Origin of the sequence: Croceibacter sp. (genome assembly GCF_002716225.1) — a bacterium.
GTDB classification, from domain to species: domain Bacteria; phylum Bacteroidota; class Bacteroidia; order Flavobacteriales; family Flavobacteriaceae; genus Croceibacter; species Croceibacter atlanticus.
The window spans coordinates 57,672-115,342 of record NZ_PAZX01000010.1; the positions used below are offsets into that span (position 1 = coordinate 57,672).

The window sequence follows — 57,671 nt, forward strand, 5'->3', positions numbered from 1 at the left end:
AGCCGCAATATAACGGGTATTGTGCTTATGCAGTAGGTGCACAAAACAAGAAAATTAGCATAAACCCAGAATCTTATGAAATTAGAGATGGTAAACTATACTTGTTTTATGACAATATTTTTGCCGACACTAAAAAGAAATGGGACGAAGAAGGTCCAGAACAATTACAGAGCAAAGCAGATGAGAATTGGAAGACCTTAAAAAATAATTAACGTACTCGTGGTTCATAAGCCATTTGAGTGATTGGTTAGTAGTACACCGTTAAACACTAGTTTAGCGGTGTTTTGTTTTTTTACTCTTTTAACTGAATGGGTATCCATAATTCTTCTTGAGAGCTAGGATCATTTGGGTTGTAGGTACTATCCATCTTCGCAAAATGTGGTCTATTAGATAGTTTATATTTTGAAGCAGGAAGCCATTTTGAATATATAAATTGGTAGGCTTTATAAACGTCGCTAGCTAATCCTGTATAGGTGAAAACNGCATAATCTCCTTGCACCATTAGCATATCCATAGTTTCAGGGATACTATGAGATGNGTGGACTGCAACTGCNGCCCATTTTTGAAATTCTGCTTCTGGATTATAACTCTTAAAATAGTCTACTGAAGGATANACCTCAACCGAATATAAAATAGCATCACTCCTATTTAATATGGNTTTATGTTTCGGCATAAACCTTTGCCAAAGCTGTTGTGTGGTGTTTGCTGCAATACTCATTGTATTGTGCATACCAACTAACACTGTAGGTTTTAAAGTTTCAATTCTTGGTGTCATTGTATTAATCTTCAACTGTTATTTGGTACGCTTCTAACAATCCTAAAACTTCTGGATAATTAAATTTTGCCTTAGTAATTCGGTTCTTTTCTGGGTTTATAGTGTAGTTTGTGGCGCCTTTAAAATTGGCGTGTTCTAANTTGGTNCCATCAAACACTGCTAATTGAAAATTACAANNTGTAANGGTTANTCCTTTTAAAGAAGCTTCAGAGAAGTCTGCTTGCTGAAAATTACAGCCTTCAAAAGAACTTGAATTTAAATTTACCTTGTAAAATGAAGCGTGATTTAATTGGCAATCTTTTACGGTTATTGAAAACCCAAACGTATCNGCTTTATCAAATTGTAATCCTAACATCTTACATTCAAAGAATGCTACATCTTGAAATCCGGTTTCATAAATATTAGCAGAGCTTAAGTTACAGGCTTCAAATTCACAATCAATAAACTTAACCTGAGAAAGGTTAACATTNGCAAAATTGCAATTCTTAAACGTGCAAGACTCGTAATCTCCCACAGCAAATGNTTCAACAGTAAAATCTTTTTGAGATAGTTCTTGGTCTGCTATAAATTGATGCTCCATAGTATTTGACTTAAGATAGATTACGGCTAATGTTTTAACGGTCGTTTTTTAATCATACCACCTTTAATATCCTTAATACTATTCATTACNATAAAAGCACTTGGCTCAATTCNNTCTATTTCAGAATTTAGATTATTAAGCTCCAACCTTGTNATTACCGTATAAATAATATCGTGATCNTTACTTAAACCATCTTGTATAAAACCACCTTTACCCTTGTANATNGTAACACCTCTACCCAGTTTTTCAATAATCATTTTTTTTATGCGGTCGCTTTGNGAGGCAATAATGGTAACACCTATATANTCTTCTATNCCTTCAATAATAAAGTCTAAGGTTTTAGAAGCAGCAATGTAGGTGATCATAGAGTACAANGCAATTTCAATAGAAAGAAAATAAGCAGCTACAGAGAAAATTAAAACGTTAATTATGATTATAACATCACCAATGGTTACTGCAAACTTTCTGCTTAAGTAAATGGCTAAAACTTCGGTNCCATCTATCACCGCGCCACCACGTATNGCAAGACCNATTCCTGCACCTAAGAAAAAACCACCAAAGACAGCTACAAGCAAATCNTCATTAGTGACATTAGGAAATGGTACTACCGCCACACATATTGCTAATCCTGCAATGGCAAAGGCTGTTTTTATGGCAAAGCTTTTTCCCATAATCTTATAGCCTAAGATTACAAAAGGCAGGTTTACTAAAATAATAAGTGCGTAAAGTGGCACGACTGTTAGTGCAGCNAATAGTAGTGAGATACCAGTGGCNCCACCATCTATAAAATCATTAGTAAGTAAAAATCCTTTAAAGCCAAATGATGCTGAAAAAATACCAGCAACAATTAAAATGAAGTTTTTAAAAAAGCGTTTGCTTAGTCTTATAAATTCTCGGTAGCGTTTGGCAATTTCATAATCTGAATAATAATCGCCGTGATCTTCATCTTTAAATGTGCGCGTAGCTTTAATTATGACCTTTATAAAAAACGAATGCATGAATAGGTTAGTTTAAGGCTAAAGATAAGGTGTTTAAAAACGATGGCTACAGAAAAGCAAACTTATCGCTTTTCTGCATATTTAAATTTTTCAAACTTTTCAGGAAATGCATTGGTAACCGTTAATTTGTTTGATGTCACGGTAGGTTTAATTTCAATCACCTTTGTCTCTGCATCTATAACAACATCATGAAGACTGCTCATTTTTACCATATCTATATGTACTGCCTTAAAGAGACGTTTGCCATCTTTTAAGTTTATAATTACATATTCACTAGGGCGAATTTGACCTAAAGGCTTTTCATCTATCCAAATATTAAGTCGTGCAGTATTGTCTATCTTATGTAAGAAATTTGCACCATTATATACCATAATGGTTCCGTTTCCTAGACTGTCTAATGAAACCTCTTCTAGGTTTGTTTTCACAAAGTTAAACTGAGATGGTATTGGTTTAAGTGCACAAGATGATAATGCTACACAAGCAAGTATAAGTAAGATGGCTTTTTTCATAGGTAGTAATTAATAGTATGCGATATATAAATGGTCTTTCAAATATATCTAATCTATTGTTTTAGATAGAAATTGACTTCCGTTTTTATTCTGAAATATTTTAAATTGTTTTTCGTAGTCCAATACGGCTGCTACCATCAGAATACCACTGTTCTAATTCTGCAAATTGTGAATACTCGTGCCTGTTATAAAATCTAACCGAAGCTGCTCCAGATGTCCATAACCAAATTTTAGTAACACCAATTGCTTTGCAGTGTGCTTCAAGTTCTTTTAAGAGTGATGCGCCTATGCCTAAATTTCGAAATTCTTTCTCTACAAACAAATCTGTTAAGTGAAACCAACCTGAAAATACGTCGCCATTTTTATGTGCTAATCCTATAGCACAGCCAATAAGATTATCTTCCTGTATTGCTACAAAATGTATGGGTTCTGTTTCCTCTAACGCTACATGTTCTTCTCGCATTAGAGTATCAAACCCTAAATTTACTTGATTGCTTTCCTTAGGTGTTAATGCTCTATTTACAATTGTTATAGCTTTCATAAGGTGCTAAGGGTTTTAAAACAACATATAGGTTTTAATATTTTGACTTCAGAATTTTTAAAATTCGACTATACATAATCTCAGATAAGTTCCAATTGTAGCCATTAAAATTTACGGTGTTAGTAAACTGAATAACAACCGTATTAATATCTTGGTGGTATTCTGCTATGGTTTGGTATCCTGGTATAAGGCCAGTATGATTAAATTTATAAAGGGATGTGTATATCTCTTGTTCCTTAGCATCAGAAAATGCAGAGCCATCGTTTAACGCTCTTATAAACTTGCCTAAATCTTGTGCAGTAGCAAGCATAGACCCAATATAATCTGTCTTAAGATCTTCCTCATAACCTACATAATAGCCACTCATAACGTCTTCGATATTCACATCATTTAAAGAAGTGTACGTATTGTTTAAATGCAACGGATTTAAAATTTCTTGTTGTATATATTGTAAATGGCTATATCCTAAAACACGATCCATTACACGACCAAGCAACAAGTAATTGGTATTACTATACTCATAATCCTGATCTGGCTCAAAATTGGCTGGCTTATTTAAGACAAGCTCGAGGATCTTCTGTTCACTACTTGGTGGATTTGCCCAAAAATTAGGCACATCTGTATAGTTGGGAATGCCGCTTCTGTGGGTAACCATCATTTTTAGGGTTATGTCTTTAGCATTATCTATACTTCCATCTAATTCTGGCAGGTAATGGGATAGCGTTTTATGTATTGAAAGTTTACCGCTACGCTCTAATTTGGCTATGGAAAGTGCTACATAAAGTTTACTTACACTTGCTATTTTAAATAAGGCTTTTGGATCTGCTGGTGTTTTTAATGCTCTATTCTTATATCCTGAAGTGTAAAATTCTGGTTCCTTATCTTGACCCTTATCTACATATACTACAATACCATCATACCCATAATCTTTAGCGTTGTTTACTTGTTCCTGTATAGTATTTGGTAAAGGTGTTATCCAAGCTGTAACTATTGGCCACGGCACAAAATACAATGAGATAGCTGTTCCCACAAACAGTAGCATTCTAATAATTTGTTTTGGGGTTGGTGATTTCATGAGGTTGGTACTAGGGCTTTAAGTTACTGTGTTAAATTAGCGTTTATTTTCAGTTTAAAACTGACGCTATCAATTCCGCGTGGATTCGGGCGTACTCGCATCCGCCGAAATTGCGGTTATACATTGTTATATAGTATTATCACTCATTTTTACTAAATTGCTTTTAAACCCTTTATTTACAAGGTTTTTGTGTTTTTAATCAATGCAAATTAATGCAATAAAATGCTACTAAAAGTTAGGTTTGTTGTACCTAATGTTGTACCTTCGTATTGCGTTGCACTCATTTGCACTGCCTATTAATCAGGGTTTTATGTCTTCAATTAAAGTAGTATTAAGAAAAAACAAGATAAATAAAGCTGGACTTGCACCTCTTTATTTACGAGTAATCAAAAACAGAAAAACAAAATTCATTTCATTAAGCGTAAAATTACAGCCAAATGAATGGGATGAAGATAAGCAAAAAGTAAAGAAGAATCACAAAACTTCAACAAGGTTAAACGCATACATATCAAGAAAGATAGCAGATGCAGAAGGCGAGATTGCTGACCTTGAAAGAAGAAATCAATCTACATCAGCAAGAAGAATAAAAGAAGCCATTAAGGGTAAACCCTTAATTAACTTTTTTGAGTTTGCTTATGATAGATGCGAAAAGCTAAAAGATACTGTTACGCTATCTACTTACAGAAGCTATAAAAATAACATAGAAAAATTTGAAAGGTTTATAGGGCATCGTGAAATAATGTTTGATGATATTACAGCTACAACCTTAAAAGATTATGCATCACATTGCAGTTCTAAATTAGGCAACAATAACACGACTATAAATTATGCGTTTAGAATCCTAAATTTAATGTTTAGAGAAGCCAAGAAAGAAGATTTAATATCCAATGAGCTTGTACCCTTTACCAAGTTTAAAGTAAAGAAAAACAAGACTACAAAGCGTTATTTAAACGAAGAACAGTTTGAAGCTTTTATGAATTTAGAAGTACCACAAGAACACAAAGCACAGGTTATCAAAGATATGTTTATCTTTTCTGTTTTTTCTGGAGGGTTACGTTTTGGTGATGTTATCGAATTACAATGGAAGCATTACGATAGCAAAAATCACAGAATTACAAAGACGATAAGAAAAACGAAAAGACAACACAGTATTAGGATAGGTCAAAAAGCGGTTGATATTTTAGAGAAGTACAGAACCCAAGACCAAAAGCAAAACGATATAATTTTTCCATTTGCAAAAGTTGACGAGTTATATTTTAAAGATAGAGAACACAGAAGTTTAATAACCAATAGAGCAATTTCATTGAGTAATATGTATTTGAGCAGAATGGGAGAAGAATTAGAACTACCTTTTAATTTATCCTTTCATATTAGCCGACATACATTTGCTACAAGGGCATTAAACAATGGAATGCGTATAGAACACGTTTCTAAACTTATGGACCATTCAGATATTGGCATTACTCAAGTGTATGCCAAAATTATTAGTAGTGAGTTGGATAATGCAGTAGATAAATACATCAATTAAAGTATGAAAGTTAAAGAACTGATAGATTCTATTTTAAAAAATGAAATGTCATTTTTTGAAATTGTTCAATACATAGAAACAAATTCAACAGACAGCTCAAGAGATCTACTGTTAAATGAAATTTATTCAGCTTTTAAAATGAAATCTTTGGATTTTATGTTTGAAGTAAAAGACGAGGACATAAAAGATGCTATTAATCAATTTGACCATAATTTGGAATACTTGTATTTAAGTGATGAGGATAAACTTAAAGTCCAACATTTCATTAAAGAGATAGACAATAAGTTAACTATTTTCAATGTAGGTGGATTTTCTAAAGTAGCAGACCCAAAAAAGACTAAAGTTATCTACTTAAATAATTTAATGATTGAGTATCACGATGGCTTTTTTCAGCACGAAATAAAAGGCTTTGAAAATTTAAATCATTTTAAATCAATATGTGAATCTTTGAAAAAGCATTTTGAAAAACCGATAGTTAAAATTGAGCCTCAAACAATTCAAATGAATTACGCCAACTACCAAAACGACGAGCCTACAGATGTTTTTATTGTTGAAGAATTAGAAAAACGTTTAGCAATAGAAGCAGTAGAATACAAACGTAAACTTGATGATGAATGGGAAAAATACACTTTTGATCCTATGTATTTTGATAACTTTATTTCTGGCGACTTATACAATGAGTTTTTAAAATCCTTATATGAAAGAATCAAGCCATTAAACGACTTTGAAGTTAATAAATACCTTACGTTATCAGTAAATCAATTTAAAACCCATACACCAGAAAAAAGAACAGAAGCATTTAAGAGGTTGTATTACGAAACTTATTGGTTTCCGAATTATATGGAATACAAAGAAGAATCCTATATGTCAAAATACGCAATGCACGTATGGAAACACTATAAATCACACTTTAATAAATACAAAGAAGCTACAGAAAACACATTACAAGACTTTAAAAATGGCTTAATTGGAAGCAGTAAAAAAGAAATAATTGAGAAACCAAAATCGGTATCAAAATCAAAATACAATTCATTTACTTATATAAACAATCTTACTGGGCAAACACAATTAACCGACCTAATGAATGCTTTAAAACGTAAAAAACTTATTGATAATTCAACCGACTTAAAGGATTTTAGAAAAGTATTTAGCGGTGAAGCAATTGAAAAGCCTATTGTTTGGTCTGGTAAGATTAGCGAACTTTCATATTTTATTAAGCAATTGCATAATGAATTAAAACTTGTTAAAGATTTAAAGCAACAACAATGGGCAGTAACTATAAACTGTTTTATTCAAGAAAACGGAGAGCAATATAACCGCACAAAATTGAGAACTCAAAAAGTTCCTACTACTTCAAAAAACATCGATTCAGCATTAAATACACTAAAATAACACTCTACACTTAAAGCGCAGTATTAAAATTTTTTATTCAAAAACTACAAGTTAATCTCTTATAGTTTAACTGTTTTTACTGACACTCTACACTCTACACCTTACTCTAAACCCTTACTGGTAAAGTGTTTTTAGACTCTATTTCTGCCAAAATTTGTTTCCATAATCATAAAATTTTATTCAAATGGAAGCAATTATTTTAAGCACCCAACAGTACAAAGATTTAGTTAATCGTTTAGAAGATTTAAACAAACAGTTAGAGGAAAAACAAAAGAAACCTCAAGACACTTTTTTAGACAATCAAGAATTTCTTCAGCTAATGAATATTAGCAAAAGAACAGCGCAAACTTGGCGTGACGAAGGCGTTATTTCATTTTCACAAATAGGTTCTAAAATCTATTATCGTATGAGTGATGTGCAAAAGTTATTAGACAATAACTATCGTAAAGCATTCACAACAAAAAGAAATAAGTACTAATCCTTAAATCTTAAAGTTATGCAAGTAGCCGTATCAGTCTTTAACGACTTCATTTATAAGGTTGAGGATAAGCCTTTAGAAAAAATCCTAAACGATATTAAAATAGGTACTTATAAAGCTAAAATAAGAGATATAAGAAACCTAATGTCTGATGATAAAGTAAAGGAAGCAGACCATTTAAAAAAGCAATTACAAGCGTTTACAGTATCAGGTACTTTTAGTAATGGCAGAAGTATAGACAAAATTGATACTTACAGTCAATATCTAATTTTGGATATTGATAAACTTTCAGAATTACAATTGAAAGAGATTAAACAAGTCACACGTTTAGCACCTTACACTTATGCATCATTTATTAGTCCTAGAGGTAAAGGCTTAAAAATTATTGTAAAAGTTAGCTCTACTAAAGAGCATCACAAAGAAGCCTACAAACAAGTTGTAGCCTATTATGAACAAGCCTTAAATAAAGACATAGATACCTCTGGAAGTGATATTTGTCGATTATGTTTTATGTCTTATGATGAAGATTGTTTTATCAATCCAAATGCAGATGTTTTTGAAGTCAATATAAAACTAGAACAAGAAAAACCAATTCCCATAAAAAACAATAATTCAATAAGTAATGACATAGAAGCCTATATATCCGAAATAGAGAAAACAGCAACAGATATTACAGGTAATTATGAAACTTGGCGAAATTTAGGTTTTGCAATTTCAGAAGAATATGGAGAAGCTGGAAGAGATTACTATCACAGAATAAGCAGATTTTATATAAACTACAACTATCAAGAATGCGATAAACAATACACCAACTGTCTAAAAGCAAAAGGCACAGGTATAAGTATTTCTACGTTTTACTATATGGCACATCAAAATAATATAAAGCCATACAAAGAAGCTATTGAAGAAGAAATATTAATACGAAAAGAAGAAACCAATTCAGAAGATTATTCAGATAGTCCAACATTCTCAACTTCCTTAATTCCTCAACTTCCGCAATTCCTTCAACAAGTAATTAAGCATACAAAAACAGACCAGGAAAAGGATATAATGATATTAGGTGCTATAACAGCTATCAGTGCTTGTTTGCCTAAAATATACGGTATCTATGATGGTGATAAAGTATATTCTAATTTGTACTTGTTTGTAACAGCGGCAGCAGCTTCGGGAAAAGGTAAGTTAAAATTTTGTAAAAGATTGGTTTATAAAATTCACAAAACAATGCGTGAGGAAGCTAAACTAATGGAATCGGAATATGATGCAGAATTAGCACAATACAACAAGAATAAGGCAAAAGATGAAAACTTAAAGAAACCTCAAAAACCACCTATTAGAATGTTGTTTATTCCTGCAAATAACAGTTCAACAGGTATGTTTCAATTATTGTATGATAGTAAAGGTAGAGGACTAATTTTTGAAACAGAAGCAGATACATTAGCTAAAAACTTTAAAACAGATTATGGCGATTATTCCGATGGTTTTAGAAATGCCTTTCATCACGAAACCATAAAATATTTTCGTAGAACAGATAGAGAATATGTAGAGATTGAAGAGCCTTGTTTGTCTTGTGCTTTAACAGGTACACCAAAACAAGTTTTGGCGTTAATGCCAAATGCTGAAAATGGTTTGTTTAGTCGCTTTATGTTTTATCAAATGCCAACAAGTACGACTTGGAAAAACGTTTTTGCAATTAATACTAAAAAAGGGTTAAATGAGTATTATGATCAATTAGGTAATGAATTTTATGAGTTATACAGACAGCTAATCACCAATACTGAAATTCAGTTTTCATATACAGAAGAACAGCAAGAATTATTTAATCAATTTTTTTCAAAAATTAATTTATACTATCTAAATGTAAATCCTTTAGAATATAATTCTTCAATTAAAAGAATGGGTATTATTGCGTTTAGAATTAGTATGATTTTAACTGTTTTAAGAATATTGGAAACAGGCGATGTTTCAAATCCTTTGTACTGTTCTGATGAAGATTTTCAATCTACATTAACTATCGTAAAAGCCTTAATAAAACACAGTAGTAAAGTGTATTCTAGTTTACCGGTTGATAAAACTGCTATAAACTACAAGAACAAAAAAGAACAATTTATTGATAGTTTACCATTACGTTTTTCTACACAAGATTATATTAGCTATGCATCTAAATTAGATATTACGCAAAAAACAGCAGAGCGTTACATTACAAATCTTTGCAAAACCAACTTCTTATTAAGAGAGTCACAGGGCAATTACTACAACCCTTCAAAAGAAGTAAGTGAGGAAAACGAGTGAACTGCGGAGGTTTAGTATTATTTCCCTCACTTTCCTCATTTCCCTTGCGGTTTATCTTTAAAAGATTTATATTTTTAACATTTTAAAATAATAGAGAGTTAACATCATCATATATAATGCAAAACTTACAACAAGACTTAATAGAGCTACTTAAAAACGAAGACAATTTAGTAGTAGACAATCAATTAAATAAAAACAAGATTATAGAAGCAGCTTTAAAAGTAGAGCCATTTCTTATAAGTCTATTAATTAAAAACGATACATTTAAAAAACACTTTTTCCAAGAAGTGGAAAATGTATTAGTATTCGATAAAATTAAGTTTCAAAGGTTTGTAAATAATAAGTCTTTTTTACCTGATAGTTACACAGCATTTAAAAACAAAATAGGTTTAGCTATTAATGATGATACTACAGATAATTTCATAAAAGCCAAAAACGATGTTGTATTAGTATGGCCTCATAAAGATTGTGTATTAGAAGGAGGGCAAACCAAAGAAGATCAAAAAAGAAATGAGATTTTTTGGAACGAAACTCTTGCGCCAGATAATGTTGATAGATTATTAGATGCTAAAGCATTTACCAATTTCAAAAAATACGATAAAGATGGTGAGTATAAAGTAACAGAGTTTACAGGAGATGAAAACCTTATCTTAAAAGGAAACAACTTACTAGTCCTTTCTTCATTGCTAAAAACACATAGAGGTAAAATAAAATTAATTTATATAGACCCACCCTATAATACAGGTTCTGATAGTTTTGGTTATAATGATTCATTTAACCACTCTACTTGGCTAACTTTTATGAAAAACCGTTTGGTTATAGCTAAAGAATTATTACGTAATGATGGAGTTATTTTTGTCCATTGTGATAATAATGAACAAGCATATTTAAAAGTTTTAATGGATGAAATATTCTTGGAAAATAATTTTGTTGATACTATCACTGTTGTAAATAATCCAAGAGGTAGGGATTATGGTGGTATTGCTAATATGCACGAATTTATTCATATCTATGGTAGGTCTTCAAGTTATGAAATGTATAAAACAGTTGATAAGGATAAGAAATTTCCATTTAAAGATGAAATAGGTAGTTTTGAAACAAGAGAGTTGAGAAATAGAAATACAGCTTTTCACGATGGTAATAGACCAAATTTATGTTATCCATTTTACGTTAACCCTAAATCTAAACTTGACAATAATTTTTTAGAGTTGTCTATTGAACCAAAGGAAGGCTTTATTGAAGTTATGCCAGCTAAATCTCAAGGTATCCAAACAGTTTGGCGTTGGGGTAAGCCTAAAGCTGTTGAAAATTTAAATATTAATGTGGTTGGTAAAGCTATGCAAGAAGATGGTCGATTTATGATAGTTGAAAAATATCGTGATAACTCAAGGCTTGCACGTTCTGTATGGTGGGATAAAGATGTTAATTCTGAAAAAGGCACTGTTCATTTGAGAGAATTATTTAATGGTAAGGTTTTTAATTTTCCTAAACCAGAAACTCTGCTAACACGTATTATTGAAATTACAACTAAAGAAAATGATATTGTTTTAGATTATCATTTAGGTAGTGGTACTACAGCTTCAACAGCTCATAAAATGAAAAGAAAATACATTGGTATAGAGCAAATGAGTTATATAAATACAGTTACTACTAAAAGACTACAAAAAGTAATTGAAGGAGAACAAGGTGGTATTTCTAAAGATGTTAATTGGCAAGGTGGTGGTTCGTTTGTGTATGCGGAACTTATGCAGTACAATCAATATTTTATAGGTAAAATACAAGAAGCTAAAACTAAAGAAGATATTTTAAAGGTTTGGGAAGAAATGCAAGACAAAGCGTTTATTTCTTATCAATTCGATAAAGATATGTTCAATAAGCGTTTAGAGGCTTTTAAAACAGCTTCGTTAGAGACTATGCAACAGTATTTAATAGAGATATTAGATAAAAACCAATTGTATGTAAACTTTAGCGAGATTGAAGATGCAAGTTTCAATATTAGTGATGAAGATAAAGCGTTAAACTATTCATTTTATAAAAAATAATAGCTATGAAGAAAGAAATTATACAATCCCTATCTAATACGTTTGAAGACCATTCTCAAACAACAGAAAATGGTATTGAGTTTTGGTTTGCAAGAGATATACAACATTTATTAGGTTACACAAAATGGGATAATTTTAAAAAAGTAATTGTAAAAGCTAAAATTTCTTGTGAAGCTTCAGGTAACGATATTTTAGACCATTTTGCTGACGTCGGGAAAATGGTAAAACTTGGTTCAGGTAGCGAAAGAGAGATAGACGATATAATGCTTACAAGATATGCTTGTTATCTTGTAGCTCAAAATGGCGACCCTAGAAAAGAGCAAATTGCATTTGCTCAAAACTATTTTGCTATTCAGACACGTAAGTTTGAAGAAATTGAAAAACGCATAAAAGACTGGGAGCGTTTACAAGCAAGGCAAAAATTAACACTTTCAGAAAAAGAACTTTCAGAGTTAATTTATGAACAAACAGGTAACGATAAAAATTTTGGTTTAATTAGAAGCAAAGGTGATAGAGCACTTTTTGGGAAAACCACTCAACAAATGAAGGCAAAATTAGGTGTGCCTAAAGGAAGAGCGCTTGCAGATTTTTTACCTACAATCACCATAAAAGCAAAAGACTTTGCTACAGAAATAACTGTATTTAATACTAAAGAAAAAGGACTTTCAACAGAAAGACAGATATCTACAGAACATATAATAAATAATAGAGGGGTTAGAGATATTCTTTTAAAAAGAGGTATAAAACCAGAAGAATTACCACCAGAAGAAGACATAAAAAAACTAGAGCGTAGGGTAAAGTCAGAAGAAAAGAAAATAGGTAAAAATCCAAAATCATTAAAAAACAAGGATAAAGAATAATATGAGCCTATTTAATCAAGATACTATTCAACGTTTAGACAAGCGTATTGCAACTAAAATTGATGATGGTGATTTAATTGTAGAATTATCGCCAATTATTAAAAATAATTTAAAATTTGCACCACGTCATTATCAAGAAGAAGCGTTTACACACTTTAACTATTACATAAATAACCCACGTTTAAGAGCAAAACCAACACAAGTGTTGTTTCATATGGCAACAGGTTCTGGTAAAACGTTGGTTATGGCAGGTACAATGTTAGAGTTGTACAAAAGGGGATATCGTAACTTTATTTTCTTTGTAAACACAGATACTATCATCCGTAAAACAAAAGAAAACTTCTTAAATCCAAACAGCACTAAATATCTATTTAAAGAGCAAATCAATATAGATGGTGTAAATGTAAATATTACAGAAGTAGAAAGTTTTGAAAGTACCAATACAGATGATATTAACATATTGTTTTCTACCATTCAAGGCTTACATACTAAATTAAATGCACCAAGAGAAAACAGTATAACCTTTGATGATTTTTTAAATAAAGAAGTTGTTTTAATAAGTGATGAAGCACACCATATTAACACGCTTACCAAAAAGAAATTAAGCAAAGGAGAAAAAGAAAACTTTAATAGTTGGGAATATACTGTTGAGCGTATTTTAAGAAGCAATGTAAACAATATTATGATGGAGTTTACAGCTACTTTAGACCTCAATCATCCTAATATAGCATCTAAATACGCAGATAAATTATTATACGATTATTCATTAGCAAAGTTTAGAGAAGATGGCTACTCAAAAGAAGTACAAACCAACCAAGTAGATTATCAACCTATACAACGTGCAATTGTTGCAGTTCTAATAAGTCAGTTTAAAAAGAAAATATTTGCATCTAAAGGTATTTTAGCAAAACCAGTAGTAATGTTTAAATCTAAAACAACTACAGAAAGTGCTGAAATGGAAAAAGCGTTTATTGATGAAATAAGAAACTTAACCGTCACGAAATTAGAGAATCTTATAAAATTAGATAATGCCATTTTAGATAAAGCAATAGCTTACTTTAAAGAATTAAACATATCATCACAAGGTTTAATTGATGAAATAAAAGAAGACTTCACAGAAGATAAAATTGTTTCTGTAAACTCTAAAAATGATAGTGATGAAAAGCAAATAACCATTAATACATTAGAAGATAATAATAATGAGATTAGAGCAGTATTTGCAGTAGATAAATTAAATGAGGGTTGGGATGTTTTAAACTTGTATGATATTGTTAGATTATATGATACGCGTGATGCTACAGGAAATAAACCAGGTAAAACAACTGTAGCAGAAGCACAATTAATTGGTAGAGGTGCAAGATATTATCCGTTTCAATTAGAAGAAAATCAAGAATTAGATAAACGTAAATATGATAATGATTTAGAAAACATAATGCGTTTTTGCGAGACTCTACATTATCATTGCTCACACAACCCAAGATATATTACAGAATTAAACAATGCACTTCGTCAAATAGGAATGTTTCCTGAAGAAAAAGTAGAAGTAGATTTAATTCTTAAAGATGAATTTAAAGAAACAGCATTATATAAAAGCGGTTTTATATTTTTAAATAAAAAGGTTAAGAATAACCCTAAAACATTATTAGAATATCAAGAGCCAACTATTGTAAAAAAGCACACCTACGCATTAAAAACAAATAGGTCAGCACAAACGGTAATATTAGATAATAACAGAGTAAAGCAAAATACAGTACAAGCCAATTATGCAAATAAACATTTGTTTTCTGTATGGGATAAAACTATTATTCAAAAAGGTTTAAATAAAATACCATTTTACCACTTCAATAACATCAAAAAGTTTTTTCCAAGTGTAAAATCTATGAACGATTTTATTACTAATGAAAAGTATTTTGGTGGTATAGTAGTAGAAGTAACAGGATTGCAAAAAGACACAAACAACCTATCTGCTAATCAAAAATTAGAAATTGTTATAAGTGTAGCTTCCAAAATAGCAAATGAAATATCTACAAAGTTTGGTGATTATAGAGGTACAAAATCATTCTATAGAGAGCCATTAAGAAAGTATTTCAAGGATAAGAAATTAGCTTTTTCTGTTAATCAAAATGCAACAGCAGAAACAGGTAAACCAACAATGCGTAATGATATTCCTCAAGAATATTTTGTAGACTTAAACAAAGCAGATTGGTATGCTTACAATGAAAATTATGGTTCATCAGAGGAGAAGTTTTTAGTAAAGTATTTCCACGATAATATTGAAGATTTAAAAGAGCGTTTTAAAAACATCTATTTATTAAGAAACGAACGATTCTTTAAGTTATACAGGTTTAGTGATGCAAAAGCAACAGAACCAGACTTTGTATTATATATGACAGATAAAAATTCAGATGATGAGGTTATTTATCAATTATTCATAGAGCCAAAAGGGGACCACTTATTATACAATGATGAATGGAAAGAACAATTCCTTCAAGAGATAGAAAAAGAAGCGGTTATAGAGCTATACGAAAGTCAACAATATAAATTGATTGGTATGCCATTCTACAACAAAGCTAATAGAGAGGATATTTTTATTGAGAAATTAAATAGTCTATAAGAATTAATAAAATCTATGAACAATTTTAAAGGAGCAAGGTGGTATAAATGTGATTTACATTTGCATACAACTGTAAGCAAATGTTTTGATGATAAAAATGTAACACCAGAGCAATGGGTTGCTAAAGCTATTGAGCAAGGTTTAGATTGTGTAGCTGTAACAGACCATAATTCGCCTTTAGGTATTAAAGCGATTCAAGAAGCAGCAAATGAGAAAAACTTAACAGTTTTCCCTGGTGTGGAAATAACTTGCGATACATCAAAAATTCATTTATTGGTATTATTCGACCCTTCAAAGGGTGAAGAGGAAGTAAAAAGTTTTTTAAGTAAATGCGATATTGAGCATAATGTATATGGTGAAGAAAATGCAACTACGACTAAATCTGTTTTTGAGGTTGCAGATATTGTTAAAGATAAATGTGATGCTTTAATAATTCCAGCTCATATAGACGAGTTTGCAGGTTTAAGTACTTTGAGTGCTCAAAATTTAGAAGATTTTTATAAGCGAAGTGATATTAATGCAGTTCAAGTAGTACATAAAACCTTTAATGATAATGAATTTACAAAAAATACCATTAAAACAGTTGTTCCATATTTGAATGACTATTATAGTAATCCAACACCTAAAATTGATGATGCTAAAGGTTATGATTGGTATAGAACTGTTGAGTATGCTAAAAATAAAGAGTTAGCAATTCTAACATTTTCAGACAATCCTCACGCACCCAAAAATTCTAAACACGGTTTATATGGTATAGGTACAAGATTTACTTATATCAAGATGGATGAAAAGCCTACATTAGAAGGACTACGTCAGGCATTTCTATTGCCTTTTCATAGGGTTGTTAATGATTTTAATGATACTGATAACATTATTAAAAAACCAGATTTTTGGATTAAGTCAATTACGATTACTGATACTTCTTTAACAGGTAAAGAACCTTTTAAAGTTGAATTTAATCCACAACTAAATACAATTATTGGAGGTCGGGGTAGTGGTAAATCCAGTATTTTAAGATTTATAAGAGGTGTTTTTAATCGTACAAAAAATCTCGAAAGCTTTACTGATTTAATAACAGAACATAATAGTTTTTATAAGACAAATGTTTTAAATGGTATAGAATCAATAGGAGTTTTTAATGATGCTTCAACCATTGTTATTGAATTTATCCGTAAACACTTTTTATATAAGGTAAAAGCTTCAAGTATTAATTCATCAATAAATCAATTTATAGAAATTCATAGATTGGATGGTAATGTTTGGACAGAAATTGAAGATAAAGAATTTTTAAACTTTTTAGAGTTTGAACAATATTCTCAAAAGCAAATATTTGAGATATCTAAAAACCCAAATGCTTTATTAGAAAGAATTGATATAAATGTTGGAGTAATAAATGATTTAAAGGATAAACGAGAAGTAACAAAAGAAAATTTCTTAAAGTCTTGCAGTACTATCAGGGCTTATCAAGTGAAATTAAAATCAAGACTTAAATTAAAAACCGATATAGAGGATTTAAAAAAGAAATTAAAAACTTTAGATAAGGCAGGTATTAAAGATTTAATGGCTGAAAAAAAAGTTTTTGAAGAAGAAGAAAAATTACTTGATAATTATAAAAAACAAATTGAGGTTTTAATATCTCAATTAGGAGATTTTAAATCAAATTTTAATATAGATAAGGTAAGTGTTGATGGTATCTCTGTTGCTTACAAAGATGAAATAGATAGTTTGTTATCCAATATAGATGATGAGGTAGTAAAACAATACAAAGCATTTGTAAACTTAATTGGTTCTTTAGAGAAGATAAAATCAAATTTAGAAACCAAAATATCATCTTCAAATTGGAAAAAATCTTATATCAAAGCAATTACTGATTATGATAAAAAGAAAACAGAGTTAGAGGCAGAAGGTGTTGTAGCAATAGATCAATATGAAATAATATCAAAGGAAATAGAAAGTAAATCTTTAGATTTAGCAGAGTTAAATGTTATTAATGAAAGTAAACGTTCTGAATTAGTACAAAGAGATAAGTATAAAGCTGAATTTATACAATTATGTAAGGATATAACTAATAAGCGTAAAGAGTTTATTCAACAAAACATATCAGATAAAAAGATAAAAGTTAAAATTAATCCATTTAGAAATCAAACCAATTTTGAATTACAAATAAGGCAAATAATTAATAAAGACACATCATTTGAAAGTGACTTTATAAAGTTAAAGGAATTATGCTTTCAGGGTAATGTAGAGCAAAATATAGAAAGAGTAAGAGAAGAATTTAGAAAAAATCATTTTGAAGATAAATCAACCATAGTTAAGGGTAAGTTTAAAAATGTTATTCACTCATTAAAATCAAGCGCTATGGATGAACTAGAATTGTTTATGCCAGAGGATGAGGTCGTGGTTCAATACAAACCTGAAAATTCAGATAAATTTAAACCTTTATCAACAGCATCAGCAGGTCAAAAAACGACAGCAATTTTAACGTTTTTACTTTCTTTTGGTTCAATTCCTTTATTGTTAGACCAACCAGAAGATGATTTAGATAATCGTTTAGTATATGATTTGATTGTAGATAGGTTAAAACTAGCAAAAGATAATAGACAAATAATTGTTGTAACTCATAACGCTAATATACCTGTAAATGGTGATGCAGAGTATATTATTTCAATGGATTCAGAAAGTCGATATACTTCCATTTTGCATTCTGGTACTGTTGAAAGAGATGAAATTAAAAGAGAAATTTGTGATGTTATGGAAGGTAGTGAAAAAGCCTTTAGAATGCGTTCCGAAAGGTATAAGGTAAGCTAATTCCCCACAAAATAAAACCCAGTTTTTTCGTACCTCAAAATCCTCTGTCTTTTATTTTGTTCCGCTCGCCAATGCGCTTGTAGTTTTTGGTTGCCTACCCTCACACAGCACATTACTTGTTTTATTTAAACTATTTTATTTTAATAAATAGGTACAAAAAAAAAGTAAAAAGCTGTTGCCAACGCTCACACCAAAAACTACCCAAAGCTATGTTTACATAATACAAGTTATAGTAGCAAACGGCACTTTTCAAAGGTTTGCTATCGCAGTAGTAATGCATTTTGTAGCTATAACTGGTATTATGTAAAATATCCACTCACCATCCGCACAAATCCGAACTTATAACGATATTTTGAACAAGTATTAAACGGTTGTAAATTTAAAAGGTTGAATAAGTTTAGTATTATATTCGTTATCTCATTCAAGCTGCACAAAACCATCGTTAAGCCTGTGCTGAGCGTAGCCGAAGTATTCAAGTTTTCCTTACCTCAAGTCTTTGTTTGTTTCATTTCGTTAACAAATATAAAAGTCCACTTTTCCCCACCACCCAAGTCAGCGGTTATAAAAAAATAGGTTTATAATGTATAGTACTACGCCATAGCACATTACTTTTTATCGCTCGCCTTGTCTCGAGCGCCAGTCGAGAGATCAAAAAAGCAATTAGCTATTGTCTAAAAGTCCTGTATAAGTAGCTTGTTTAAATGCTGTTTTATCAAACAACTATTTAAAACGCTACCCATACAAACGCTTCATCCCACGCTCAAATTGGATATAACCTATTTTTTTAAGAGTTTATGCCCCAAAAAGTGTTGTTCAATTAATTTAATACATTTCATTATGCTTACAAAAACAATCCAAATTACAGAAGTCACAGTTGATGAATTAGCCGATAAGGTAGCAGATAAATTATTACTTAAAATTGAAGATTACCTTAAAGAACTATCAAAATCTAAAAATGATGAATTACTAACAAGACAAGAAGTCGCCGAATATTTAAGAATCAGTTTGGTAACAATACATTCTTGGAATAAACACGGTATTTTAAACCCAATTCGTATGGGCAACAGAATCTTATATAAAAAACAAGATATTTTAGATGTTTTAGAAGAACAGTCAATAAATAAAAAAAGGTAGCAAATATATGTGGCTACCACAGCCAACGCGCAAGGCTATAAAGGTCAAGCCCTACGGGTTTTGAATAAAACTTTTTTCAAGATATTTTGTCTATTTCATTAAACATTTTAACTCAAAAAACTTTTATCCAAAAACCTTGACAGCCTCATCCACGCCACAAGAGCATTAGGCTTTCTTTTTTTATTGTTTTTCTTTTAAAAAATTAATGGCGCGAAGCGTAGCGAAGCAATTTTAAATTGGATAGCTATGTCAACTTTTGAACTGAAAACCCACCAAATCGGAAGAACCTACTCGAACCCTCATTTTTTTATCCTAAACAAAGGACTTAACAGCGGAAAACCGCTCTCAAATCCTTGTCCTAACTGTTTTGTAGTAATCACAAAAACGGAAACAGAGAAAAACACGCTTTTTCATTTGTCTATGATGTTACAAATAGGCGGTTTTTACGCTTATTATTTAAAAGGTAGTGTTATTCCGTTTATTTCTGTAGATGATTGCAGAAAAACGCTAAAAAAAGGGTTAAAATCTACTTCAAACATATGTGACCAGATGCAAAAACATATTAAAGCGGTTGAGGTTATCAGTAAAAAAGAAAAAGAGCTTCAAAATGTCATTGATAAAATGGCAGTTTTAAAAGTTGCATACATTCGTAATTGTTTCAAATTAATGCAAACAAATGAAGCTTGATGCAAAGGCGTCTAAACGGCTGAAAAGAGTAACAAAATAGCATTATTTTAGTTATATTTATAATGAAATAAAGGTTTTAAAGCAATATAAAGTCCGTACCAAATCCAAAGGAGTTTAATTTTAAATTGTTTTATATTATGGGTAAGATTTCTCAAGGAATTTTAGGCGGATTATCTGGTAAAGTAGGTAACGTAATTGGTGGTAGTTGGAAAGGTATTGACTACATCAGAATTAAGCCATCAAGCGTGGCGAATCCTCGAACAGAGGGGCAAGTAAACCAACGTAATAAATTTACGGTTACATTGGAATATTTACAACCAAACAAAGAGTTTTTAAAAGTTGGTTACAAGTCTTTTGCGACAAAGAAAACCGAATTTAATGCTGCAATGTCTTATGTATTAAATAATGCAGTAGGAGGGATTGCACCTAACTTCACAATCGATTATTCTTTAGCTTTATTGAGTAGAGGTTCTTTATCTGGAGTGTTAAACGGAACTACTGACTTAACAACACCAGGACAAGTGGATTTTGGTTGGGGTGATAACTCGGCAGAGGGTAACGCAAATGCAACAGATAAAGCAATGTTGTTAGTTTACAATCCAAGTAAAAAAGAATCTGTTTATATTTTAGATGGTGCAGACAGAACAGCAGGTTCTCAATCGGTAACAATTCCAAACACCTATGCAGGAGACACAGTAGAGCTATTTATGGCGTTTGTTTCTGCTGATGGTAGTCAAGTATCAAATAGTGTGTATTTAGGCTCTGGTACGGCTGCTTAATAACTTTAAGTTTAAATACATTTTAAAAACCGTTTCTATTAATTTAGAAGCGGTTTTTTTATGCCTTTAGATCACTTCTACTTGTGGTTTATAATGTTATACCTATGTTGTACCCTTTTTAAATTATTCTTTATGAATCCTTTATTTATAAGGGTTTGTTGATTTAATTAATATAATACATTGTTGGTAAGCGTTTTTTTAATTCATTTTAAACGACTTGATTATATTTTCGAGTTCACATATTTCTCTTTTTCCATACTTATTTTTTGAGACTGCAAGGTTCACAGTATAGAATAAATCTTTCGATGGATGCTCAACAGTCACATACAATCCGATTATTGGTATTGTATCGAATTTCTCTTCTACAAGATTCCAAATGGCTTTCTTTTCAAAAACGTCTGTAATTCCAGATTCAATTATTTCATATTTGCTTTCAACATCCTTTTGTTGTTCCTCAAGAGACTTCCAAGGTTTTGCTTTTCTCATTTCAGTCACTCCAAAATATTTAAAAGCATTTTCTCCAAAAGTTCCGGCACTTATTCCATTTTCAACGATTTCTGGTTCCCAACTATTATCTGGCAAAATAATTGAATATCGGTTTTCCTTTCCGTTTACAATTATTCCATTTTTTAAATTAAATTTTTCACATTCGCAATCATTTAGAAATTCCGACTTTTCAGAGCAAGAAATCAGAACTAAAAGTCCGATTATAAATATTATCGTTTTGTATTTCATCAAATGTTGTACAGCCTTTATGTATAAGAATAGTGCTTTTTTAAGCACCTAAATTAGCAAAGACAAACCGAATAGAAAATTTGAGAGAATTTTCAAAAATAGACTTGCACTAGCAATTAATTTTATAAGGTGTTGTAGCTAGTTATTATTACAAATTCGTACTTAAAACTTTGCCTTCTTTTTTAGCTTTAGAGTCCTTCGCAATTCCAATTAACATTCCAATTAACATCCCGAAAATTAATCCATATGAAACATTTTTGAAAGCTGCTCCAAACGCAACTCCAAAACTCATACCAAGGCTCATTCCGATTGCAGTATAATAACCTTTTGAAATCAGAGATAATTTTTCTTTTAAATACCCTACAAATAGGTTCAGCTTTTGCTTGAAGTGTTTTTTTCTGTTATCAGAGTTCTCATTAAAATTTAGAGAATCAAGTTTTTCTTCTATTGATTTTAACTGTTCTTCTGAAAGATCTCTATTATTCAAATCAGTAAAAATTGAAATAAAATTCTTATAAATTTTGATCTCAGTTTTATTATCTGATTCTATTATTAAATTTTTGAAAAATGCAGATGCTTCATCTAATTTCATAAGTATTTAAATTTAATATTTAGGATATACTCTATTATATAAGTCTGCTTTTTATCTGATGTGTTACAATATGACTCTTGAGAACTAATTTTTCTCAAATTGGCTACGGTCTAATATAACCGTCAATTACGGGTTTTAAGTTGTTTTTTTCGGTTAAGAACTGGCGTTAGCAATTCCGAGTGGATACGGACTTAGTCGAATCCGCCGTAAATGTGGTTATACATTGTTGCCACCAGATTTTATTTTTACCAGACTTAAAATCAGAAGTCCAATTAACCCTATATTCGACCAAATCGCATACTTTTTCATTCGTTCACTTTTGTCCTTTTTTAAAGTCAATTCCTCCGCGATTTGGATTTTGTCAGAGTTAATGTTTTTGGTTTCTGTTATTTCGAAATCGAATTCACTTTTTTGTTCCGTTATAACTTTCAAGTATTCAATTCCTCCGTTTCTATTTTTTGCTACAATCCAGAATTCTATGGTTCCATCATTCTCGAACCAAAAGTCAGACTTTCCATTTGGTTTTAGCTCCGTGTCATAAGTCACATAATTTCCAGTTCCATTCCAGTTGTTGCTCCAAAAAGCTATTGAATAAATCTTTAGTTTTTTGTCAGTCAAGTTTTCAGTTCGAACATTGACTGGTGTTGAAGCTCCGAATGAGTCGTCAAACAATAAATTCAAGCCCAAAGCCGAAAGTCCGATTACAATTCCGAATCCTACGAGTATTCTCAATCCACTATTCCGCTTTTTACAAGCAAAAAGTTTAATTAACAAAATTATTAAAAGTAGAAATGCTGAAAATAGTAGTATCGTCATTTTTCAAATTCGCAGCAACGGTTGTGTATATGGCTCGTAGCGTGCAAATTATCGATAACTTTTCGGTTAAACACGAGCCGAATTTTTTAATTTTCTTATTATCTTTTCTTCTCAATAAGCCAAATTAAAAAATTTAGCGACCTTGCAAATGCGCCCGAACCATTGGGTTTTGCTACAATTACCCTATTGTTTTCATACGTTATTACCTACATATGTTCTCCGCAATCTTGTCATAATCAACTTCCGAATATATTCTCTTCATAATTATAGGGAGCGAGTCTTTAATCGGTTTCCATTTATTATACGCTTTCTTATTTTTCCTTTCTTGTGATTTTCGTCCAATTTTTATTTTCACATATTTGTCGTCAGGTTCAATCGCTCTAAAAATCGGAGTAAAGCAACACGAGATTTCAATAAATATAATTTGATTTTCAGGAACAACAAGACAGAAATTTCCGTCCCAATCCGTTGTTGTACCTAATTCGGTACTTTTAATTATAATTGTTTGACCTGGCATTGGTTCGCCTTTAAAATCAACTATTTTTCCTATCAGGGTGCGAAATTCAGGCATTGGATTTTGTGCTTGAATTACGAATCCAATCAATAAGATTAATATTTTGACGATTTTTTTCACATTTGTAGGTAACGGTCTCGGCTATGAGTAGTTGCGTGTTTAAGCACTAAATTTAGCAAATAAATCACAGATAGAAAGTCCGAGAGGACTTTCGTAAGTAGGCTAGAACTAGCAATGAATTATACGCATTGTTGTATGTAGTTAATTTTTAGTCGTAAATTTTTCAATTAGTTCTTTTTCAGAAAGTACGATTAGATCATCTAGGTAATTTATTACACAATTTTCATCAAGTTTTATTAAGATTTTATAATATTTAAGAACTCCTCTTATCGAATAAAATTCAAATAATTTCTTGTTGTAATTACTGTTTTCAATCTTTTGGATAAAATTACCAAAGTCATAGATAACCGAAAACTCATTCGAATAATCAGAGTCACCTAGTTCCATTATAAAATCAACTTTTTCTTTAAGGTGTAATTCAGGGTTTAGCACATTAGATAGTCTCCAAGCTGTAATTTCACTTGTTTTTGTATTGAATATTTTTTTTGATTCAATTTGAGGGTTTTCGAGCAACCATTTCATTGCATTAACTGCTTCTTTTTCGCTGTTAATTTGAGCAATTAAAGAGAGAGTGCAAAACACAAAAGATATAGTTATAATCGTTTTTTTCATAATTACATACAACGGTTTGTGTATGAAACATAGCGTGCAAAAAGACACTAGCTTTTTGGATAAACACAGAGCCGAATTTTTATATTTTTTTTAATTTATCTTTCTTTTTTCAAATAGCCAAATTTAAAAATTTGGCGACCTCGAAAAAGTGCCCAAACCTCTGTGTTTGCAAATGCTCGCGCTATTTTTTATATACATTGTTGCCCATAGTTGTTCCGCAATATTTCATTTCATTTTGCATTGTCATTCATAAGTTGGGGTTGCACCAGCTACGAAAACTCTAAAACTTTCCATTGCGTTTGGTGGGTTCACTTTTAGCGTAAAATCTTTGCGTGAATTTGGTTGATAAAATTCATAAAGTACGTAGGTATTATTGTCAATAACAGTTTTTGTTTTTGAATAAATTTCAATTCTTATTTTCAAATCTTTGTACTTCGCCATTGTCGCAGTATTTATTGCTTGACCAGTAATTAAATAGCCATCATATTTAGCACTCGAAAACAGTCCAGCGTCTTTGATTTTATTTTTGCTCATTGTAACATTTTCCAATTTCATATATTCCATTGGACTATTATTCTCTTGCATTTGCAATTCCATTTTCAACTCGGCTGGCGTTTTTTGTCGATTATTCTCTTTACATCCAACCAATGTAATTCCAAATGATAGTAATAAAATCAGCGTAATTTTTTTCATATTTTTCGTTAGTTAATTTAGTTCACAATGTTTTTTTCTATTATGCAAAACGGTTGTGTATAAGAACTGTAGGGCGGATTTGCACGCTATCTATTGGGTTGAGCACAAGCCGAATTTTTAAATTTTTCTTATTATCTTTTTTTGTCAATAAGCCAAATTTAAAAATTTGGCGACCTTGAAAATGTGCTTGAACCATTCAGTTTAGCCACCAATTGCCTATTTTTTTTATACGATGTTGTAAGCAGTCTTTCTACATTCCCATCAGATACCAACTTCCATTTCGGTTAACCATTTTCATTGTTTCTAATCTACTCGAACTTGGACCAAATGCAAATTCTATTTCTGCCTTATTACCATTAATTTTCGCCTGTCCAATTATTCTTCCATTTCCAAATTGTTCTGCGACTTGTTCATCCATTGCTGGTATCATTTCTGCATAGCAAATTCCATTGGTTTCTTTTTCATTTTCGCCATAAGGGTCACATAAATATCTGAATTTAGAAAAGTCACGAGATTTGGCAGATTTAAATATAAATTCCATTAAACTTTTTGGTTTTTTCTGAAAACTAAAAGTCTTATGCATTTCCAATTCTGCCATTTCTGTTTTTAAACCAGATATGAAACTATTGATTTGATTTATTTCATTACGTGCAGTTTGCATCTGCTCATTTTTTGTAGATTGAGACCTGCCAATTTGAAATTCATTTATTTCGTTTAAATTGTTTTCGGCTCTCGTTAAAGCAGAAGTAGCTTGGTTTAGTATTTCTTTTAGGTCTGTACGCTTTTTTTGTACACCAACTCTTAAATTCTGTTCGTGTTCTTTTTGCTTTTTCGCATTTTGTGCTTGGGCTTGCTTTTCCTTACGAGCTTTTTCATCATCTACTTTCGCTTGCTCTTCTTCTGCATTTTTTGAAGCTAATTCTAATTTAGTTTTCTCTAATTCAATTTTAGCTTTTTCTAATTCGATTTCTTGTTTGCTTTTTCCACAAGACACAATCATTAAAACTGCAAAAAAAGCGATAATGTAATTCTTACTCATAAAGGTTTGATTTTTAGGTTGATGTTTTTTTTTAGATTACTTACAACTAGTTTATAAGCGCAAATCCAAACTTAATCAATAAAAGACACAAAAAATTAAAATTTTAAAATTAATATAATAGTTTAATATATAGTTATATAACCATTTTTAAACGACATCAAACACTTACAATCGTTTACAAATATTTACTTACCGATTAATACAAGAACGCCGCTACATCTTTGCATCGGCAGTCAATACAACTAATCTGTCATTATCTCAATTGTTTAATTTAAAAACTAATTATTATGCAAACGCTAAGAAACAACGTACAATTGATCGGGAATTTGGGACAAGACCCAGAAATTATAAACTTAGAGTCAGGTAAGAAACTGGCTAAATTTTCAATCGCCACAAACGAGTCTTATAAGGACAAAAATGGAGAAAAGGTAGAACAAACCTATTGGCACAATATTGTAGCTTGGGGCAAAACCGCAGAGATTGTAGAAAATTATGTGTGTAAAGGAAAAGAAGTGGCCATAACGGGAAAGCTTACCAACCGTTCTTGGGACGATAAAGATGGCAACAAACGCTACACCACAGAAGTGGTTTGCAGTGAGCTGCTAATGATGTCTAAATAATTTTAAAGCCAGAAAACAATAGCGAAGAAAACAACATATATATTACATATATTTTTCTTCGCTTTTCGTTTTTCACTCATCCCTAATTCTTACCTTAACGGCGCAACGTATACTATAGAAAGCTCACTTTTAAATGACATCTACTACTTCATCTATCACCCAACTATTAAAAACTCATTTTGGTTATGACAGCTTTAAGCCCAACCAAGAAGCCATTATAAACGATGTGCTTTCGGGGAAAGACACCTTAGCTATTATGCCTACTGGTGGTGGAAAATCGTTGTGCTACCAATTGCCTGCATTAGCCAAAGAAGGAACTGCTTTGGTTATTTCGCCATTAATTGCTCTTATGAAAGATCAGGTAGATGCATTGCGAGCCAATGGTATATCTGCTGCTTATTACAATAGTAGCCAACCAGAAGAAGAGCAGCAACACGTGTTGCAACAACTTACAAAAGGTGAGTTATCTTTATTTTATGTGGCACCAGAAAGCTTACCAAACTTACGCCACACCATTAGTACAATTACTCTAAACCTAATTGCGGTAGATGAGGCGCATTGTATTTCTGCTTGGGGACATGATTTTAGACCAGCCTACACTAAACTTGGGAGTTTAAAAAAGGAGTTTCCGGAAATTCCCATAATTGCTCTTACAGCAACTGCCGATAAGGCAACACAAGACGATATTAGCAAACAGCTTAATATCTCTCACGCTAAAAAGCACTTGGCCTCTTTTGATAGGCAAAATTTATTTTTAGATGTAAGACCAGGTCAAAGTCGCATTAAACAAATTCTTAATTTTTTAGGTCCTCGAGGTGCCCAAAGCGGTATTATTTATTGCCTGAGCAGAAAGAGTACAGAAAAGCTTGCCCAAAAACTAAAACAAGCTGGCTATAAGGCTAAAGCTTATCACGCAGGTTTATCTCCAGAAGATCGTGCTAGCATACAAGAGGATTTTGTAAATGACACCACACCCATTATTGTGGCAACCATTGCCTTTGGTATGGGAATAGATAAAAGTAATGTGCGTTGGGTTATACATTATAATATGCCTAAGAATATAGAAGGCTATTATCAAGAAATTGGTCGTGCAGGACGAGATGGCTTAAAAGCACACACCTTACTGTTTTACAGTTATGCAGATGTGATACAATTACGCAGATTTACCGAAGGCACTGCTACAGAAGAGTTTCAGTTGGCAAAATTAGAGCGTATGCAACATTACGCTGAAGCTTTAAGTTGCCGCAGAAAAGCCTTGCTTAATTATTTTGGAGAACATCTTACTAAAGATTGTGGGTATTGTGATGTTTGTCAAAATCCGCCTAAATATGTAGATGGAACAGTTATAGCGCAAAAGGTTTGCTCGGCAGTGGCACGCGTTAATGAACAAGAAGGTGTCACTATAATTGTTGATGTGTTACGTGGTGCCAAAAATGCACAAGTATTTGATAAAGGATACCAGCATATAAAGACCTATGGTGCTATAAACAATGTTTCCTGGAACGATTTACAGCAATACATTATTCAATTAATAAATCTTGGTGTGTTGGAGGTTTACTTTCACGAAAATGGAAGATTAGTGCTTACACCTTTAGCAAAGGCAATTTTATTTGAAGGGCAGAACATTCAATTAGCACATACCGAAGATGTGAAAGCTTTAAAAGATGCTAAGACTACTAAAGTAACTAAGAATGACAGCCTATTTGAGCAATTGCGAAGCAAGCGTTCTGCTATAGCTGCTGAAAAAAATGTGCCTGCCTATATTATTTTTAGTGATGCCAGCTTAAAAGATATGATTAAGAAACAACCTACCACAATTGAAGCTTTTGCAGATATTAGTGGTGTTGGTAAAGCTAAGTTAGAGAGCTATGCAGAACCATTTATTGATGTTATTAAAACATATAATGCACAACAAAAACCTAAGGTAGACACGTACCAACAAACGCTTCAATTATATACGCAAGGAATGCCTGTTGAAGATATTAGCAAAGAGCGTGATTTGTCTTTAAACACTATTTACAGCCATTTACTAAAGCTTCATTTAGAAGATAAACTTTCATTAAACTTAAATGAATTTGTAACAGATGAAGAACTCTATAAAGTTAAGACTGCAAGTAAAACATTAAACCATCCTGAAGGTTTAAAACCCTACTACCTTCATTTTGAAGAAACCATACCGTATTGGAAACTTAAGTTTGCACTAACTATGTTAGAAGATCAGGAAAAGTAATTTAAAAGATCTGCTTTCTTAGATGCAGAAACAGAAAGTACTTTGCCGTTTTTTAACTCTACTTGGCCACCTTTTCCCTTTATATATTTGGTAATGGCGTTTACATTAACAAGATAGGATTTGTGTATTCTGGCAAAACCAGAATCTGTTAGCGCATCCTCAAAATACTTAAGAGTTTTGCTCACCACTTTTTTAGTGTCTTCTATATAAATGGTAGTGTAGTTGTTATCTGCTTCGCAGTATAAAATGTTATTAACCTGTAAGACCTCAAAACCCTCTTGTGTAGGAATGGTTATTTTACCATCTACAGCTTTTATATTTGCAGAAAGCACTTTATCCTTTAACTGTGTTTCTTTGGTTTTTATAGCCACCACATAATCTACAGCTTTTATAAGCTCATCTATATTTATTGGTTTTAAAAGATAGTACGAAGCGTGAGCATTTAAGGCGTCTTTTGCATAATGATCATAAGCGGTAACAAAAACTGTTTCAAATGTGCGATCACCTACTTTTTCAAGAAGGTCGAACGCATTACCATACGGCATTTCAACGTCTAGAAACACAAGATCTAATTGATGATTTCTTATAAGCTCAAGACCTTCATCTACACCACTTGCTTCGCCTACCAAATTAATATTGGGACAATATTTAGTAATGTAATTTCTAAGAATATCACGGCTTCTTGCCTCATCTTCAACTAAAATGGCATCTAAGATCATTAGTGTTTCTTTAAGGTTACAGCAACACGAGTTCCTGTGTGGTTAGTTTGGTCTTTATCTGAAATGGCAATTGCAATAGTGTCACTATACATATCGTTTAAAATTGAAATACGACGTTGTATATTACTCATGCCTTGAGACTTTTGTTTTTTCTGATTGTCTGTTTTAATAGCTTTAGATTGAGCTCTGCCAATACCATCATCTTCAATTATAATAACTACTGTATGCTCATCTTTTAATTGAAAATGCACCAACAAATTACCTTTATCTTCCTTATACCTCAAGCCGTGCCACACTGCATTTTCTACATAAGGCTGTAATAACATAGGCGGAATTTTAAATTGATCTGTAGGGATTGCATCATCGACCAAAATATCATAATCAAACTTATCCTGAAACCTAAAGTGCTCTAACTTGGTATACTTTTGAAGCAGCTCTATCTCTTTTGATAATGGTATAAAATCTTCCTCACTGTTTTCTAAAACAGCTCTCATAAGCCCAGAAAACTCTGATAGATATCTGTTAGCGGCACGCTCATCATTAGTTGCTATAAAGCTGTTTACAGAGTTGAGTGCGTTAAATATAAAGTGCGGATTCATTTGTGAGCGCAGCGACTTTAAAGCCAACAAGTTATTTGCAAATTTTTGTTGTTTATTATTCCTGTACATTAAATATGCTGCAACCAATAGTGCCAACGCCAATGCAATTAAAACACCAATAATCCATTTTTGTCTTCTGTTGCTTTGGTTTACTAAGCTTTGATTTTCTACTGCTAATTGGTAACGCGACTCATTTAGCGCTCTATCTTTTTCTAAGCTTTCTATTCGAGTTTGTTTTAGTGTGAGGTCTCTACTAAACCGAGCTGCCTGAGAAATTTCCTGTTCTTTCTGAACGTAAAGTTGATCTACAACAACTTCATAATCCTTAAACGTTTCTTCGGCTTTAGTTATATCTCCCTTTGCTCTATAAAGCTCTCCTAATTTTCTAGTTGCGTCCTTTTGCACCACCAAATCATTATTTGTCTTGGCTTCTTTTATACTCTTTTGTAAATACGGTATGGCATCTTCAATATTTTCCTGTGCAGCGTAGGCGTTTGCAATTTTATAGTTTTGTTTTTGTGGCGTTAATGCACTCTCGTTATCAATTTCCTGTTCTTTCTCCACAGCATCTTCAGACAATACCTCAATATCTTTTAAGGCCTCTTGGCGTAATTGAATTTCTTCTCTATAAGATCTATTCTTACTGTAAAAATCTGCTACCTTAGTTTTTTCTTCTGCAGCACGTTTACGTGTTTCCTTATTAGCAAGGTTTAAAGAATTTTCATAATAATCTTCTGCAGGCTTAGTAGCTCCTTTAGCATCATAAGCCTCCGCGATTTTGGAATTTAAGTCTGTAACTTTTGGCGTAAACAAATGCTTTTCTGCCAAGGTAAGCGCTTGTTGATATTGGGTAATAGCTTTATTTAAATCACCAGTATTTTTATAGGTATCTCCCAAACCTTCTAATCGTAAAACTTCATTATAATTAGAAAGCGATTTATTTTTAAGCTCATTATAAAGAGATATACTTTCTTGGTAGTTCTTATTGAGTGTATAAGCTTTCGCCAATTTTAGCTGGCGTTGTGTTGAAACATTATCTCGTATAGCAAACTTGAAATTGCTTACTGCTAAATCATGCTGTTTCCAATACGTGTAAATATCGCCCAGCAACTCATAAGCCTTTGCTTTTTGAAGTTTAGATAACGCTTGTTCTTGATCTGTTGCCAAGGCCTTAGCAACATACTCGATACTTATTTTTGCATCTTTTTTTAGTACATTTTTGGCAGAGTCTAAATACTGCTGAAAACGTTCTTGAGTAACCTGTTTATTTCGTTTTACAGCTTTAGGTTTTGTTTTGTTTGGTGCAACTGTGAGTTTAATATTGTCGTTTCTACCAATGGTATGATACACCGTTTCAAAATCTTCGTGTCTAATGACAAGCTCTTCTCCTATTCTTGCCTGTAACCTAAATTCGCCAGCCGCATTTGTGGTCGTATAAGCGCCTCCAACAACCTCAACATTAGCGTTAGGAAAAGGATTGTATGTGCCTTCTTCTAAAACTGTACCTCTCACAATAGTTTGTTCTCCAATTTGAGCAACACAACAAGGCACTGAACAGATGAAAAATAAGATGATAAAAAAGTGTTTCATAAGTACTTTTGAAAGGTTAAACCTACTACAATAAAACGGTTCAAAAAAATGCAGATGTGCTGTAAATACTCAATTTAATACGTTTTTGCTCTCATTTTGAATAGCTGAATCATTCATATGGACTATTCACTCAATAGTATATACCAGTTACTCATTACCAATTTTTATTGCACTGCTGTACAAGTACTTTTATGATGTTCAATTAAAAAAAAGATGATGAAAATTAATGCCCTACCAATTATTGTAAGTTGTTTAAGTCTTATTGGCTGCGTAAATGCAAATTCAAAATCTGAAACTCTCTTAGCAGATGCTCCAGAAGTTACTCACCAATTACACACACCTGCGACTAACGAGACTCCAAAAATACAGGTTGCATTATTGTTAGATACCAGTAATAGTATGGACGGGTTAATAGACCAAGCAAGAGCTCAACTTTGGGATATTGTAAATGAGTTATCCTTAGCTAAATGTTATGGAAAAGCACCAACCTTAAGTATAGCTTTGTATGAGTATGGAAATAGTAACCTTTCTCAATATGACGGCTATACTCGCAAAATTTTAGAGTTCACACAAGATTTAGATGATGTCTCAAAAGCATTATTTTCTTTAACTACTAATGGCGGCAGTGAATATTGTGGTACAGTTGTACAAACTGCAGTAACCAATTTAGAATGGGAAAACGAAGACGAAACCTTAAAGCTTATTTTTATAGCAGGAAATGAACCGTATACGCAAGGACAAATAAACTATGTTGATGCCTCACAAAATGCTAAAGAACATGACATTACCGTAAATACTATGTTCTGCGGAAGCTACAATCATGGCGTTTCTTCTTATTGGCGAGATGGTGCACTACTTACTGGAGGCGATTATATGGCAATAGATCATAATAAGGCCATAGTACACGTTGCCTCTCCATACGATGATGCTATTTTAAAATTAAACACAAAATTGAATAACACCTATATACCGTATGGCGCAAAAGGCCTAGAAAAAGCTGAAGTACAAATGTCGCAAGATGATAATGCTATGAGTTATAATGAGAGTAGCGCAATTAAAAGAGCAGTTAGTAAAAGCTCTCATCTTTACACAAATAAAAGTTGGGATCTTGTAGATGCTGTAAATGAAAATGAAGTAACCCTTTCAAAATTAAATACTGCCCAACTACCTAAAGCATTGGCAGGAAAATCTACAGCAGAGATTGAAGCCTACATTGTAGTAAAAACTAAAGAGCGTAAGCAATTACAAGAAAAAATACAGCAATTAAACACCAAACGAAAAAATTACATAGCCAAAGAAACTACAACATTAAATAAGGCTAACAACCTACAGAGCGCGATGTTAGCGGCTATTAAGAAACAAGCTGAAGCTAAACATTTTTACTGGTAAACCACTAACTCTCAACTGCCTGTATTTTAATTTTATTGAAGAATATAAAGACCTGTATTAAATTATTACCTAACTTTAAGTGTTAACTAAACCACTTATATTATGGGAATTTCAAATTACATGGGTCGTAGAGCTAAACCTACAAAAGGTAGCAAAGAGCAAATTACGGTGTCTGATTATATGAGTAGAAAACTCGTCACCTTCACACCAAGCCAAAACGTGATGGAGGTGATACAGACACTCGTAAAACACAAAATTTCTGGTGGTCCAGTAGTAAATGACCAAAATGAACTTGTTGGTATTATTTCTGAAGGTGACTGCATAAAACAGATAAGTGATAGTAGATACCACAATTTACCAATGGATGATGCTAAAGTTGAAAAACACATGGTAAGAGATGTAGAAACTATAGATGGTAATATGAATATTTTTGATGCAGCCAACCAATTCTTAAGCGCTAAAAGGAGGCGTTTTCCTATTGTTGAAGAAGGGAAGCTTGTAGGATTAATTAGTCAAAAAGATATTTTAAAAGCTGCTTTAAACTTAAAGCAACAAAACTGGAAGTAAGTTAAAGTTTGTCTTTAAAAGCTTCAGGATCATCTGTAATGATTAGTTTGTCGTCTTGTGTTCCCTCTAGCTCTAATATGCTAGAATAGTTGTAACCTTCGATAGGCGAGTTTAATTTTTTCCATTTTGCTGTAGCAAGTACAGCAATGCGCTCTCCTATTTCAATAGATGATTCTTTGTATTCTAAGTTTTTATTGAAACCAAATAGTGTTGTTGCTCCTATATCTCTTGTCCTAATAAAATGTCTTAAGCGTGGTGAAGCGTCATTTAAAAATCCGGTAGAATGACTTATATCTTGTACCACATAACTAGTTACAGTCTTTAAGTTAGTTTGCGGTTTTATTACTGCAAAAGCGCCATTTGCTTCAATCAAAAAGTTTTTTACACGTTCTTCTTTAAAGATGGTTCGGCTTCCGTTATTTCCATTCTTTTCTTTAACTTCAACGTAATAATAAACACACTTTCTTTTACTTAATGGTGCGGTTAGTACATCTGTACCTGCTTTTACTTTTCCAAAAACCTTCACTTTTTGATTATGCCTAACACTAACTAAAGATGTGCTTTTCACTTTGGTTAATTGCCTTAATACAACATTACGTTTTGAAAAATAGTAACTGCATATTATAATTATAAATGCAAAAGCAAAACCTGCAATTAATAGAATAGTTTCTGTATCCATATTAGTTAGTGTCGCTTTACTAGTGCGAAAAAATCATTATCTAGTTCTAAATAACCTTGATCATAAACAAAGTAATACACATTGCCTGCTTTGGTTGTATATGTGCTTGTAAAATAATTGAAGTCAAAATCTTTGGCAAGTAATTTAGTACGCGTAGTCTTGGTTTTATCTTTGGGGTTAAACGCTTCTAAAATTCGGTAGTTTTTACGAAGTCTGTTATTAATATTTCTAATAAGATTTTTACTGTCCTTATTAATATTATTGTTGTAAGCGTTACGACAACCGTCATGGCAGAACTTTTTATCTACTCGACCCATTAACTTTGTACCACACTCTAAACAAACTCGTTTTGCAATCATGTTATAAATATAGCAAAATTGATTTCAGAAAAAAGCTTAAAAAAACGCAGCTCATAAGAGTCTGCGTTTTTTAATTATTTAGAGTTGTTGGGATTTCGTTTGTTCTTCTCTTTGTCTTTATTAAATTCTTTCATTCGTTTAAAGGCTTCATCGGTTAGCATATAATCTCTAACATTTTTCCCTTTCCAACGGTAATATATAAAACAAGGTATAAGAATGAACATGCCTAACAAACAAGCTGTTCCTATAAGTTTATGACCCAAGGCAACATCTTCTGTATCTAATTTCCAAAAACCAAGGCAAAGTATTATTGCACAACTAAAAAATAAGATGACAATAAACTTTTTCATAATTACAGGTTAAGCTTAAGATGAAGCTCCTTAAGTTGCTCTTCATCTATTTTTGAAGGAGCATCTATCATAACATCTCTACCAGCATTGTTTTTAGGGAATGCTATAAAATCTCTAATAGTTTCTTGTCCACCTAATATGGCTACCAATCTATCAAGCCCAAATGCTAGTCCGCCGTGTGGTGGTGCACCGTATTGAAAAGCATCCATTAAGAATCCAAATTGAGCTTTTGCTTCTTCTGGAGTAAAGCCTAAATAATCGAACATTAAAGCTTGAGTTTTGCTATCGTGTATACGTATAGAACCTCCACCTATTTCATTACCATTTAAGACAAGATCGTATGCGTTTGCTTTCACTTCTCCAGGATTAGTTTCTAAAAGCTCTAATTGTCCAGGTTTAGGTGACGTAAATGGATGGTGCATAGCGTGATAACGCTTTGTATCTTCATCCCATTCTAATAATGGAAAATCTATTACCCATAGTGGAGCAAATTCGTCTGACTTTCTTAGTTCTAAACGCTCTGCCATTTCCATACGCAATGCACTAAGTTGTGTTCTTACTTTATGTGTATCTCCAGAAAGCACGCAAATTAAATCGCCTGGTTTAGCACCAGTAACTTCTGCCCATTTTGCTAGATCTTCTTGGTCATAAAATTTATCTACCGAAGACTTATAGGTTCCATCTTCATTACATTTTACATACACCATTCCTAAAGCACCTACTTGAGGTCTTTTAACCCAATTTACTAAGGCGTCTATTTCTTTACGAGTATATGATGATGCTCCAGGTACTGCTATACCTACTACAAGTTCTGCAGAGTTAAATACACCAAAGTCTTTATGTTGTGTAACTTCGTTTAGTTCACCAAACTCCATCCCAAACCTAATATCTGGCTTATCATTACCATAACGCTTCATTGCGTCATCATAGGTCATTCTAGGAAACTCGGTAACCTCTACTCCTTTAAGTTCTTTAAGTAAATGTGTAGTTAAACCTTCAAATGTATTCAAGATATCTTCTTGATCTATAAACGCCATTTCACAATCTATCTGTGTAAATTCTGGCTGTCTATCTGCTCTTAAGTCTTCATCTCTAAAGCATTTTACAATTTGAAAGTATTTATCCATACCACCAACCATAAGCAATTGCTTAAAAGTTTGAGGAGATTGTGGCAAGGCATAAAATTGTCCTTCATTCATTCTGCTAGGTACAACAAAATCTCTTGCACCTTCTGGTGTAGATTTTATTAAGTATGGAGTTTCGGTTTCAATAAACCCTAAGTCTGACAAATAGTTTCTTACTGCAATAGTAACCTTGTGCCTAAATATTAAGTTCTCTCTAACTGGAGTTCTTCTTATATCTAAGTAACGGTATTTCATTCTTAAATCTTCACCGCCATCCGTATCATCTTCAATAGTAAAAGGAGGTGTTTTTGCAGCATTAAGAACAGTAAGTTCTTCAACGAGCACTTCAATATCACCAGTTGGGATATTCTTGTTTTTAGATTCACGCTCAATTACCTTTCCTTTTGCTTGTATAACAAACTCACGACCAAGTTCTTGGGCACGATTTAATATCTCTAAAGACGTACGCTCCTCATCAAAAACTAATTGAGTTATACCATAACGATCTCTAAGATCTACCCATACCACAAAACCTTTATCTCTTACTTTTTGCACCCATCCAGAAAGAGTGACTTGATTACCAATGTGATCTGAGTTTAACTCACCACAAGAATGTGATCTATACATAACTTAAATTTAAGAGTGCAAATTTAAGAACTTGTATAGATTTAAGCACTGTAAAAGAATAGGAATTACGAGAAATGATTATCTCTTTAAACTGCAGCTAGATTTTACAATTTAACAAAAATATTGCATATTTTAATAGTTGTTTCTCACTTATTGCACTTACACCTTGTTTTTAGAACAATGAACGTTTCTATTTGTTAAATATTTAACAAATGCATTATATTCGCTTATGTATTTTCTACATTCGTCACATATTAATCAAATCCAATTCATTATGAAACACTTGTATTTTAGCAAAAAATTGATTTTGCTTGTACTGCTTATCTTTCCTTTAGCTATGGTCGCACAGACGGTTACGGGAAAAATAACTAAAGCAGGATCAGGAGAAACCGTTCCTTTTGTAAACGTTATCGAAAAAGGAACAAACAATGGCGCAGTGAGCGACATTGATGGTAATTATACTATAGAACTAAGAGCTACACCTGCAACTCTGGTTTTTTCTTCATTAGGGTTTACCACCCAAGAGATTTCTGTCTCATCTGCAGGAACTGTTAATGCTTCATTAGAAGAGTCTGCTGCTGCACTTGATGAGGTTGTAGTTACAGGACTAGGAACATCTGTAAAACGTAAAAACCTTGCCAATGCAGTTTCTACAGTATCTGCCGAGGAACTTGTAGGAACTACTGGACAAACTAGTGTAGATGGTGCACTTTATGGTAAAGTTACAGGTGTAAATATTACATCTTCTTCTGGTGCGCCAGGTGGAGGTTTCGCACTACGTTTACGTGGTATTTCTTCAATTAACGGTAACAACCAACCACTTATTATTGTAGATGGAGTATACATTAACAATGTTGAGATTCCTTCTGGATTACGTTTTGCATCTGGTGCAAACCGTGGAAACGAGGAAAACTCTTCAAACCGTCTTGCAGATATCGATCCAAACGATATTGAAGATATTGAAATACTTAAAGGGTCTTCTGCAGCTGCTATTTATGGACAACGTGGTAATGCCGGTGTAATAATTATTACAACTAAAAGAGGTAAGACTGGAAAAACAAAAATTAATTTTAAGCAAGATGTTGGTATTACAAGAATTGCTAATCCTTTAGGTTTAAGACCTTGGACAAGACAATCTGTAGTAGATACTTTTGGTGAAGATGAAGCTCTAAAATACGATGCTACACTTGCAGCAAATGGTTCTTTATACGATTATGAAGATATTATTTATGGTGAGACTGGTATAATTACAGAAACAGCATTAAGTGCTACTGGAGGTAATGAAAAAACAAGCTTTTACGTTGGTGGGTCTTACAGAGATGAAGAAGGTATTATAAAGCGTACTGGTTTTGATCGTTTTTCTATTAGAACTAACGTAGATCACAAACTTTCTGATGTTTTCGACTTTACATCTACTACAAACTATGTAAGAAGTAACTCTTCACGTAGTTTTACAGGTAATGAAAATGAAGGTGGTTTATCTTATGGGTACACTTTAGCATTTACAAGACCTTGGAACAACCTTTTCCCAGATGAAAATGGAAACTATCCTAACAACCCTAACTATCCTGGTAACCCATTAGACACGAGAGATAGAGCTACAAACGAAGACCAAAATGATAGAATTATACAAGGTCTTACTTTAAACACTAAGTTATATACGGACGATGTAAACCGTGTAAAATTAGTATTAAGTGGTGGTTTAGATTATTTAGCTAACCAAACTTATGTTTACGTTCCAGAAGATCACCAAGGACAAATTGCTAGTGGTCAACTTGGTTTTGTTGCACAAGGTAAAAACAACTTTACGCAAATTAACACTCAAGCTATTGCGATATGGAATCACGATGCTATGGAAGGAGACTTAGGTTTAACTACACAATTAGGTACAACATACTTACAACAACAATCTAACCTTGTAAATAGTATTGGTTCTCAATTAGCTGCTGGACAAACAAATGTATCTCAATCTGTAAACCAAAGTATTATTCAGTTTGTTTCAGACGAAAGAGATTTTGGATATTTTGGACAAGTTGAAGGTAACTATAAAGACCAAGTAATTGCTACCTTAGGGTATAGATTAGATAAGTCTTCTAGAAATGGTGACCCAAATAAATTTTATGGATTCCCAAAAGCTTCTGTTGCTGTTAACTTAAATAACTTTGACTTTTGGAACATAGATTCTATCAACCAGTTTAAGCTTAGAGCTGCTTATGGTGAAACAGGTGCGCCTGCAGGATTTGGAGCTACTTTTACAAGTTTAGGGTCTAGTAACATTGGAGGAAACTCTGGACAGTCTTTAGGAGGCTTAAGAGGAGATCCAGATGTTGAGCCAGAAACAGCTTCAGAATTTGAGATAGGTTTTGATATGGGCTTCTTAAACAACCGTATTAACTTAGAGGCAACGTATTACAACAAAAATGTAGATGATCTTATTCTTTCTAGATCACTTCCTGCATCTTCTGGTTTTACAACAGAAACTACAAACTTAGCAGACCTTATGAATGAAGGTATAGAATTAGCTGTAAGATCTGATGTTGTAGATACTGAAAACTTTAAATGGAATACAGGTGTTCAATTTTACCTTAACCGTTCTGAAGTAACACGCTTAGATGTTCCTGCATTTGCTCAGCCAGGTGCTGGTTTTGGTACTGGTTTAGGTACTTTTTATATTGAAGAAGGACAACCTGTAACACAACTTGTTGGTCGTGTAGATGGTGAGCTATTACAAGTAGGTAACGTAGAGCCAGATTTCCAAATGGCATTTAATAACAGCTTAACGTTATTTAATAATGTAGATGTATCTTTCCTATTACAATGGAAAAAAGGTGGTGAAAACCTTAACCTTTCTAGATTCCTTACAGATTTAGGACAAACATCTCCAGATTTAGAAACTCCAGAAGGACAAGACAGATTAGGGCAACCTGCAAACGCATTACGTTTTGTTGAGCCTGCTGGTTACGTAAGATTAAGAGAAGCTGCTGTGTATTACAGACTGCCAAGTGCAACTGTAAACAACATATTTGGCGAAACAGTAGATACCGTAAAATTTGGTTTATCTGCTAGAAACATCTTTACAATTACAGATTACTCTAGTTACGACCCAGAAGTTTCTGTAAATGGTGGTGCTGGCCTATCAAGTGGTATTGAGGTAACTCCTTTCCCAAGTTCACGTCAATTTTACTTCCACTTTAACGTATCATTTTAATAAAAAGTAATTATGAAAAATATTTTTAAGAAAATTTCAATCATAGGAACAGTTGCTCTAGCGGCAATGACCTTTGGTTCTTGTGAGTTCGACGAAGTCGTTGATCCTAACGCCCCAAGTTTAGGTGGTGTACAAGAAAATGCAACAATAGGACAACTAAACGAATTAGTTGTTGGTATAGAGTCTACTACTCGTAATGGCCTTGGTGTAGAAACTACAGCAAGCGGAACTATGGCTAGAGAATTGTATCTTTTTGATGCAGATCCTCGTAACACAGGAGATTTATTAGGAAAAAACGGAATTGGTTTAGATAACAATTCATTTTATAGTGTTTCTCAATGGAATGGTAACTACCGTGCTATAAAAAACACTAACATCCTACTAAATGCTATTGACAACACTGAGTCTATAGATGACACAGAACGTAATGGTTATGCTGGTTTTGCAAAAACAATTCAAGCATACGAGCTTATACAAATACTTAAGTCTTACGGAATGGCAAGAACTGATGTTGCAGATGAATTAAACTTAGGTCCTATTTTAGATTTTAATGCTGCAATAGCAGATGTTAGAGCTTTATTAGAAGAAGCTAACACTAATTTATCTAATGCCGGTACAAGTTTTATTTTCCCTTTAGCTGGTTTTAGCACTAGTGTTTCTGATTTTCAGGAATTTAATAGAGGTGTAGCTGCTTTAGCTGCTGTATATGCTGGCGACGGTAACGGCGCACTAACAGCACTTGCAAGTTCTTCTTTAAACCTAGATGCAACAACTTTAGAGGAGCTAAATGCAGGACCAAAGCATGTGTTTTCTCAACAAGCTAATGACCAAACTAATCCTGTTTTTAGAGGTCCATCTACTCCGGAAAACCCAAATAATGGTGACCAAATAGTTGTACACCCAAGCTTTATTGCAGATGCAACGCCTGGTGATGCAAGAGTAGAACGTAAGACTGCTTTAAGACCAGATCCATCTACTCAGGATGAGTTAACTGGAGATTTTGAAACACGTTTATACGCTACAAATGTTTCTCCTATAGATATCTTAAGAAACGAAGAGCTTATTTTACTATATGCTGAAGCAAGTATCTTAGCTGGAAGTCCTGGTGATGCAGTAACTGCACTAAACGTAGTTAGAAATGTGTCTGGTAATATTGGTGATTATACTGGACCAACTACTACAGATGCTTTAACTGAAGAATTACTAAGACAACGTCGTTATTCACTTTGGAGTGAAAACCACAGAATGTTTGACTTAAGACGTTACAACATGTCTGATATGCTACCAATAGACCGAGCTGGAGACCAAATATTTAATGTATTTGATATTCCATTATCTGAAAATACAGGAGCATAAATCATTAATTCATAGAATTATATTAAAACCACTTCTACCCAGAAGTGGTTTTTTTATATTTAATCATTTCATAATCAGTGTTTTAAAGCTTTAATGTTATTTTAATGTTACCAAAACTTGTTTTTAATGTAAAATATATGTTATCTTTGTTATGTAATAATAAATAATTTGGTTATGAAGAAGCTATTAATGATGACAGCACTAGTGTTTACAGGCGCACTATTTGCACAAGATGTAAAGCCTGAGTTTGAAGAACAAGGAGATTTAATTAAAGGAACTTTTTTTTATGAAGATGGAGCAGTTAAACAAAAAGGCACGTATAAAGATGGTAAACTTCACGGAAAGTGGGTTGCCTATGATAAGACTGGTGCGAAGACCGCGGTTGCGCAATATGCCAATGGTGAAAAAACTGGCAAATGGTTTTTTTGGAATAATGGAAATTTAACAGAAGTAGATTATACTAACAATACTATTGCTGAGGTAACAACTTGGGACAACTCTAAAACACTAGTTGTAAGAGATCGCCCATAACCAAAATATTAAATAAAATTATTAAGCCTTTAGATATTCTCTAAAGGCTTTTTCTTTTTACATAAGTATAAAAAAGGCCTGCATTTGCAGGCCTTTTAGTTATTAGAAATTAATTTTATTGATGTATATCGTGAAGCTTTTCTTTATTAAAACGCTTTCTAAACCTAAGCTTGTTTCTATGTACTAGATAAAATAATACTGGTACTATAATTAGTGTTAAGAAGGTAGCAACAATAAGTCCATATATTACAGATTTTGCCAATGGACCCCAGAATATAACGTTATCTCCACCCATATATACATCAGGATTTAGACTACCAAATAAGCCAAAGAAATCTATATTTAAACCAATAGCTAATGGAATTAAACCTAATACAGTAGTTATTGCTGTTAATAGTACAGGTCTTAATCTTGCACGACCAGCTTCAATAATTATATCTGTCATTTCTTCTCTAGGTAATAAATCTCCATCACTCATACCTAATTTTACCATGCGCCTATCTATAAGAATCTGGATATAGTCTAATAATACTACGCCATTATTTACAACAATTCCCGCTAACGAAATTATCCCCATCATAGTCATCATTATTACAAAAGATGCTCCAGTTATAATTATACCGCCAAACACTCCTATTAAACTTAGGAATATAGCAATCATAATTATTGTTGGTTTTGAAATTGATCCAAATTGGAATACAAGGATTAACATAATTAATCCCAGTCCAGAAAAGAACGCACTCATTAAAAATGCCATTTGTTTATTTTGTTCTTCTATCTGCCCTGTATAATCAATTTTAATTTCTTGTGGCAAATCTTGAAACTCTTTCATCTTCTCCTGTATTTGCGCAACAATAGCTGCAGCATCTGTATAACCAGGTTCTAATGCAGAGTAAACTGTAACCACACGTTCTGCATCTCTGTGTTTAATCGCACTAAAAGATGATGTGTTTTTTTGTTTAGCAACTGCAGAAATTGGAATTTCCTTGATTTGCCCTGTTGCGGGATCTCTAAATGTTATGTTTTGATTGAATAAAGCACTAGTATTATATCTATTATCTTCATTAAACCTCACATAGATATCATAATCTTCTCCATCCTTTTTATAAACACCAGCTTTATCTCCAAAAATAGAACGTCTTAACTGGTTACCAACTTGTCCTGTTGTAACACCAAGCTCTCCTGCTTTCTCTCTATCTACTACAACTTGCATAGCAGGCTTGCTTCGGTTTACATCTATCTTAAGCTCTGCAATACCTTCTATATTTGAAGCATTAATGAAATTCTTCATTTGTTCTGCCACTAAGATTAGCTCATCATAATCTGGTCCTTCTAGCTCAATGTTAATTGGGTAACCTGCAGGTGGTCCATTTGAGTCTTTTTCAACAGAAATAGCAACACCAGGATATACACCTTCTAATGTATCCTGAACCTTCTGTCTTAAGACTTCAGAATCTTTACCTTTTCTAAACTTATACTCTCGCATAGTTGCAGTAATTTTTGCCCTATGTGGCATTTCTGCACTATTACCACCATCTGTTTGAGGGTTACCTGCTCCTTCTCCAACTTGAGATACAGCAGACTCTACCATATAATTTCTGCCGTCTTCCATATACATGTCATCTTGCAGTACTGCATATACACGCTCTTCAATATCCTTAGCTATCTCATTAGTTTTTTCGATATCTGTTCCTTCAGGATATTCTATATATACTATAATTTGGTTAGGCTTATTATCAGGAAAGAACTCAATACTTGTTCTACCACTTCTTACAGATATTCCAAATAGTATAAATACAATAAACAACAAGCCAAAAGTACCTGCAGCAAATGCCCAAGCTCTACGCCCTTTTAAGGCGTACTGTAAAAAGCTCTTGTATCTATTTTCTAAAGCTACTAAGGTTTTACGTTGAAAGTTTATAGCCCAACCTTTAATAAAGAACTTATATAACCAAAGTAAGATAATAGTCACAATCATTAATGTACCTAAACCTCTTACTGGACCTCCAACAAAAAATACAAGCAATCCTAACGGCAACCCAATAAACGTAATTCTTCTTAGTGATTTCTTTGAGATTATCTTTTCATCTGTACTCATAAACTGAGACACTAACATGGAGTTCATGAAAATTGCCACAAATAAAGACGAGCCTAGTACTATAGACAGAGTAATAGGGAAGTATTTCATAAACTCTCCCATAACGCCTGGCCACATTCCTAACGGAACAAATGCTGCAACAGTAGTTAATGTAGAAATGATAATTGGCACAGCAATTTCTCCAATACCTTTTTTAGCAGCTTCAATACGGCTCATACCTTCTTCATCCATAAGACGGTATACGTTTTCTACTACCACAATACCATTATCTACCATCATACCTAGCCCCATAATTAATGCGAAAAGAATCATGGTATTCATAGTATATCCTAATAGCTGAAGGATAAAGAATGCTATAAACATAGACATAGGAATTGCAAACCCAACAAAAAGTGCATTTCTAAACCCTAGGAAAAACATTAATACTGTAACTACTAGTATAATACCAAAGATGATATTGTTTACAAGGTCATCTACTTGGTTAATTGTTTTTTCAGATTGATCATTAGCTAAAGTCACCTTTAAATCTGGTGGAAATACATTTGCTTTTGTCTCTTCAACAATAACTTTAATTTGGTCTACAGCTTCGACCATATTTTTTCCAGAGCGTTTTTTAACGTCTAACATAACTACACTCTCGCCAAACTCTCTAGCATAGGTGGTGTTATCTTCTTCCTTAAACGTTACATTAGCTATGTTTTTAAGGTAAACTGCTCCGTTTTGAGATTTTACCACAAAATTATTAAGCTGTTCTGGAGACTGTATTTCACCTAAAACTCTAATGGTACGGCGCTGTCCACTTTTTATTAGGTTACCAGCACTAATGGTCATATTACCACCACGAATAGCGTTTAGTATATCATCAAAACTAACTTGGGCAGCCATCATTTTATAAATATCTACAGCTACCTCAACCTCTTTCTCTTGAGCACCTCTAATGTCTACTTGCTTAATTTGCGGCAAGTCTTCAATTTCATCTTCTAAGTATTCTGCATATTCCTTAAGTTGCTCTACCTGATAATCACCTTCAATATTAATATTAAGGATTGGTGTTTCTTCAGCTATATTTAAATCGAAAACATTAGGCTCTACTTTAGCATCATTAAACGTTGGCCAGTCTTCACTTGCTTTTTCTGCATCTACCTCATCCTTTACCTTAGTTTTAGCTTGCTCAACAGTAATCTCCTCATCAAATTCTACAGTAATTATTGCATAATCTTCTTGAGCTGTTGAAATGATTTCGACAACATTACTCACGTTTTTTAATCTATCCTCTAAAGGATCTACAATGAGACGCTCTATGTCTTCTGCTGTATTTCCTGGATAAGGCGTGCTTATGTATACTTTGGTTTCTTCAATTTCTGGAAAACTTTCTCTAGGAAGCGTAAAGTATGCTGAAACACCTAGAGCAAGAAAAATGGCAATCATTACCCAGATGGTAGTTTTACTGTCTATTGCCCAAGACGACATGCCAAACTCCTTATCGGCATTTTTTTGTGCTTTATTACTGCTCATATTATAGTATTATTTGGTTGGTTTTGTAAAGCCCCATAGCAAATCCTGCTAAGAGCTTTAAAAACAATCCTTAATTTTTTATTTGTAACTCTTGGCCTTCTTTTACTGTACGAGCACCTTCTTTAATAACAAAGTCTCCGTTACTTAATCCTGAAAGCACCTCGATATTTTGCCCTTGAGAACGTCCTGTTTCAATAATTTGACGTTTTGCAACTGGTGTATCTTCTCCTTCAGCTATATAAACATATTGCTCACCATCTGCATTTTCAGAAATAACGCTTAGTGGTATAAGTAGTGCTTTTTCTGAAGTGTAATCATTAATCTTTAATCGTGCAGTTAGGTTTGGTTTTATAGACTTGTCTTTATTTGGCACAGCCACTTCTATTCTAAACGTTCTGTTACTGGGACTTATGTAATTACTTGCTTGTCTTACCTTAGAGTCTACTGTTTTATTAAGAATAGGGAAGTTTATTGTTACCGGTGTGTTTTCTGATACAGATGTTAAGTAATCTTCAGGGATTTCTGCTTCTATATACATGTCTTCTAAACTTACCAAACGCATTATTTGGGTTTGTCCAGATGCTACTACGGTACCTTGCTCTGCTATTACATCTTCAATAGTTCCAGAAAATGGTGCTCTTATAGTTGTTTTACCTACTTGGCTTCTCATCTGTGCAACAGAGTTTTGTTGTCCTTCATATTGAGCTTTAGCTTGTAGGTATTCAATTTCACTACCTATATTTTGCTCCCAAAGTCTTTGGCGGCGTTCAAAAGTTGTTTTAGCTAGAGCTAACTGTGTTTCCATTTGTGCAAGCTGCTGGGAAATACCTCCATCATCTATTTTTGCAAGTAGCTGTCCTTTGTTTACACGCTGTCCTTCTTTTACATAAATACGCTCTAAAAGGCCATTGTATTCTGAAGATATTACAATATTCTGCTTAGTTTCCACACTACCTTGAAGCTCTAAATAGTGGTTAAATAAAGTATCTTTTACAACGATAGTAGATACTAAAGGCAAATTCTTGTTGCCGCTTTTTAACTCTAGAACTGAGTCGATTTTCTTAACTTGCATAGCAGCAGTACGCTGCTCTTCATTTAAAGCACTTCTCTTCTCTTTAAGCGCCTCTATATTACCTTCTGCAATAAGGCTATCTACAGATTCATTTTTATTACCACCACAAGAGGCGATGATAAGGCTTAATACGATTAATTTTAATATAGATCTCATAGTTTTCTGTTGATTCGTTTTCTGTATGTCTTTTTCTAAATATTGCAATTACTTGCTTTCTTGATATGGCACTCTTAGCTGTGGTGTATTTAGTACCGTTTCTAACTCTGCTTTAGTAGTAATTACATTTACCATACTTTGCAAGAGTTCTTGTTGGGCGTTATAAAGTTGTGTTTGTGCTTGACGTAGATCAAAGCTTGTAGAAATACCTTCTCTAAATTTTATCTGGTTTTTGTTTTCTATTCGCTCTGCCAACTCAAGATTTTTTTGAGCGGTTTGGTAACTTTCTATAGCAAACTGATAGTCACTACGAGCTGTATCTGTGTCTAACTGAATTTGCTGAATTGTTTGCTCTAAATCTGTTTGAGCCTGATCTAAAGCAATTGCTGCTCTTTGTGTTCTAGCACTTCGTTTTAAAGAGCTAAAGATTGGGACATTTATAGACACCCCAAATATTGAAGACTGAAACCATCTGGTATCACTATCAAAAAATACAAAATCGTCGTCTTGAGTTTGTGTTCCGTAATTTACAAATGCATTTACGCTTGGTAATGCCTTACTTTTTTCAAGTTTTAACTCTAACTCTCTTTGCTTGGTTAGGTTGTCTGCAATTTTATAATCTACATTTTCCTCTACAGCCAGTTCTTGCTCAGAAATCTCTAAACTCACATTTTCGAGTGTAAGTTGCTCAAGACCATCTTTAAATACAACAGGTGCATTTACAGGAATACCCAATGCTAAATTGAACATTTGCTTTGCAATATCTGCTTGTCGTTTGGTATTGCTCAATTGGTTTTCTAATTGCAATTTTGTGATCTGTAATTGCTCTGCATCTTCCTCTTCTGCAAAGCCTTCTTCATACAATGCTTGTGTTTCAGAGAGATTGTCTGTAATCGCATCTATGTTTTTTTCTACTATGCTTACACTTTCTTCTGTTAGCAACACACCACCATAAGCGTTAATTACACCTTTTCTTACTTCTAACCGTGTTTTCTCATTTGCATTTTCAGAAAATTCAAGAAATGCAGTTGAGGCTTTAAGGGCTACCAAATAAGAACCATCAAAAATTACTTGGCTTAACGTCGCTGTTAAGTTTGCAGATTGTTTGGCACCAAAGGTTACCGGTGTAAAGGTTCCTGGTTCTCCTCCAGAAAACTCTGCAGGAATAAATGTTACAGGTTGCTTTAATTGATTTTGATAATCTACCGAGCCATTAATTTGTGGCAAACCGTCTGCTGTAGTTTCCCATTTTTGCTTTAAAGCTTTTGCAACATCTCGTCTTGCATTAATTGCAGTATAGCTGCTATCCAATGCATAATTTACAGCTTCCTCTAAAGAAAAACTGTAGGATTTAGGGGCTTCTTGTGAAAATGCCACACTACTCACAAAGAGCAGGAGCATTACTATTCTATAAGTCATTAGGTGTATAGTTTTCAATTGTTTCTGTTAGTTTTTTTAATCCTTTTTGGGTTACAATTCCTCTTAGGTGGTATTCTAAATATTTTTCCATGAGGGTAATCATGGGAAATTGATCTGCTGGAAACATATCATTATCCTTTATACCTACCATTCCAAGAAAGTAAATTCGTGAAGCAAACTCTACATCTAAATTTTCACGGTAAAGACCCATCTCTAAGCCTTTATTTAGATTTTCGACAACACAATCCTGCATATAGTCATATTGCTTAGATCTCATTTCTGCAAAAACTGCCGGATAATATTTCTGAAGCTGAAATTGTGCAGAAGAGTTTTGATTCTTCATATGCTTCATTACATATTGCTTAATGGAGTACAACTCCACAATAGGGTTTTGATTTTCTTTTCTTACACCATCTATACCACTACAAATTCTTAGGAACAATATTTCTGTACTTGCTTTAACTAATACACTCTTGTTTTTAAAATGGGTATAAATGGTTTTTTTTGATATGCCCATTTCTGTAGCAATATCATCCATAGTTACACTCTTAAACCCTAGGTCTAAGAATAGCTCTGTTGCTTTATTTAAAATTGTCTCTCTCATATTGAAGCTGCAAATGTACAACAGGAAACTTAAAAAACAAAAATAGTTTCCAAAGTTTATGTTATTGTATTGTTAAGTAATCTTTTGCAATTGTCATCCTTTTAAATCGTCCTTAATGCAGTATTTTTGACAAAATTTTTATTTCGATGCAGGAAATTTCAAGCTACCGCGAAGCATTCATTGCTCATATGAACTCAAAAGTTTCAGTTAAAGAACCTGAAAATTTATACGAGCCTATTTCTTATATACTTAACCTTGGCGGAAAACGATTACGCCCTATTCTTGTGCTTATGGCTACAGAAATTTTTGGTGAAGATTATACAAAAGGACTCGATGCTGCTTTAGCTGTGGAAGTTTTTCATAACTTTTCCTTAGTTCATGATGATATAATGGATGACGCACCACTGCGAAGAGGCAAAGATACTGTGCACGAAAAATGGGATTTAAATACAGGTATCCTTTCTGGAGATGCTATGCTCATAAATGCTTATCAGCTTTTTGAAAATTACGACGGCTCAACCTTTAAAGAGCTTGCTAAACTGTTTACAAAAACTGCCATTGAAGTTTGCGAAGGACAACAGTATGACATTGACTTTGAAACAAGAGATGATGTTACAATACCAGAGTACCTTAAAATGATTGAATTTAAAACTGCTGTTTTAGTAGGCGCTGCATTACAAATGGGAGCAATTGTGGCAAATGCAGAAGATACTTGCAAAGATAAAATATATGAGTTTGGCTGTTTGCTTGGCTTGGCTTTTCAATTACAGGATGATTATTTAGATGCCTTTGGCGACCCAAAAACATTTGGAAAGCAGGTTGGTGGTGATATTATAGAAAACAAAAAAACATTCCTTTATTTAAAGGCAATTGAAAACTCTACCAAAGAAGATGCTAAACAACTTGAGCACCTTTACTCTTTAAGTCCAAAGCGACCTGAAAACAAAATAGAAACTGTAAAAACTATTTTTGAAAATAGTGGCGCATCTGAACTTACAAGACAAGAAATTGAGAAATACACAAAAAAAGCTTTTGAGTGCCTAGACCATATTAGCATTTCAGAAGACAAAAAGAAAGGTCTTATTGAGTTTGGAAACATCCTTATGAACAGAACTGTGTAATGCAAAAACCCGAAGCTATATCTTCAGCTGTTAATCTATTTGAAGAAGCTACCTCTCTTAATCTTTTTAAGAATCTAGTGGTTCAAGTTGAGAAAGATTTTAATTTGGCAAGTGTAGACTTAGATATTGATACAATTGAAAGCACAACACCAAACTCTCTTTTAGATGGTATAGAGTCTAAAATATACTATTTATTACAGTATGACACTTCTACATATATAAATTTACTTTATATCATAGATGTACCAGAACAATCTATAAAACACTTAAAAGCTGAAAATTTAGAACAGTTCTCAAAAGATATTTCGTTCTTAATATTGAAACGTTGCTGGATGAAAGTATGGTATAAAGCCAACTACTAATTGGTTTGCTTTAAAAGTGTGTAATTAAACGCCTCTGTAACATCTTTACCTTGTACAACTACAAACAGTTCTCTGTCTGAAACTTTTTTATAGATAATCTTCTTAGGAAAATCGTGATTTGGATTTTCAAAAGAATACGTGTTCTCATCAATCTGATTTAAAACAAAATCAATTGCCTTTCCTGCATTTTGATTTGGTACCATTGCAGAATAAACAATATCTTTCTTAACCTTTCGTATAGCTAAACGTTCTGCTATTTTCTTAGAGCCATTCTCTTTAACTGTATAAGCTTCTCCTGTTAAAATATTAGTATCAGACGGTTTCCAAGCTTCATAAACTTCCTTATCAGAAACTTTCCACTCACCTTCCATAAAAGAAAGACTTATCTCCTGTGATAACACATGATTTGAAACAAACAAGGACACTAGAATAATTAAATATTTCATAATCATTAATTAAAAATACACGCTAATAAAAGGTACAAGAGCACTGCTATAAATACTATCATCTTCATCAAACAGCACATCATATTTCACACCAGCAGTTAAGTTACCTGTGGTATACCCAATTCCTAAAAACAATGCTGGATAGGTATAATTTCTTTCAAAGGTAGAACCGTCTAATTCACGTTTAAAATTTACATACAATTGCTCAAATTCAGAAGATAGTCTTAGGTTGGATATTGGTCTAAAAAAAGCCAATGCACTTCCTCCTATTGTATAAGCTCTCGCATCATCAAAAGATGTGTAGCTACCACTTAAACCAGTACCTACAGACCAATAATTATTAATATCATAAATAACAGAAGGTGCCAGATTTGCGGTAAAAAAGCCATCTCCAAATCCTAATCCAAGACTTCCTCCTATTCTCAAATTGTTAGAAAAACCAGATCCACTCTGTGCTTGTGTTGCACAAGAAATGACCAAAAGCACAATTAATAGCTTAAATTTTGAAGAAAAGAAAGTGTTAATAATGAGTTTCATAGCGTTAAGCTTTATTAAATAGTTCATAAATATAGTAATTCAAAAGTCTATTATCCTGAATTGTTGTATTTTTGCTTAGTTTTTAAAACAAAATCGAGAGTACTCCTTTTATGGATCAATTTTCATTTCTCAACGCGGCACATACATCTTATTTTGCCGACCTTTACGACCAGTACCTAAAATATCCAGATAGCGTAGAGCCAAGCTGGCGCGCTTTCTTTCAAGGTTTTGACCTAGGATTAGAAGAACGTGGCGATATAGACGCAACTCAGGCTAACACTAGCAACTCTAAATCTGCATCTCAAGCACCAGATGCTGTTTTAAAAGAGTTTCAAGTTATACGCCTAATTGATGGCTATAGAGCAAGAGGACATCTTTTCACTAAGACAAATCCTGTTAGGGAAAGACGTAAGTACGTCCCAACACTAGATATTTCAAACTTTGGACTTTCTGAGCAAGACTTAGACCTTAAATTTAATGCTGGTAATATTATTGGCATTGGCGAAGCTTCTTTGCGAGACATTATTACACATCTAGAACGCATTTATTGCGAAGCTATTGGTGTTGAATATATGTATGTAAGAAAACCCGAAGAAATACAGTGGATACAGGACAAGTTAAATATTAACGACAACCACCCAGAGTTTTCTAACGATCAAAAAAAGCACATTCTTAAAAAATTGAATGAAGCTGTATCGTTTGAATCATTCTTACACAGAAAATATGTTGGCCAGAAAAGATTTTCATTAGAAGGTAATGAAAGTTTAATTCCTGCCTTAGATGCATTAATTGAAAATGCCGCAGAGCAAGGTGTTGAAGATTTTGTTATGGGAATGGCGCATAGAGGTCGCCTTAGCACGCTTACCAACATTTTTGGAAAGAGCGCAAAAGACATCTTTAGTGAGTTTGATGGTAAAGATTACGAACAGGAAGTTTTTGATGGTGATGTTAAATATCACCTTGGATGGACAGCCTGCAGAAAAACCGACAGTGGTAAAGAAATAAATTTAAATATAGCACCAAACCCTTCACACCTAGAAACAGTAGGTGCAGTTGTTGAAGGTATAACACGTGCAAAACAAGATCGCCATCACAAAGACGATTTTAGCAAAGTATTACCTATTGTAGTTCACGGTGATGCCGCAATTGCAGGACAAGGTATTGTTTATGAAATAGTACAAATGTCTCAGCTAGATGGCTATAAAACTAATGGTACAATTCATATTGTTGTAAACAATCAAATTGGGTTTACCACTAACTACCTAGATGGCCGCTCATCAACTTATTGTACAGATGTTGCTAAAGTAACATTGTCTCCTGTACTTCACGTTAATGCAGACGATGCAGAAGCTGTGGTGCACGCCATGTTATTTGCGCTAGATTTTAGAATGAAGTTTAAACGCGATGTGTTTATAGATCTTTTAGGTTATAGAAAATATGGCCATAACGAAGGAGATGAACCACGCTTTACACAACCTAAGCTATACAAAGCCATCTCCAAACACAAAAACCCTTTAGAAATTTATGCTGAAAAGCTAAAATCTCAAGGCGTTATAGATGATAGCTATGTAACAAAACTTGAACAAGATTATAAAAATAAATTAGAGGAAAATCTTGAGGATTCTCGCAAAGAAGACAAAACAGAAATTACCGCTATAATGAAAGATGAGTGGGAAGGCTTTAATTATGCTCAAGAAGATGAGATGATGACGCCGGTTGACACCACTTATGATATAGAAAAACTTACTGAAATTGCTGAGGTAATTACAGAACTTCCTAAGGATAAAAAATTCCTAAGAAAGATTGCTAAGCTAATAGAGGCTCGTAAAACCATGTATTTTGAGGACAACAAACTCGATTGGGCAATGGGAGAGCTTTTAGCTTACGGAACGCTTTTAAAAGAAGGTTATGACGTGAGGATGACAGGTCAAGATGTTGAGCGTGGTACATTCTCTCACCGTCATGCAGTTGTGAAAGTTGAAGAGAGTGAAGAAGAAATTTTATTGCTCAACAACTTAAAAGGTGATCAAGGTGACTTCTACATATACAATTCTTTGTTGTCTGAATATGCTGTTGTAGGTTTTGATTATGGTTATGCTATGGCAAGCCCTAAAACATTAACTATTTGGGAAGCACAATTTGGAGATTTCTCAAATGGTGCTCAAATAATGTTAGACCAATACATTTCTGCTGCAGAAGACAAGTGGAAACTACAAAATGGTCTTGTAATGTTATTACCACACGGTTATGAAGGCCAAGGTGCAGAACACTCATCGGCTAGAATGGAGCGTTACTTACAATTATGTGCTAAAGACAATATGTATGTTGCAGATTGTACAACGCCAGCAAACCTTTATCATTTGTTTAGAAGACAAATGAAAACAGATTTTAGAAAGCCTTTAATTGTATTTACACCTAAAAGTTTATTACGTCATCCTAAAGTAGTGTCTACTAAAGAAGAAATTGCAAATGGAGCTTTCCAAATGACAATTGATGATGTTGAGGCAGACGCTAAAAAAGTTAAAACATTAGTATTTTGCACCGGTAAATTCTTTTATGATCTTACTGCAGAACGCGATGATAATAAAAGAGATGATATTGCATTTGTAAGAGTAGAACAGCTTTTCCCACTTCCTGTAGAGGAGATGAGAAACGCTATGAAAAAATACAGCAATGCAAAAGATGTTGTTTGGGCTCAAGAAGAACCAAGAAACATGGGAGCTTACAGCCACATCTTAATGCACTTAGATGAAGCAAAATCATTTAGAGTATGCAGCAGAAGACCTTATGGTGCACCTGCAGCAGGAAGTTCAGTAAGGTTTAAGAAACGTCATGCTAAGGTTATAGAAGATGTTTTTACAAGACCCGAATAATTCCGAAGAAAATTAATAAGAACAACACTAGACAATCAATAAAGATTAAAATAAACACATTATGGCTTTAGAAATGAAAGTGCCTTCACCAGGCGAATCCATAACCGAAGTTGAAATCGCACAGTGGCTTGTTGAAGATGGCGACTATGTTGAGAAAGACCAAGCAATTGCAGAAGTAGATAGTGACAAAGCAACACTAGAACTTCCTGCTGAAGCAAGCGGTATTATTACACTTAAAGCAGAAGAAGGTGATGCTGTCGAGGTTGGTGCAGTTGTATGCTTGATAGATACAGATGCAAAAAAACCTGGTGGTGATGACAAGGCTGCAAGTGGTGATGAAGGTAGCGGAGACGATGCCGAAAAAGACCTTAAAGAACAAAATAAAAAAACTGAGGACACTAACGAAAAAGGTGATGCACTTAAGCAAACACCTTCTAAACCTAGTACTCAAGACCAGAAACAAGATAATAAGAACTACGCAACTGGATCTCCTAGTCCTGCCGCTAAGAAAATCTTAGATGAAAAAGGAATGGACTCTAAAGATGTTAGTGGCTCTGGAAGAGACGGCCGCATAACTAAAGATGATGCTGTAAAGGCAAAACCGTCTATGGGTTCTCCTGGAAATGGAAAAAGAGGAGAAAGCCGCACTAAATTATCTATGCTTCGTCGTAAAGTAGCAGAGCGTTTAGTTTCTGCTAAAAATGAGACAGCAATGCTTACTACTTTTAATGAAGTAGATATGTCTCCAATCTTTAGCTTGAGAAAACAATATAAAGAAGAGTTTAAAGCAAAACACGGCGTAAGTCTTGGCTTTATGTCATTCTTTACACTTGCTTGTGTTCGTGCTTTAGAAATGTATCCTGCAGTAAACTCTATGATTGAAGGTAAGGAAATGATTACCTATGATTATAAGGATATATCTATTGCAGTATCTGGGCCAAAAGGCTTAATGGTACCTGTAATGAGAAACACAGAAAATTTAAGCTTTAGAGGTGTAGAAGATGAAGTAAAGCGCTTAGCGTTAAAAGCAAGAGATGGTAAAATTACTGTAGATGAAATGACAGGTGGTACTTTTACAATCTCAAATGGTGGCGTATTTGGAAGTATGTTAAGTACTCCTATAATTAATCCTCCACAATCTGCAATTTTAGGAATGCACAACATTGTTGAGCGTCCAGTTGCTATTGATGGGCACGTTGAAATTAGACCTATAATGTATGTGGCATTATCTTATGACCACAGAATTATTGATGGAAAAGAATCTGTAGGTTTCCTTGTTGCTGTTAAAGAGGCATTAGAAAATCCAGAAGAATTATTAATGGATAATGACGTTAAACGCGCTTTAGAATTATAACCTATGAAACATTTATTTAAAATAGCATTAGCTTGCTTACTAATAGTTACAACCACTGCTTGTTCAAGTGATGACTCTAATGACGAGGTTGCAGGCTCTGGATCAGTTTCTTTTAATGTACAAACTACATCTTCAAGAAACGCTACTGTAATCTCAAGAATTAATGAGTTTACAACAACAGAAGAAAATGCTACATTTCCTTATAACTTGTCTTATGATGATGTACCATTTCCTGCAAATACTGTTATTCAATTAACGTATACAGATTTTGATGATACAGAGGTAGACCCTAATGGCGAAGAGAATAACAATCCTTTTGAGGTTGCCTTAACTATTAGCGTAGATGGCAATGTGGTTAAGATGACTTCATTTACGGTAACACCAGATGATACAACAGACCCATCAATATCTTTTAGTTTATAATACTAAAAATTGATTTATAAAATTTAGAAAAGCCTTCAATTACATTGAAGGCTTTTTTTTATATATTGTAGTCTACTAATTTGCACAAACCGCTTTACATGGAACTCTTAAAACCTGAATTTTCCTTTATTTTTCCTCTAATAATGCTAATAGTCTTAGGCATTTATATTTATTCTTTAGTAGATATTTTAAGACATGAATTTAGAGGAAATAATAAAATTGTATGGATAATTGTAGTACTAATGTTACCTTTATTAGGAGTTTTTCTTTACTTCTTATTAGGAAAGAAACAACAATCAGCTAGGGTTTTGTAAAGCTATACTCTCGTTCAATTTTACAAATACGCACTTTGTACCAATCATACCAAAGTGATTTGCCTGCTTGTTGAGCTAAAAGATGTTCACTTTGTAGTTTCCATTCTTTAATATGATTAAGGCTTTCCCAATAACTTACCGTAATACCTATACCATCTTTAGCACTTTCAATACCTAAAAAACCAGGTTGTATTTTTGCGAGTTCTTCAATTTTATTGGCCATACTAGCGTAGCCTTTTGTATTTGAAGATTGCTTGGAAGTAAATATTACCGCGTAAGACATAAGTGTTTAATTTGATAGAATTTCAACAAATACGTTATCCGCAAATTTTTGAGACACGGTTTCAATACTGTCATTAAATTCAATTTTCACAGAATTATCAAAACTACGTTTTTCTATAACTTTTATCTCGCTTGATAAAGCTAACCCTATTTCAGAAACATACCTTAAAAACTCTACAGAGCCATCATTTACAGAGATTAATTTACAAATGGTTCCGCTGTCTAATGAGGCAAGCGTAACTTTCTCAAACGTCCTATAATTACCTTCTGCATCAGGAATAACTTCACCGTGTGGATCTTTCTTGGGAAAATCCATAAACCTGTCTAACTCATTTATAAGTTTAGGAGATTTTACATGTTCTAGCTGTTCTGCCACGTCATGAACCTCATCCCAAGTGAAATTTAAATATTTACTTAAAAATGTTTCCCAGAGTCTATGTTTTCTTATTAACCCTACGGCAATATCCCTACCAGAATCTGTAAGCTGCAACTTGGCATAACGCTCGCTTTTAAGTAGTTTTTTTAATTTTAACTTCTTCACCATATTATTTACAGAGGCTGGCGAAATATTAAGATAATCTGCCAATTTATTGTTTCCAACCTTTTCATTATCAGAATCTAACATAAGTTGAAAAATAGCTTTTAAGTAGTCTTCTTCACTTTTGGTTAATTCTATCGAATTAAATTTGTTAGTCATACCTAACTTTTATAGTTTTGCGAATGTAAAATACAAAATTACTCAAATGAAACATATTACATCTATTAAAATAATAGTATTGTTAAGTGTAATGCTTATAACGCTAAATATGAGCGCACAAGAAACACAGGATCCTGGCGCGTTGGTTACAGACAGACCAGACCAAACCGAGTCTCCAGCATTAGTTACAAAAGGATATATACAAGTTGAAACCGGAGCTTTTTTCACACAAGACGAAGA

Annotated in this window: 53 protein-coding genes (2 of these 53 cut by a window edge); 26 read left to right on the forward strand and 27 right to left on the reverse strand. The window is 33.1% G+C overall.

All coding sequences use genetic code 11. The features are described from left to right. On the forward strand, positions 1-212 hold the 3' portion of the coding sequence (locus tag CL818_RS07485; RefSeq protein ID WP_502692232.1) for a YHS domain-containing (seleno)protein. It extends 148 nt beyond the left edge of the window; the window shows 212 of its 360 coding nt (coding positions 149-360); its start codon lies beyond the left edge, outside the window; its stop codon occupies positions 210-212. 80 nt (positions 213-292) lie between these two features. Here CL818_RS07485 and CL818_RS07490 read toward each other — a convergent pair whose 3' ends face one another. The 6 genes from CL818_RS07490 to CL818_RS07515 form a co-directional block, all read right to left on the reverse strand. After that, positions 293-775, reverse strand: coding sequence for a GyrI-like domain-containing protein (locus CL818_RS07490; RefSeq protein WP_286972549.1), 483 nt, complete (start codon positions 773-775; stop codon positions 293-295). 4 nt (positions 776-779) lie between these two features. After that, positions 780-1,355, reverse strand: a complete 576-nt coding sequence (locus CL818_RS07495) for a pentapeptide repeat-containing protein (RefSeq protein ID WP_286972551.1) — start codon at positions 1,353-1,355, stop codon at positions 780-782. Positions 1,356-1,381: 26 nt separating this feature from the next. Next, positions 1,382-2,353: a YitT family protein gene (locus CL818_RS07500; RefSeq protein WP_286972553.1), complete on the reverse strand. Its 972-nt coding sequence runs from the start codon at positions 2,351-2,353 to the stop codon at positions 1,382-1,384. A 62-nt stretch (positions 2,354-2,415) separates the two neighbouring features. Next, positions 2,416-2,862 carry a hypothetical protein gene (locus CL818_RS07505; protein ID WP_272973054.1) on the reverse strand — a complete coding sequence of 149 codons (447 nt, stop codon included), beginning with the start codon at positions 2,860-2,862 and terminating at the stop codon, positions 2,416-2,418. 100 nt (positions 2,863-2,962) lie between these two features. After that, the gene (locus CL818_RS07510) at positions 2,963-3,403 is read right to left on the reverse strand and encodes a GNAT family N-acetyltransferase (protein WP_272973053.1); all 441 of its coding nucleotides are present in this window, start codon (positions 3,401-3,403) and stop codon (positions 2,963-2,965) included. A gap of 34 nt (positions 3,404-3,437) precedes the next feature. Continuing rightward, positions 3,438-4,478, reverse strand: coding sequence for a serine hydrolase domain-containing protein (locus tag CL818_RS07515; RefSeq protein WP_272973052.1), 1,041 nt, complete (start codon positions 4,476-4,478; stop codon positions 3,438-3,440). 310 nt (positions 4,479-4,788) lie between these two features. Between CL818_RS07515 and CL818_RS07520 the strand changes: the two genes are divergently transcribed. The 11 genes from CL818_RS07520 (at position 4,789) to CL818_RS07570 (ending at position 21,089) form a co-directional block, all read left to right on the forward strand. Then, positions 4,789-6,006, forward strand: coding sequence for a site-specific integrase (locus tag CL818_RS07520; RefSeq protein WP_272973051.1), 1,218 nt, complete (start codon positions 4,789-4,791; stop codon positions 6,004-6,006). Between the two features lie 3 nt (positions 6,007-6,009). After that, a complete protein-coding gene (locus tag CL818_RS07525; protein ID WP_272973050.1) occupies positions 6,010-7,398 on the forward strand; it encodes a hypothetical protein in 1,389 nt (462 codons plus the stop codon). Between the two features lie 184 nt (positions 7,399-7,582). Continuing rightward, a complete protein-coding gene (locus CL818_RS07530; protein ID WP_286972557.1) occupies positions 7,583-7,876 on the forward strand; it encodes a helix-turn-helix domain-containing protein in 294 nt (97 codons plus the stop codon). 18 nt (positions 7,877-7,894) lie between these two features. Continuing rightward, entirely contained in the window at positions 7,895-10,165 is a 2,271-nt protein-coding gene (locus CL818_RS07535) for a DUF3987 domain-containing protein (RefSeq protein ID WP_272973048.1), read from the forward strand. A gap of 116 nt (positions 10,166-10,281) precedes the next feature. Continuing rightward, entirely contained in the window at positions 10,282-12,207 is a 1,926-nt protein-coding gene (locus tag CL818_RS07540; protein ID WP_272973047.1) for a DNA methyltransferase, read from the forward strand. A 5-nt stretch (positions 12,208-12,212) separates the two neighbouring features. Then, a complete protein-coding gene (gene dinD / locus CL818_RS07545) occupies positions 12,213-13,067 on the forward strand; it encodes a DNA damage-inducible protein D (protein ID WP_272973046.1) in 855 nt (284 codons plus the stop codon). Between the two features lies 1 nt (position 13,068). Continuing rightward, positions 13,069-15,681: a DEAD/DEAH box helicase family protein gene (locus CL818_RS07550; protein ID WP_272973045.1), complete on the forward strand. Its 2,613-nt coding sequence runs from the start codon at positions 13,069-13,071 to the stop codon at positions 15,679-15,681. A 15-nt stretch (positions 15,682-15,696) separates the two neighbouring features. Further along, positions 15,697-18,489 carry a TrlF family AAA-like ATPase gene (locus CL818_RS07555; protein WP_272973044.1) on the forward strand — a complete coding sequence of 931 codons (2,793 nt, stop codon included), beginning with the start codon at positions 15,697-15,699 and terminating at the stop codon, positions 18,487-18,489. Between the two features lie 837 nt (positions 18,490-19,326). After that, complete coding sequence (locus CL818_RS07560; protein ID WP_219360362.1) at positions 19,327-19,623, forward strand: helix-turn-helix domain-containing protein; 297 nt, start codon at positions 19,327-19,329, stop codon at positions 19,621-19,623. Positions 19,624-19,869: 246 nt separating this feature from the next. Further along, positions 19,870-20,310, forward strand: a complete 441-nt coding sequence (locus CL818_RS07565) for a DUF6943 family protein (protein ID WP_272973043.1) — start codon at positions 19,870-19,872, stop codon at positions 20,308-20,310. 137 nt (positions 20,311-20,447) lie between these two features. Continuing rightward, positions 20,448-21,089, forward strand: a complete 642-nt coding sequence (locus tag CL818_RS07570; RefSeq protein ID WP_116497031.1) for a DUF6266 family protein — start codon at positions 20,448-20,450, stop codon at positions 21,087-21,089. A gap of 198 nt (positions 21,090-21,287) precedes the next feature. On the opposite strand, the gene CL818_RS07575 is transcribed toward CL818_RS07570, so the two are convergent. From CL818_RS07575 to CL818_RS07605, 7 genes are all read right to left on the reverse strand, one after another. Then, on the reverse strand, positions 21,288-21,824 hold the full coding sequence (locus tag CL818_RS07575) for a hypothetical protein (protein ID WP_286972560.1): 537 nt from the start codon (positions 21,822-21,824) through the stop codon (positions 21,288-21,290). Positions 21,825-21,972: 148 nt separating this feature from the next. Further along, entirely contained in the window at positions 21,973-22,416 is a 444-nt protein-coding gene (locus CL818_RS07580) for a glycine zipper domain-containing protein (RefSeq protein ID WP_013186143.1), read from the reverse strand. A 216-nt stretch (positions 22,417-22,632) separates the two neighbouring features. Next, on the reverse strand, positions 22,633-23,232 hold the full coding sequence (locus CL818_RS07585; RefSeq protein WP_286972562.1) for a hypothetical protein: 600 nt from the start codon (positions 23,230-23,232) through the stop codon (positions 22,633-22,635). A 202-nt stretch (positions 23,233-23,434) separates the two neighbouring features. Further along, on the reverse strand, positions 23,435-23,866 hold the full coding sequence (locus CL818_RS07590) for a carboxypeptidase-like regulatory domain-containing protein (protein WP_272973040.1): 432 nt from the start codon (positions 23,864-23,866) through the stop codon (positions 23,435-23,437). A 141-nt stretch (positions 23,867-24,007) separates the two neighbouring features. Next, entirely contained in the window at positions 24,008-24,478 is a 471-nt protein-coding gene (locus CL818_RS07595) for a hypothetical protein (RefSeq protein WP_272973039.1), read from the reverse strand. Between the two features lie 243 nt (positions 24,479-24,721). After that, positions 24,722-25,171 carry a hypothetical protein gene (locus tag CL818_RS07600; RefSeq protein WP_272973038.1) on the reverse strand — a complete coding sequence of 150 codons (450 nt, stop codon included), beginning with the start codon at positions 25,169-25,171 and terminating at the stop codon, positions 24,722-24,724. 250 nt (positions 25,172-25,421) lie between these two features. After that, positions 25,422-26,210 (reverse strand): hypothetical protein, encoded by a 789-nt coding sequence (locus CL818_RS07605; RefSeq protein WP_272973037.1) that lies wholly within the window; start codon positions 26,208-26,210, stop codon positions 25,422-25,424. Positions 26,211-26,497: 287 nt separating this feature from the next. Here CL818_RS07605 and CL818_RS07610 point away from each other — a divergent pair, with 287 nt between their 5' ends. Both CL818_RS07610 and recQ read left to right on the forward strand, forming a co-directional pair. Further along, on the forward strand, positions 26,498-26,830 hold the full coding sequence (locus CL818_RS07610) for a single-stranded DNA-binding protein (RefSeq protein ID WP_013186146.1): 333 nt from the start codon (positions 26,498-26,500) through the stop codon (positions 26,828-26,830). Between the two features lie 133 nt (positions 26,831-26,963). Then, positions 26,964-29,060, forward strand: a complete 2,097-nt coding sequence (recQ, locus tag CL818_RS07615) for a DNA helicase RecQ (protein ID WP_286972565.1) — start codon at positions 26,964-26,966, stop codon at positions 29,058-29,060. Here recQ and CL818_RS07620 read toward each other — a convergent pair. Together CL818_RS07620 and CL818_RS07625 are read right to left on the reverse strand one after the other, a co-directional pair. After that, positions 29,048-29,779 carry a LytR/AlgR family response regulator transcription factor gene (locus CL818_RS07620; RefSeq protein ID WP_272973035.1) on the reverse strand — a complete coding sequence of 244 codons (732 nt, stop codon included), beginning with the start codon at positions 29,777-29,779 and terminating at the stop codon, positions 29,048-29,050. The genes recQ and CL818_RS07620 overlap by 13 nt on opposite strands. Continuing rightward, positions 29,779-31,968, reverse strand: a complete 2,190-nt coding sequence (locus tag CL818_RS07625; protein WP_272973034.1) for a histidine kinase — start codon at positions 31,966-31,968, stop codon at positions 29,779-29,781. Before CL818_RS07625 ends, CL818_RS07620 begins: the two co-directional genes overlap by 1 nt. Before the next feature lie 213 nt (positions 31,969-32,181). Here CL818_RS07625 and CL818_RS07630 point away from each other — a divergent pair, with 213 nt between their 5' ends. Further along, the gene (locus CL818_RS07630) at positions 32,182-33,357 is read left to right on the forward strand and encodes a VWA domain-containing protein (protein ID WP_336380107.1); all 1,176 of its coding nucleotides are present in this window, start codon (positions 32,182-32,184) and stop codon (positions 33,355-33,357) included. Positions 33,358-33,459: 102 nt separating this feature from the next. Continuing rightward, positions 33,460-33,924 (forward strand): CBS domain-containing protein, encoded by a 465-nt coding sequence (locus CL818_RS07635; RefSeq protein ID WP_272973033.1) that lies wholly within the window; start codon positions 33,460-33,462, stop codon positions 33,922-33,924. A 1-nt stretch (position 33,925) separates the two neighbouring features. Here the strand turns inward: CL818_RS07635 and CL818_RS07640 are convergent, their stop codons facing one another. The 4 genes from CL818_RS07640 to aspS all read right to left on the reverse strand — a co-directional run bounded on the left by CL818_RS07640 (position 33,926) and on the right by aspS (position 37,063). Beyond that, positions 33,926-34,603 carry a hypothetical protein gene (locus tag CL818_RS07640; protein WP_272973032.1) on the reverse strand — a complete coding sequence of 226 codons (678 nt, stop codon included), beginning with the start codon at positions 34,601-34,603 and terminating at the stop codon, positions 33,926-33,928. A 5-nt stretch (positions 34,604-34,608) separates the two neighbouring features. Continuing rightward, a complete protein-coding gene (locus tag CL818_RS07645) occupies positions 34,609-34,962 on the reverse strand; it encodes a hypothetical protein (protein WP_272973031.1) in 354 nt (117 codons plus the stop codon). 74 nt (positions 34,963-35,036) lie between these two features. Then, positions 35,037-35,312, reverse strand: coding sequence for a hypothetical protein (locus tag CL818_RS07650; protein WP_283642832.1), 276 nt, complete (start codon positions 35,310-35,312; stop codon positions 35,037-35,039). Between the two features lie 2 nt (positions 35,313-35,314). Then, positions 35,315-37,063 (reverse strand): aspartate--tRNA ligase, encoded by a 1,749-nt coding sequence (gene aspS, locus CL818_RS07655; protein ID WP_272973030.1) that lies wholly within the window; start codon positions 37,061-37,063, stop codon positions 35,315-35,317. A gap of 337 nt (positions 37,064-37,400) precedes the next feature. On the opposite strand from aspS, the gene CL818_RS07660 reads away from it, so the two are divergent. The 3 genes from CL818_RS07660 (at position 37,401) to CL818_RS07670 (ending at position 42,158) form a co-directional block, all read left to right on the forward strand. Further along, the gene (locus CL818_RS07660; RefSeq protein WP_238524720.1) at positions 37,401-40,271 is read left to right on the forward strand and encodes a SusC/RagA family TonB-linked outer membrane protein; all 2,871 of its coding nucleotides are present in this window, start codon (positions 37,401-37,403) and stop codon (positions 40,269-40,271) included. A 12-nt stretch (positions 40,272-40,283) separates the two neighbouring features. Next, positions 40,284-41,627 carry a RagB/SusD family nutrient uptake outer membrane protein gene (locus CL818_RS07665; RefSeq protein WP_013186157.1) on the forward strand — a complete coding sequence of 448 codons (1,344 nt, stop codon included), beginning with the start codon at positions 40,284-40,286 and terminating at the stop codon, positions 41,625-41,627. A 174-nt stretch (positions 41,628-41,801) separates the two neighbouring features. Beyond that, positions 41,802-42,158, forward strand: a complete 357-nt coding sequence (locus CL818_RS07670; protein ID WP_041240852.1) for a toxin-antitoxin system YwqK family antitoxin — start codon at positions 41,802-41,804, stop codon at positions 42,156-42,158. 115 nt (positions 42,159-42,273) lie between these two features. Here CL818_RS07670 and CL818_RS07675 read toward each other — a convergent pair whose 3' ends face one another. The 4 genes from CL818_RS07675 to CL818_RS07690 all read right to left on the reverse strand — a co-directional run bounded on the left by CL818_RS07675 (position 42,274) and on the right by CL818_RS07690 (position 49,022). Next, positions 42,274-45,771 carry an efflux RND transporter permease subunit gene (locus CL818_RS07675; RefSeq protein WP_272973029.1) on the reverse strand — a complete coding sequence of 1,166 codons (3,498 nt, stop codon included), beginning with the start codon at positions 45,769-45,771 and terminating at the stop codon, positions 42,274-42,276. A gap of 70 nt (positions 45,772-45,841) precedes the next feature. Next, positions 45,842-46,999, reverse strand: coding sequence for an efflux RND transporter periplasmic adaptor subunit (locus CL818_RS07680; protein ID WP_272973028.1), 1,158 nt, complete (start codon positions 46,997-46,999; stop codon positions 45,842-45,844). A 48-nt stretch (positions 47,000-47,047) separates the two neighbouring features. After that, positions 47,048-48,418, reverse strand: a complete 1,371-nt coding sequence (locus CL818_RS07685) for a TolC family protein (protein ID WP_272973027.1) — start codon at positions 48,416-48,418, stop codon at positions 47,048-47,050. Then, on the reverse strand, positions 48,408-49,022 hold the full coding sequence (locus CL818_RS07690; RefSeq protein ID WP_272973026.1) for a TetR/AcrR family transcriptional regulator: 615 nt from the start codon (positions 49,020-49,022) through the stop codon (positions 48,408-48,410). Before CL818_RS07690 ends, CL818_RS07685 begins: the two co-directional genes overlap by 11 nt. 146 nt (positions 49,023-49,168) lie before the next feature. Here CL818_RS07690 and CL818_RS07695 point away from each other — a divergent pair, with 146 nt between their 5' ends. Both CL818_RS07695 and CL818_RS07700 read left to right on the forward strand, forming a co-directional pair. Continuing rightward, positions 49,169-50,143, forward strand: a complete 975-nt coding sequence (locus tag CL818_RS07695; protein ID WP_272973025.1) for a polyprenyl synthetase family protein — start codon at positions 49,169-49,171, stop codon at positions 50,141-50,143. Further along, complete coding sequence (locus CL818_RS07700) at positions 50,143-50,505, forward strand: hypothetical protein (RefSeq protein WP_272973024.1); 363 nt, start codon at positions 50,143-50,145, stop codon at positions 50,503-50,505. The genes CL818_RS07695 and CL818_RS07700 overlap by 1 nt, the downstream gene beginning before the upstream one ends. Here CL818_RS07700 and CL818_RS07705 read toward each other — a convergent pair. Together CL818_RS07705 and CL818_RS07710 are read right to left on the reverse strand one after the other, a co-directional pair. Further along, entirely contained in the window at positions 50,502-50,951 is a 450-nt protein-coding gene (locus CL818_RS07705) for a DUF6265 family protein (RefSeq protein ID WP_272973023.1), read from the reverse strand. The genes CL818_RS07700 and CL818_RS07705 overlap by 4 nt on opposite strands. Before the next feature lie 9 nt (positions 50,952-50,960). Beyond that, positions 50,961-51,488, reverse strand: coding sequence for an alpha-ketoglutarate decarboxylase (locus CL818_RS07710; RefSeq protein ID WP_272973022.1), 528 nt, complete (start codon positions 51,486-51,488; stop codon positions 50,961-50,963). Positions 51,489-51,598: 110 nt separating this feature from the next. Between CL818_RS07710 and CL818_RS07715 the strand changes: the two genes are divergently transcribed. From CL818_RS07715 to CL818_RS07730, 4 genes are all read left to right on the forward strand, one after another. Further along, the gene (locus tag CL818_RS07715; RefSeq protein WP_272973021.1) at positions 51,599-54,361 is read left to right on the forward strand and encodes a 2-oxoglutarate dehydrogenase E1 component; all 2,763 of its coding nucleotides are present in this window, start codon (positions 51,599-51,601) and stop codon (positions 54,359-54,361) included. 61 nt (positions 54,362-54,422) lie between these two features. Continuing rightward, the gene (odhB, locus tag CL818_RS07720) at positions 54,423-55,715 is read left to right on the forward strand and encodes a 2-oxoglutarate dehydrogenase complex dihydrolipoyllysine-residue succinyltransferase (protein ID WP_013186168.1); all 1,293 of its coding nucleotides are present in this window, start codon (positions 54,423-54,425) and stop codon (positions 55,713-55,715) included. Between the two features lie 3 nt (positions 55,716-55,718). Continuing rightward, the gene (locus CL818_RS07725) at positions 55,719-56,138 is read left to right on the forward strand and encodes a hypothetical protein (RefSeq protein WP_013186169.1); all 420 of its coding nucleotides are present in this window, start codon (positions 55,719-55,721) and stop codon (positions 56,136-56,138) included. 143 nt (positions 56,139-56,281) lie between these two features. Further along, entirely contained in the window at positions 56,282-56,452 is a 171-nt protein-coding gene (locus CL818_RS07730; protein ID WP_272973105.1) for a PLD nuclease N-terminal domain-containing protein, read from the forward strand. Here CL818_RS07730 and CL818_RS07735 read toward each other — a convergent pair. Together CL818_RS07735 and CL818_RS07740 are read right to left on the reverse strand one after the other, a co-directional pair. Further along, a complete protein-coding gene (locus CL818_RS07735; RefSeq protein WP_272973020.1) occupies positions 56,439-56,735 on the reverse strand; it encodes an antibiotic biosynthesis monooxygenase family protein in 297 nt (98 codons plus the stop codon). The two genes, CL818_RS07730 and CL818_RS07735, sit on opposite strands and share 14 nt — an antisense overlap. A gap of 6 nt (positions 56,736-56,741) precedes the next feature. Next, entirely contained in the window at positions 56,742-57,431 is a 690-nt protein-coding gene (locus tag CL818_RS07740; RefSeq protein ID WP_286972580.1) for a metal-dependent transcriptional regulator, read from the reverse strand. Between the two features lie 46 nt (positions 57,432-57,477). On the opposite strand from CL818_RS07740, the gene CL818_RS07745 reads away from it, so the two are divergent. Beyond that, a protein-coding gene (locus tag CL818_RS07745) for a transporter (RefSeq protein WP_272973018.1) crosses the window boundary here: on the forward strand, positions 57,478-57,671 show its start. Its footprint extends 607 nt past the window's final position; the window shows 194 of its 801 coding nt (coding positions 1-194); its start codon is at positions 57,478-57,480; its stop codon lies beyond the right edge, outside the window.

Bases quoted from the DNA above. Each gene is read 5' to 3' on its own strand.
- CL818_RS07505 (WP_272973054.1), bottom strand. From the start codon at position 2,862: ATGAAAAAAGCCATCTTACTTATACTTGCTTGTGTAGCATTATCATCT.
- CL818_RS07510 (WP_272973053.1), bottom strand. From the start codon at position 3,403: ATGAAAGCTATAACAATTGTAAATAGAGCATTAACACCTAAGGAAAGC.
- CL818_RS07515 (WP_272973052.1), bottom strand. From the start codon at position 4,478: ATGAAATCACCAACCCCAAAACAAATTATTAGAATGCTACTGTTTGTG.
- CL818_RS07520 (WP_272973051.1), top strand. From the start codon at position 4,789: ATGTCTTCAATTAAAGTAGTATTAAGAAAAAACAAGATAAATAAAGCT.
- CL818_RS07525 (WP_272973050.1), top strand. From the start codon at position 6,010: ATGAAAGTTAAAGAACTGATAGATTCTATTTTAAAAAATGAAATGTCA.
- CL818_RS07530 (WP_286972557.1), top strand. From the start codon at position 7,583: ATGGAAGCAATTATTTTAAGCACCCAACAGTACAAAGATTTAGTTAAT.
- CL818_RS07535 (WP_272973048.1), top strand. From the start codon at position 7,895: ATGCAAGTAGCCGTATCAGTCTTTAACGACTTCATTTATAAGGTTGAG.
- CL818_RS07540 (WP_272973047.1), top strand. From the start codon at position 10,282: ATGCAAAACTTACAACAAGACTTAATAGAGCTACTTAAAAACGAAGAC.
- dinD (WP_272973046.1), top strand. From the start codon at position 12,213: ATGAAGAAAGAAATTATACAATCCCTATCTAATACGTTTGAAGACCAT.
- CL818_RS07550 (WP_272973045.1), top strand. From the start codon at position 13,069: ATGAGCCTATTTAATCAAGATACTATTCAACGTTTAGACAAGCGTATT.
- CL818_RS07555 (WP_272973044.1), top strand. From the start codon at position 15,697: ATGAACAATTTTAAAGGAGCAAGGTGGTATAAATGTGATTTACATTTG.
- CL818_RS07560 (WP_219360362.1), top strand. From the start codon at position 19,327: ATGCTTACAAAAACAATCCAAATTACAGAAGTCACAGTTGATGAATTA.
- CL818_RS07565 (WP_272973043.1), top strand. From the start codon at position 19,870: ATGTCAACTTTTGAACTGAAAACCCACCAAATCGGAAGAACCTACTCG.
- CL818_RS07570 (WP_116497031.1), top strand. From the start codon at position 20,448: ATGGGTAAGATTTCTCAAGGAATTTTAGGCGGATTATCTGGTAAAGTA.
- CL818_RS07575 (WP_286972560.1), bottom strand. From the start codon at position 21,824: ATGAAATACAAAACGATAATATTTATAATCGGACTTTTAGTTCTGATT.
- CL818_RS07580 (WP_013186143.1), bottom strand. From the start codon at position 22,416: ATGAAATTAGATGAAGCATCTGCATTTTTCAAAAATTTAATAATAGAA.
- CL818_RS07585 (WP_286972562.1), bottom strand. From the start codon at position 23,232: ATGACGATACTACTATTTTCAGCATTTCTACTTTTAATAATTTTGTTA.
- CL818_RS07595 (WP_272973039.1), bottom strand. From the start codon at position 24,478: ATGAAAAAAACGATTATAACTATATCTTTTGTGTTTTGCACTCTCTCT.
- CL818_RS07600 (WP_272973038.1), bottom strand. From the start codon at position 25,171: ATGAAAAAAATTACGCTGATTTTATTACTATCATTTGGAATTACATTG.
- CL818_RS07605 (WP_272973037.1), bottom strand. From the start codon at position 26,210: ATGAGTAAGAATTACATTATCGCTTTTTTTGCAGTTTTAATGATTGTG.
- CL818_RS07610 (WP_013186146.1), top strand. From the start codon at position 26,498: ATGCAAACGCTAAGAAACAACGTACAATTGATCGGGAATTTGGGACAA.
- recQ (WP_286972565.1), top strand. From the start codon at position 26,964: ATGACATCTACTACTTCATCTATCACCCAACTATTAAAAACTCATTTT.
- CL818_RS07620 (WP_272973035.1), bottom strand. From the start codon at position 29,779: ATGATCTTAGATGCCATTTTAGTTGAAGATGAGGCAAGAAGCCGTGAT.
- CL818_RS07625 (WP_272973034.1), bottom strand. From the start codon at position 31,968: ATGAAACACTTTTTTATCATCTTATTTTTCATCTGTTCAGTGCCTTGT.
- CL818_RS07630 (WP_336380107.1), top strand. From the start codon at position 32,182: ATGATGAAAATTAATGCCCTACCAATTATTGTAAGTTGTTTAAGTCTT.
- CL818_RS07635 (WP_272973033.1), top strand. From the start codon at position 33,460: ATGGGAATTTCAAATTACATGGGTCGTAGAGCTAAACCTACAAAAGGT.
- CL818_RS07640 (WP_272973032.1), bottom strand. From the start codon at position 34,603: ATGGATACAGAAACTATTCTATTAATTGCAGGTTTTGCTTTTGCATTT.
- CL818_RS07645 (WP_272973031.1), bottom strand. From the start codon at position 34,962: ATGATTGCAAAACGAGTTTGTTTAGAGTGTGGTACAAAGTTAATGGGT.
- CL818_RS07650 (WP_283642832.1), bottom strand. From the start codon at position 35,312: ATGAAAAAGTTTATTGTCATCTTATTTTTTAGTTGTGCAATAATACTT.
- aspS (WP_272973030.1), bottom strand. From the start codon at position 37,063: ATGTATAGATCACATTCTTGTGGTGAGTTAAACTCAGATCACATTGGT.
- CL818_RS07660 (WP_238524720.1), top strand. From the start codon at position 37,401: ATGGTCGCACAGACGGTTACGGGAAAAATAACTAAAGCAGGATCAGGA.
- CL818_RS07665 (WP_013186157.1), top strand. From the start codon at position 40,284: ATGAAAAATATTTTTAAGAAAATTTCAATCATAGGAACAGTTGCTCTA.
- CL818_RS07670 (WP_041240852.1), top strand. From the start codon at position 41,802: ATGAAGAAGCTATTAATGATGACAGCACTAGTGTTTACAGGCGCACTA.
- CL818_RS07675 (WP_272973029.1), bottom strand. From the start codon at position 45,771: ATGAGCAGTAATAAAGCACAAAAAAATGCCGATAAGGAGTTTGGCATG.
- CL818_RS07680 (WP_272973028.1), bottom strand. From the start codon at position 46,999: ATGAGATCTATATTAAAATTAATCGTATTAAGCCTTATCATCGCCTCT.
- CL818_RS07685 (WP_272973027.1), bottom strand. From the start codon at position 48,418: ATGACTTATAGAATAGTAATGCTCCTGCTCTTTGTGAGTAGTGTGGCA.
- CL818_RS07690 (WP_272973026.1), bottom strand. From the start codon at position 49,022: ATGAGAGAGACAATTTTAAATAAAGCAACAGAGCTATTCTTAGACCTA.
- CL818_RS07695 (WP_272973025.1), top strand. From the start codon at position 49,169: ATGCAGGAAATTTCAAGCTACCGCGAAGCATTCATTGCTCATATGAAC.
- CL818_RS07700 (WP_272973024.1), top strand. From the start codon at position 50,143: ATGCAAAAACCCGAAGCTATATCTTCAGCTGTTAATCTATTTGAAGAA.
- CL818_RS07705 (WP_272973023.1), bottom strand. From the start codon at position 50,951: ATGAAATATTTAATTATTCTAGTGTCCTTGTTTGTTTCAAATCATGTG.
- CL818_RS07710 (WP_272973022.1), bottom strand. From the start codon at position 51,488: ATGAAACTCATTATTAACACTTTCTTTTCTTCAAAATTTAAGCTATTA.
- CL818_RS07715 (WP_272973021.1), top strand. From the start codon at position 51,599: ATGGATCAATTTTCATTTCTCAACGCGGCACATACATCTTATTTTGCC.
- odhB (WP_013186168.1), top strand. From the start codon at position 54,423: ATGGCTTTAGAAATGAAAGTGCCTTCACCAGGCGAATCCATAACCGAA.
- CL818_RS07725 (WP_013186169.1), top strand. From the start codon at position 55,719: ATGAAACATTTATTTAAAATAGCATTAGCTTGCTTACTAATAGTTACA.
- CL818_RS07730 (WP_272973105.1), top strand. From the start codon at position 56,282: ATGCTAATAGTCTTAGGCATTTATATTTATTCTTTAGTAGATATTTTA.
- CL818_RS07735 (WP_272973020.1), bottom strand. From the start codon at position 56,735: ATGTCTTACGCGGTAATATTTACTTCCAAGCAATCTTCAAATACAAAA.
- CL818_RS07740 (WP_286972580.1), bottom strand. From the start codon at position 57,431: ATGACTAACAAATTTAATTCGATAGAATTAACCAAAAGTGAAGAAGAC.